We start from the raw sequence: 55,948 nt of genomic DNA, 5'->3' as shown, positions 1-55,948 counted from the left end.
ACGCATGTCCTGCATGCCCATGCGTCCGGCGAGCGGCGCATAGATTTCCATCGTCTCTTCGGCGATGCGGCCGCGCTTGTGCTCCGGCATGTGGTGGAGCGTGCGCATGTTGTGCAGACGGTCCGCCAGTTTCACCAGCAGCACGCGCACATCATCGGCGATGGCGAGCAGCAGCTTGCGGAAATTTTCTGCCTGCTTGGTCTTTTGGGAGACGAGGTCGAGGCGCTTGATCTTGGTCAGGCCTTCGACAAGCTTGCCGATTTCCTCGCCGAAGACCGTATCGATCTCCGCACGGGTGGCATCCGTGTCCTCGATGGTGTCATGCAGCAGCGCGACAGCAACCGTAGCATCATCCAGCCTGAGGTCGGTCAGGATGGCGGCTACTTCGAGCGGATGAGAAAAATAGGGATCGCCAGAAGCGCGGGTCTGGGACCCGTGCTTCTTCATCGCATAGACATAGGCCTTGTTCAAAAGGCCTTCATCGGCATTCGGATTATAGCGGGTAACCCGTTCGACAAGCTCGTATTGGCGCATCATGGCCGCAGCAGACACCCTTGGACACAGATTGCAGCACCAGGGCTTGCCAACTCAGATGACCCGCCTCATGCCGGAAATCAGATGTCGTCCGAACGCTCCGGCGGCACAAGGCCTTCCAGACCGCGCAGCAGATCCTCTTCCGACATGCGGTCGAACTCGACGTTCAGAATCATCTACCGCATTGACCTGGGTGCCGCCAGAATTGCTGGACGGAACGAGCGGTACGGCTTCCGCCTCCGGCTCATCCACTTCCACATATTTCTGCAGAGAATGAATGAGGTCTTCCTTAAGATCTTCCGGGCTTACCGTCTCATCTGCGATTTCGCGCAGTGCGACGACCGGGTTCTTGTCGTTGTCGCGATCGATGGTCAGCGGCGAACCGCTTGAGATCATCCGGGCGCGGTGTGCTGCCAGCAGCACCAGCTCGAACCGGTTATCAACCTTGTCGATGCAATCCTCGACGGTCACGCGCGCCATAGGACTTCTCCATATGTTCTGGAAATCAAGTGATGAGCGTATATTAGCAACTGCACCTTAGCGCAACCCTCGCTTTTTCGTGAACGATCTTGTCGTACCGGAACGGCAAAAAAATGGCTTGAGAACCTTTTGCACGTCCAAATGGTGGCCATATTTATGATTGCGTGGGGCTGCGCCAATGTAGTACCCCAACTGTTGCGCCCACGAAAAGACGTCTAATAACGGCGTTCAGTTAAAAGTTTAACTTTTGCTGACTTGGAAGGCAACGCAAGCGAGCGAGTGATTGTTTATACAAGTCAATCAATTGCGCCCTGTTAGATTGAATGCTGCGCCAATGCCCGATGGTGCTGGAAAGGAATTGCCTTATGTTCGATTCAAGAGAAAAAATTGCTTTGTTTATTGACGGCGCGAACTTGTATTCGACGGCGAAGGCGATTGGTTTCGATATCGATTACAAGATGCTCCTGAAGGAATTTCAGAGCAAAGGTTACCTCCTGAGGGCATACTACTATACCGCGATCATCGAAGATCAGGAGTATTCCTCAATTCGCCCTTTGATCGATTGGCTTGATTACAACGGTTACAAGGTTGTGACGAAGCCGGTGAAGGAATTTGTTGATTCCAGCGGCCGCCGGAAAGTCAAGGGCAACATGGATATCGAGCTGGCGGTGGATGCCATGCAGCTGGTCGATAGCGTCGATCACATCGTCCTGTTCTCGGGCGACGGCGATTTCCGCTCGCTGGTCGAAGCTCTGCAGCGCAAGGGCCGGAAGGTCAGCGTCGTCTCCACTCTGCAGACACAGCCTCCGATGATTGCAGACGACCTGCGCCGCCAGGCTGATCACTTCATCGAGCTTGCGAGCCTTGCCAACCGGGTCGGCCGTGATCCTGCCGAGCGCCCCTCGCGTGCGCCCGAGCGCGACCGTGACATCGACGAAGACGACGACTACTGAGGCCTGAGCCGCAGATGGCTGGTGTTGCTCTGGACCCGGCACGCGATTGTCCGCTGTGCCCCCGTCTCGTCGCGTTCCGCGAAGAGCACCGGCGCCTGTCGCCGGACTGGTTCAACGCGCCCGTGCCATCCTTTGGTGACAAGGCGCCGTCTCTTCTCATCGTTGGTCTCGCGCCGGGCTTGCGCGGTGCCAACAAGACAGGACGGCCTTTTACCGGGGACTATGCCGGCGACCTGCTCTATGAAACGATGATCGACTTCGGCTTTGCGAAGGGCGTTTATGAGGCGCGGCCGGATGACAGTCTTGAACTGGTGGATGCAGTGATCACCAATGCGGTGCGCTGCGTACCGCCGGAGAACAAACCGACCGGGCCCGAAATCAAGGCGTGCCGGCCCTTTCTCATCTCCACGCTGGAGGCAAAGCCGTCGGTGCGGGCAGTGCTCGCTCTGGGGCGTATTGCTCACGACACATTCCTGACGGCGTTGTCCCTGCCGCGCGCGCGTTCACCTTTCGTGCATGGTGCAGGGCATGACATTCAGCTGTCCGGCCGCCCTGTGAAGCTCTTCGACAGCTACCACTGCTCGCGCTACAACACGAATACCGGGCGCTTGACACGCGACATGTTCCGCAGCGTGTTTGCGTCGATCCGGGCTCACGTGGACAACACGGCCTGATCAGCGCTCCGGCTGCGACCAGCCTTCCGGTCCAAGGTGCTCCTGCGGCTGGAAGCGCTCTTTGTAGGCCATTTTCTGCGAGCCCTCGACCCAGTAACCCAGATAAACATAGGGCAGACCCAGCCTGCGTGCGCGCTCGATATGCTCGAGGATCATAAAGGTGCCGAGGCTGAGGCCTTCGACCGTCGGGTCGTAGAAGGAATAGACCATCGACAGGCCGTCGGCCATGCGGTCGGTCAGGGCGACGCCGATCAGCGGTCCGGTGCCGCGCCGGGTGAGGAATGTATCCGGCCCGCGGCGGCGGTACTCGATGACCATGGTGTCCACATGTGTGTCTTCCACCATCATCGCATAGTCCAGAACGCTCATTTCCGACATGCCGCCATTCTCATGCCGGGCCAGAAGATAGGTGCGGAAGAGGTCATATTGCTCACTTGAAGGTGAGGGCGGCAGCTCCGCTCCGATCAGCCAGCTGCCCTTCTTCCATGTGCGCTTGAAAGAGCTCGTCCACTCGAAGTCTGCCACCCGCACCCGCACGGAGACGCAGGCCCGGCAAGCCTCGCAGGCCGGGCGGTAGGCGATGTTTTGACTGCGGCGGAATCCCCCTGCGTCAGCACGTCATTGAGGGCAGGGGCCTGATGACCGACCAGATGGGTGAAGACCTTCCGCTCCTGCCGGCCCGGCAGATAGGGGCACGGCGCCGGAGCCGTCAGGTAGAACTGGGGATGGTCGATCGGGTGCCGGGTCACGTCTTGAAGTCAGCCTCATGTTCCAGACCATGATATCCGCTTAGGATGGTGCTGCAAGCGTGGACGTCAATCACTTAATCATCGCATAACCGGCTAGAGATCGAAATTTTTCTGCCCTCAACGTCCTTACGTAAGGGCAGAAATTGGTCATTTTGACAGGCCTTGATGGCGTCAATAGCCACGCTGTGAGTTGACCACCACAGTGCCAAGGATGATGTCGTGCAGCAGACGCTTGCGGTCTGACACGAGGCTGACCAGCAGCACCAGAGGTGTCAGCAGGGTGACAGAGAACCAGAACAGCAGCGCGTGCATCGCCGCCAGCAGGGCATAGGGCTTGCCGCCGTGCCACAGGCGCATCTCTAGGCCCATGGCGCGCATCCCCAAGGTTGAGGCCCGCTCGCCGCCCAGAGTGATGGCCGTATAGGTCAGCGCTACGCCCTGCCACAGAAAGGCATAGGCGAGCCAGGCGAGACCCAGCGTGAAAATGCCCAGAAAGAACACGAGGATACCGGCCAGAAGTGTAAAGAAGGCAATGATGGCCGTGTCGATCAGGAAGGCCATGACGCGCTTGCTGCGCAGCCCGCTGAAAAGCGCAGGATCATCCTCTGCGCCAAAGCCGCCGCGCCGGGGTTCCAGAATTTCAGCCTCATAGGACATTGCAGCCTCCTGTTGTTCTCTTCATGTGGGAAGAACAGGAGGCGCAGTCAATTGTTCCGTTCCAGATTGTCTTGGGCCTTTCGGGGGCCCTGCCATCTGGCTGACGGGGTCAGGCCATTACCTCGGCCACATTCATCTGCCGCACCGCATAGCCTCGCTCGCGCAGGGCTTCGATGATGGTCTGGCCATGGGGGGCATCGAAGGTCTCAAAAGTGACATCCAGCGTCGCGCCCTTGGCAGGCACATTGAGGAACAGCCGGTGATGCGACACGTCCACCACGTTGCCACCGCGCCCGCCGATAATGGAGGCGATTTCGCCCAGCACGCCCGGCCGGTCCGGCGTGTCGATGCGCACCGATACGAGGCGGCCATCGCGCGACAGCTCGCGGATCACGATGGAGGAGACGAGGCGCGGGTCGATGTTGCCGCCGCACAGCACCAGCCCCACCTTTTTGCCGCGGAACAGGTCCGGCGCCGTCAGCAGGGCGGCAAGACCGGCAGCGCCCGCGCCTTCGGCCAGGGTTTTCTGTTGGGTCAGGAACAGGTTGATGGCCCGTTCGATGGCGCTTTCCTCAGCCAGAACGATATCGTCCACCAGCTCGCGCACGATCTTGCGGGTGAGAGCGCCCACGTCCTTGACGGCGATGCCTTCCGCTATGGTCGGTCCGCCGCAAGGCAGGTCTTCGTCATGCATGGCGCTCCACATGCCCGGATAGAGCCGCGACTCGACGCCGATAATCGAAATATCCGGTTTGGCTCCTTTGGCGGCGATTGCCATTCCGGAAATCATGCCGCCACCCCCAACCGGGACGATGAGGCATTCAAGATCCGGCACGTCTTCCAGCATCTCCAGCGCGATGGTGCCCTGGCCGCGGATGACATGCGGGTCGTCAAAGGGGTGGACCCAGACAAAACCCTTTTCTTCCGAAAGGCGTTGCGCTTCAGCCGTTGCGCCCACCAGCGTGTCACCGGCCAGCACCACCTCCGCGCCATAACCGCGGGTGGCGGTGATCTTCACGAAAGGCGTCGTCTCCGGCATGACGATGGTGGAGGGAATGCCGAGCCGGCCGGCGTGATAGGCAACCGCCTGCGCGTGGTTGCCAGCTGACATGGCGATGACGCCACGCCGCCGCTCTTCTTCCGTCAGCGACAGCAGTTTGACCAGCGCCCCGCGCTCCTTGAAGGCGTTGGTGACCTGCATGTTCTCGTACTTGACGAAAACCTCGGCTCCGGTCAGCGCCGACAGCTTCGGAGCAGGCAGAAACGGTGTGCGCAGCACGGCCCCCGGATCAGACGCGCCGCATCTTCCACATCGGCAAGGGAAAGCGGCAGGGTGCCTGCGGTCTGGCTGTCAGTGCGGGTGGGCATGGGTCCGTCCGGAGATGGGCGGCCTTGTGAAAGGCCGCACGGTTTGTTGAAAATCCTGACCCGGCCCTCGTCATCCGGCCAGTGCCGGAGGCATGGCGGAACGGGGAAGCCGGGGAGCAGGCTGGTTCAGAGAGAGGGGCTGACATGCCTTGGCTCTCTGGTTCCGGATCTCAGCAATGCTGGCGCGGAAACACTGCGGCTGGGGCTTGTCAGCAGTCGGGCGGCCCCTCAGAGGCCGCTTTTGAGAAGTTCTGCCACGCGGGGGCGAAGTAGGTGAGGATCCCATCCGCTCCGGCACGCTTGAAGGCAAGAAGGCTTTCCAGCATGGCGCGCTCGCCGTCAAGCCATCCGTTGGCGGCAGCGGCCTGGATCATCGCGTATTCGCCCGACACCTGATAGGCATAGGTCGGCATGCGGAAGGTGTCCTTTACCCGCCAGACAACGTCCAGATAGGGCATGCCGGGCTTGACCATCACCATGTCGGCGCCTTCGGCAATGTCCAGTTCCACCTCGCGCAGTGCTTCGTCCGTGTTGGCCGGGTCCATCTGATAGGTGCGCTTGTCACCGATCAGCGTCTTGGAGGTGCCCACCGCATCACGGAAGGGGCCGTAGAAGGCCGAGGCGTATTTGGCGGCATAGGCCATGATCTGGGTTTCGCGGTGGCCATTGGCATCCAGCGCCCGGCGGATGGCGCCGATGCGCCCGTCCATCATGTCGGAGGGTGCGATCACATCTGCGCCGGCTTCAACCTGGGTCAGTGCCTGGCGGCAAAGCTGATCGACGGTCTCGTCATTCAGGATGCGCTCGCCGTGCATCAGTCCATCGTGGCCGTGGCTGGTGTAGGGATCCAGCGCCACATCGGTGATGAGACCGATGTTGAGACCTGCCTGCTTGATGGCGCGGCAAGCGCGGCAGATCAGGTTCTCCGGATTGAGTGCTTCGTTGCCGTTGTCATCGCGCAGGGCGGGATCGGTGTAAGGGAACAGCGCCAGCGCCGGGATGGACAGGCTCGCCGCATATTCGGCCTCGCGCACAGCTTCGTCTACCGACATGCGCTCAACGCCCGGCATGGAGGGCACCGGCTGGCGGATGTTGCTGCCATCGACGAGGAAGATAGGCCAGATCAGGTCATTCACGGTCAGAGCATTTTCCTGCACCAGCCGGCGCGCCCAGTCGGCGCGGCGGTTGCGGCGCAGGCGGCGGCCGCCGAGAATATCGTCAATGTGCTCGGGGGAAACGCTGTGGAACGGGCTGGACATGGGGCGGGTCCTGGAGTTCGTGAGTCTTGGTTATGCGTGATGGGCGCGGACTGTAACAACAGCGCTGCCATCGCGCTATAGGGACGACTGCGGCATCGTTATCTTGCTGCATGTGTGCGGGCCATTTGCCCAACCCATAGGCCAAAGAGACGATCTCCCGCCAAATTGACGTTAAAGTCAAAACGGGCTACCCCAAATTGACAGGGTTGAAAGGTGGATCGGACAGGCAGGAGGAGAAGCTGCCGCCAGTCTCCACCTTCGTTCAGCCCTCCGTGCAGGCGGGAGGAGCCACATGGACTTTGCCTTGAACGAAGAGCAGCGCGCCTTTCAGGAGGTGGCAGCCAGCTTTGCCCGTGACGAGATGGAGCCGCATGCGCGGGAATGGGACGAGAAGTCGGTCTTTCCGGTGGAGACCCTGCGCAAGGCTGCGGAACTTGGTTTTGGCGGCATCTATGTTCGCGAGGATCTGGGCGGCTCCGGCCTGACGCGGCTTGACGCGGCCTTGATCTTTGAGGAACTCGCCAAGGGCTGCACCTCGACGGCTGCATACATATCCATCCATAACATGACCGGCTGGATGATCGACCGCTTCGGCTCGCAGGAGCTGCGCGAGCGCTATCTGCCGGACCTGTGCAGCATGCGCCGCTTCGGCAGCTACTGCCTGACAGAGCCGGGCGCGGGCTCGGACGCGGCAAGCCTCAGAACCCGCGCCGTGCGGGACGGGGACAGCTATGTTCTCAATGGCACCAAGGCCTTTATTTCCGGCGGCGGGGTGTCGGATGTCTATATCGTCATGGCCCGCACGGGCGGGGAGGGGCCGGGCGGCATCTCCTGCTTCGTGGTGAACAAGGGGACACCGGGACTGAGTTTCGGGGCGCAGGAAGTGAAACTCGGCTGGAAGAGCCAGCCGACGGCGCAGGTCATTTTTGAAGACTGCCGCATTCCGGCGGCAAACCGTATCGGCGAAGAGGGCGAAGGCTTTAGGTTTGCCATGGCAGGGCTGGATGGCGGACGGCTGAACATCGGCGCCTGCTCGCTGGGCGCTGCGCAGACATGCCTTGAGCGCAGCATTGCTTATATGAAGGACCGTCAGCAATTCGGCCGCTCCCTCTCCACCTTCCAGGCCTTACAGTTCCGGCTGGCCGACATGGCGACGGAGCTGGAGGCCGCCCGTCTGCTGCTGCACAAGGCGGCAATGGCAGTAGAAGAGAAGGCCGCTGGAGCCACGCGCCTTGCGGCGATGGCCAAGCGTCTTGCGACGGACACGGGCTTTCAGGTGGTCAACGAGGCGCTGCAGCTGCACGGCGGCTATGGCTACTTGCGCGACTATCCCATCGAGCGTTTCCTGCGCGATGTGCGGGTGCATCAGATTCTGGAAGGCACCAACGAAATCATGCGCGTCATCATTTCGCGCGATCTGATCGGTCGCTGAGGCAGACCAATTTCAGCTGCAGCCGGGGAGACAGAAGAGCATGAGCGACAGCGCGGACGAGGTCCTGTTCGAGGTGGCGGGGCAGGCGGGGCTGATCACCCTGAACCGGCCCAAGGCGCTCAATGCGCTCAGCCACGGCATGGTCAAGGCCATCGCCGCCCGGCTGGATGACTGGGAGACGAACCCGGCTGTCACCCGCATCGTGCTGCGCGGCAGCGGCGAGAAGGCCTTCTGCGCTGGCGGCGACATCCGCCAAGTCTATGACATGGGCGTCCTGCAGGGCCTCAAGAGTGCACCGGAGCAGACAAGCTTCTTCGCGGATGAGTACATCCTTAATAGCCGCATCAAGCATTTCCCCAAGCCGTGGGTATCGCTGATCGATGGTATCGTCATGGGCGGCGGTGTGGGCCTGTCGGTGCATGGCTCGCACCGGGCAGGGACCGAGAAGACGCTCTTTGCCATGCCCGAAACCGGCATCGGCTTCTTCCCGGATGTGGGGGCAGCTTCTTCCTGCCGCGCATGCCGCGCCGCACCGGCTACTACTGCGCGCTCACTTCGGCGCGGTTGAAGCAGGCCGATGCGCTGCTGACCGGCGTGCTTACCCATGCGGTGGCCTCCGCCTCCATTCCGGCGCTGACGGAAGCGCTCTGCGCCGGGGAGCCGGTGGATGCAGCGCTTTCCCGCTTTGCGGTGGATGCAGGCCCTGCGCCACTGCTTGAAGTGATGGATGAACTGGAGCGCGTTTTCGGTCTCTCCAGCGTTGACTCGATCTGGCGGGCGCTAAGTGCAAGTGATTCAGACTTCGCACGAAATTGCCTGGGGATGCTGGCCAGCAAGTCGCCCACCAGCCTGACTCTGACGTTTGAGCAGCTGAACCGGGGCGCGGAGCTGAATTTCAACGGCTGCATGCGGATGGAATTCCGGATTGTCAGCGAGATCCTGAAGCACACGGATTTTTATGAGGGCGTGCGCTCCGTGCTGGTGGACCGGGACAATGCACCGCGCTGGCAGGCCGCAAGCCTTGCGGAGGTGGACAGGACGGGGCTGGGGGCTTATTTCGGAAAGCCAGAGGGCGGCGATCTACCGCTGCCCTGAGTGAAGGCATGGGCACGGGCAGAACCGCCGCGTGCCTCTTCCCGCAAGGCCAGCCATGATCACAAGCTTTCAGGATCTCCTCAAGAACCGCCCGCCCTGGAGCACCGTGCTGCTTTGGTATCTGCGCTGCATGGCGCTGCTGCTGATTGCGGGCGGAGTGATCCACTGGGCGCGCATCGTCGGCTTCACGCCATGGCGCGGTGCGTGGTTCTGGGAAATGCCGGTCGAATGGCAGACGGCAACCGTCTTCTTCGCCGTGCTGGATCTGGTGGCGGCGATCGGCCTCTGGCTGGCGGTGTCCTGGGGCACAGTGATGTGGCTGTTCCGGGCGTTCAGCCAGATCGTCATGCATACGGCCTTCTCCGACATGTTCGGGCGGCGGCCTTACGAAATCACGTTCTACCTGGCGACCATCGGCATTTATCTGCTGCTGGTCTATCTGGTGGAGCAGGAACACAGAAAGAAATAGCCGGACCGGCCATGGCCCCTGCCTGATGCTGCTCCGGACGAGAGTCTGCGAACCGGGAGGAATGCGTCATGGCATCAGTGGGTTTCATCGGTCTTGGCAACATGGGCGGCCCGATGGCTGTCAATCTGGTCAAGGCGGGACATGCGGTAAAGGGTTTCGACCTCTCGCCGGAAGCCAAGGCTCAGCTTGAAGCCGCAGGCGGCAAGGCGGTCGCATCTGTCGCCGAAGCCGTGCGTGATGCGGATGTGGTGGTTTCCATGCTTCCGGCAGGCAAGCATGTGCGCGCCGTCTACACCGGGGAAGAGGGCGTTCTTGCCAGTGCCCGGCCTGGCACTCTCCTTATCGACAGTTCCACCATCGACGTCGACAGCGCCCGCGCTGTCGCGCAGGCTGCTTCTTCCGCAGGCATGGTCATGGTCGATGCGCCAGTCTCCGGTGGCACCGGCGGCGCGGCGGCAGGAACGCTGACATTCATGGTTGGCGGTGAGGACGACGCTTTTGAGCGCGCCAAGCCTTTCCTTGACGTGATGGGCAAAACGATCGTCCACGCCGGAGGCTCGGGTACCGGTCAGGCGGCCAAGATTTGTAATAACATGATACTCGGCATTTCCATGATCGCAGTTAGTGAAGCGTTTAACCTTGCCGAGCGGCTGGGCCTCGACGCCCAGAAACTTTTCGACATTTCATCCACAGCCTCCGGCCAGTGCTGGTCGCTGACAAGCTACTGCCCGGTGCCAGGTCCAGTGCCCTCTTCGCCCGCCAACCGGGACTACCAGCCGGGCTTTGCGGCGCAGATGATGCTCAAGGATCTCAAGCTTTCCCAAGAGGCGGCGCAGTCCTCGGGCGCTGCAACCCCCTTGGGTGCACAGGCTGCGGCCCTCTATGCCCTCTTCTGCAATTCGGGCCATGCGGGCACGGACTTCTCGGGCATCGTCCGGTTCCTTCGTGGTGAATGAATTCTTTCAATCACTCGAAACAGACGAAAAGTCTCCGGTAAATTTTAAGAGATGATTCAGCGTATCTCTTAAGCGGATTTTAGAAGCGCCTCTGTATGGTCAGTCTCAAGGTGGAAAAAATAACCACCCAATGACAGGTAGAAATATAGAGGCGCAAACAAATGATCTCAGCAAACAGAGCTATGGACGCCGTTGCTCAGGCAGAAGAGGACACGGAACTCAAGCCGCTGTACCTGGAAGCACTGACGCTCGTCGAAAGACTTCATCGCCGTCTTCTTGACGTCATCAAGGACGAGTTCGACCGTATGGGCCGTTCCGACGTGAACAGCGTGCAGGCCCTGCTGCTGTTCAACATCGGTGATGCCGAGCTGACGGCTGGTGAGCTGCGCACCCGCGGTTACTACCTCGGATCCAACGTCTCCTATAACCTCAAGAAGCTGGTGGAGACCGGTTACATTCATCATCAGCGTTCGCGCATGGACCGCCGTTCGGTTCGCGTCAGCCTGACGCCGAAGGGCCAGGAAGTCGCCAAGATCGTGAATGACCTCTATGAGCGTCACATTCTTTCGGTCGAGCAGGTGGGCGAGATCCACGCTGGTGACTTTGCCATGCTCAACAAGTCGCTGCGCCGCCTGGAGCGTTTCTGGACCGACCAGATCCTCTATCGTCTCTGATCTGCAGAGACTTCAGGCAGCACGAAATGAAAAGGCCCGTGCCGGACATCCGGCGCGGGCCTTTCTTTATCGCGGGATGTGCGCGGTCAATGTGCCTGGATGAGGCTGATCACGGCAGCGCTGATCTCCTGCAGGGCCGCATTCCGCGTGGCAAAGTCCGCCTCCACATCCGACACGAAAATCACGGCGATCCACGGTGCCTGGTCCGGCGGCGTGATCATGGCGATGATGTTGCGCGTCCGTTTGCCGCTGCCGGACTTGTCGGCAATCTGCCAGCCGTCCGGCGCAGTCTCGCGCAGGAGGGCGCCCGTGACACCGCCGCCGCTCATCCACTCCGTCAGCTGATTGCGGGAGGCGGGGGTCAGGATATCGCCGAGGAGCAGCTTTTCTAGTGTCGCGGACATGGCTGCGGGGAGGTGGTATCGCGTGGATCACCGGCCTTGAACGTATTCATTGCCGGTTCAAGCCTGTCCAGACGGCTGACGGTGTCGCCGACCTCACGGAAAAACGCCGTCACCGCTTGCGTACCCCAAGCCGCTTGATCAGAAGATTGGCGGCAGTGTTGTCGCTCATGTCGACGGTTGCCCGGCACAATTCGCTCAGGGACATGGACTGGCCCACTTTTTCTCTGTCACGGGCGCGTAGGACAGGATTTCGGAGCGGAGAATGGGCAGCTTCTCATCAAGGCTCAGCGTTCCTGCATCCGCTGCGGCCAGAACGGCGCCACAGAGCGGGGCCTTGAAGGTGCTGTTCATCAGAAACCGCTCATCGGCGCGATTTGTCCATGTCCAGCCGCTGCCGGTGTCATGCAGCGCAACTCCAACGCGGGCATTCAGCCGGGTTTCGATTTTGGAAACAACTTCAGTGAGTTGAGCGTCTGCCGGATTTGCGGCGGCGGGGGAGGCCAGAAGCAGGGCCAAGGCAAAGGCCTGAGCGGACCGGCAGAGATGGGAAAGCGTTTTGGGCATGATCAATCCTTGGAAATTCCGTGCGCATGAAAATGCACTGGCGGTTAAGCAACATCAGTTGATGTCATGGCCTTTTCTATTTCGGCTTGCATTTGGCACTCAAACGACAAATCTTCAGGCGCGACATTAGGAAAAGTAATGCGATGGACCGGCCAGATCTTCCCCTCAATGCGCTGCGTGTCTTTGAAGTCGCCATGCGGCAGGGCAGCTTTACGAAGGCTGCGGTCGAACTGCGCGTGACGCAAGCCGCCGTTAGCCATCAGATCGCAAGACTGGAAGATCAACTCGGTGTGATCCTGTTCCAGCGCACCTCTCAAGGTCTCGTGCCGACGGATGAAGCGCGGCTGCTTGCGCCGGTTCTCGAACACAGTTTCGATGTGATCGGCCGCACGCTCGACTGGTTTCAGGGCAAACGGCACGTGGAAGTGCTGAATATCGGCGTCAACACAACCTTTGCCCTTGGCTGGCTGATGCCGAGGCTGGATGCTTTCTGCAACGCGCACCCTGAAATCGACCTGCGGATTTCGACGAACAACAACCGGGTCGAGATCCTGCGTGAAGGTCTGGACATGGCCATTCGCTTTGGCGCCAGCGGCTGGAGCGGGCATGATGCGCTTCCGTTGATGGAGGCGCCCCTGTCGCCCCTTTGCGCCCCTCAGTTGGCGAGCCAGCTACATGAACCATCTGATCTTGCGAAGATGCTTCTTCTGCGCAGCTATCGCAGCGCCGAGTGGCCGCAATGGTTCGAGGCGGCCCGGACACAAGTGCCGCCAATCAAGGGGCCGGTCTTCGACAGCTCGGTTGCGCTGGCGGAACTGGCGGCTGATGGTGTTGGGGCAGCGCTCCTTCCTGTTGCCATGTTTCAGCGCCAGATCTTGCAAGGACGGCTTTTCCAGCCGTTCCCGATTACGGTTGCTGCCGGACGCTATATTCTGGTCTGGCCCTCGGACCGCCCGCAAACGCGGGCGATGGCCGCCTTCGCGCAGTGGATTTCAGAAACCTGCCGTCTGCCCGAAGAAACTGCCGCGGCAGCTCATGCAGAAAACGCAGTGTAGCCTTGCTGCAGCAGCGCTCGCTTTTTGGCTGAGATGTGTTTACTGGACATGTTTCGGCCATAAACCCCTGACTATTGGTCATCATCACTGCTGTGCCATGAGCATAGACAGCGGCTGACGGTTGCGCAGGGGTTTTCACCGTTTGGGCATGCGGCGGCCGAACGGGCCTAGGCTGCAATTTGTTAAGCCGCCGTGTGGTTAACTGGAATTCACCGGCTTGCAGACGGCGCAGTATCTGCAGATCAGCACAGGCAAGGTGAACCTCCACGCGATGCGAAAGGGAGCGACGGGTGTTGTTGCGCAACGGGAATCAGATCACGAAAGTTTCCGCCACTCTGGCCCGCGCGGCGGCTCTGGCAGGGGCGTTGACAGGCATTTACGCAGGTGCGGCAAGCGCTCAGTCGCCTCTTGAGGCTCTGCAGCAGTACAATCAGCGCGCCGAGTGGGAAGACCGTTTCGACGCGACGCTACAGGATCTGCAGTCGATCAAGACTGCGACGCCAACTCTCGCTCCGCAGACGGCTGAATATGTGGCGGCTGCCATCAACCAGTACTCCATGATCGTGCAGCGCGGCGGATGGGAGACGGTGCCCACTCCCAGCAAGACGCTGCGCATTGGCGCTGAGGACAATATCGTTGCCTCGCTCCGCCGCCGCTTGATCGCTTCGGGTGATCTTGAGCAGCAGGCCGGTGTCTCCACGACCTTCGATTCCTATGTCGATTCCGCTCTTCGCCGGTTCCAGGTGCGCCACGGCCTCATTCCGGATGGCACGCTTGGGCAGACCACGCTCGCAGCCCTGAACATTCCGGCCGATGTGCGCCTGCGCCAGCTGGAAACCAACCTGGTGCGCCTGCGTTCCCTCTCCGGGGATCTGGGCGAACGCTATGTGATGGTGAATATTCCGGCGGCTGAAATCGAGGCCGTTCAGAACGGCCGCGTGCGCTCGCGTCACACAGCTGTCGTCGGCAAGATCGACCGCCAGACCCCGATCCTGAATTCCAAGGTCTATGAGGTCAATTTCAATCCCTACTGGACCGTGCCGGTTTCGATCATCCGCAAGGACCTGATCCCGAAAATGAAGCAGGATCCGGAGTATCTGGCCAAGAACAAGATCCGTATCTTCGACTGGAAGAACAACGAGCTCTCCTGGCAGCAGATCGACTGGAACTCGGACGAAGCAACGAAGTATCAGTTCCGGCAGGATCCGGGCGAGATCAACTCGCTGGGTGCCATCCGCATCAACTTCCACAACACCCATCAGGTGTATCTGCACGACACGCCGTCCAAGACGCTGTTTGGCACCGACAACCGCTTCCATTCGTCTGGTTGCGTGCGCGTCCAGAACGTGCGGGACCTGGTGTCCTGGATGCTGGAATCGACCACGCCGGACTGGAACCGGACCCGCGTTGACCAGACCATCCGCGACGGCCTTCGTGAAGACGTGAAGCTCAAGACTCAGGTGCCCCTGTACCTGACCTACATCACGGCCTGGGCCAACGAAGACGGCACGGTGCATTTCCGTGAAGACATTTACAACCGTGACGGCCTTTATGGCGACGTTGCAGAACTGCAGCTGCCCGGTCAGTGAGCTGCAGCATCAGATGAGACTGGAAAAGGGAGCTCCGGCTCCCTTTTTTGTTGCGCGGCGTAAAATGATGCCCATCTGATCGTCTTAAGGCGCCTCTATCAGACGCTGCCCGTTTTCTTTTTCTGGAGATGCCAGCATGTCCGGTCATGCCAAGGGTGAGGTCTATCTGGAGTTTGTCCCCATCGGCCGTCAGGTGAAGGTGGTGGCGATTGATGCGGCGACCGGTGTCGAAGTCTCGGTGATCGGCCCGGTCAATGCGGCACAGTCCGATCTGCAGGCGCTGGCTCTTCGCAAGCTGGCAAAGCGCCTCGCTGATGAAAACGGCACGCAGGAAGCGCCGCGCGGGGGCTGGACCGCGTAAATTTATGCGCCATTTCCGATGTGGATCAGATCAGTGCCGGATTTGCGGAGCGCTGTGACGGTCTGCCACTTGGTTCACCGGAATGCCTATGCTAAGTGCAGGGCTCCCGAAAGGGCCAATGCCGGAGCAATGTCATTTGCCCGCGCTTGGGCGGAAGAAAGGGCGAAGGGGCCCTTTGTGAATCGCTGAAAAGGACCTAGCCATGTCGATGTCGGATACCTTGGCCGGCGAGCCGATCTACACCGGTTTCTTCACTCAATCTCTGGCAGATGCCGATCCGGATATCTTCGGCGCCATCCAGAAGGAAGCCGGCCGTCAGCAGCACGAGATCGAGCTGATTGCCTCCGAAAACATTGTCTCCAAGGCCGTTCTCGAGGCTCAGGGCTCGGTCCTGACCAACAAGTATGCCGAAGGCTATCCGGGCAAGCGCTATTACGGCGGCTGCCAGTATGTGGATATCGTCGAGACGCTTGCCATTGAGCGTGCCAAGGAGCTGTTCGGCGCAAAGTTCGCCAACGTGCAGCCGAACTCGGGCAGCCAGATGAACCAGGCCGTCTTCCTCGCGCTGCTGCAGCCGGGCGACACCTTCATGGGCCTTGACCTCAACTCCGGCGGTCACCTGACCCACGGCTCCCCGGTCAACATGTCCGGCAAGTGGTTCAACGTCGTGTCTTATGGCGTGCGCAAGGACGATCATCTTCTCGATATGGAAGAGATCGAGCGTCTGGCGCATGAGCACAAGCCGAAACTGATCGTTGCCGGTGGTACCGCCTATTCGCGCATCTGGGACTGGAAGAAGTTCCGCGAGATCGCTGATGCCGTCGGCGCCTACCTGATGGTCGACATGGCTCACATCGCAGGCCTCGTGGCCGGTGGCGCGCATCCCTCGCCGGTGCCCCATGCCCATGTCTGCACCTCGACCACGCACAAGTCCCTGCGCGGCCCGCGCGGCGGTCTGATCCTCACCAACGACGAGGACATCGCCAAGAAGATCAACTCGGCCGTGTTCCCCGGTCTTCAGGGCGGCCCGCTGATGCACGTGATTGCTGCCAAGGCTGTTGCCTTCGGCGAAGCCCTGCGTCCGGAGTTCAAGACCTATGCTGCGGCTGTCGCGGCCAATGCCAAGATGCTGGCCCAGACCCTTCAGGAGCAGGGGCTGGACATCGTTTCCGGCGGCACGGACAACCATCTGATGCTGGTGGATCTGCGCCCGAAGAACGCCACCGGCAAGAAGGCGGAAGCCGCTCTTGGCCGCGCCAACATCACCTGCAACAAGAACGGCATTCCCTTCGATCCGGAAAAGCCCTTCGTCACCTCCGGCGTGCGTCTCGGCACCCCGGCTGGCACGACGCGCGGTTTTGGGCTTGCCGAGTTCCGCGAGATCGGCATGCTGATCACCGAGGTTCTCGATGGCCTGAAGGCGGCCAACAGTGAGGAAGGCAACGCGGCTGTGGAAGCTGCGGTGAAGGCCAAGGTGATCGAACTCACTAGCCGCTTCCCGATCTACCCGGCCTGACAGCCAGATTGACGAGTACAAGAACCGGTCCGCGCCCTCCGGCGCGGATCGTTTGCATTCTGCCCGGATTTCGATGAGCTTACGGCCTCGAGATTCTTTGCGCCGCAGCGGTGCTTGAGGCTTTGCAGGGCGCTGCATTTAAGGGCCCTGGTATAAGGAACGGATGACATGCGTTGCCCTTTTTGCGGTGGTGAAGAGACCCAGGTTAAGGATTCCCGCCCGACGGAAGACAACACGGCCATCCGCCGCCGCCGTGTCTGCTCCACCTGCGGGGGACGGTTCACCACCTTCGAGCGGGTGCAGCTGCGCGAGCTGATGGTGGTCAAGCGTTCCGGCCGCCGTGTGCCATTTGACCGCGAAAAGCTGATGCGCTCTGTTGAGATTGCCGTGCGCAAGCGCCCGGTTGACCCGGAGCGGATCGAGCGTATGGTCAGCGGTATCGTGCGACAGCTGGAAAGCACCAGTGAAGGCGAGATCACCAGCGAGATGATCGGCACCCATGTGATGGAAGGTCTGAAGACCATCGATGATGTGGCCTATGTGCGTTTTGCATCCGTATACCGGAACTTCCGTGAAGCGCGTGACTTCCGCGATCTTCTCGGTGAACTGGGCGGTTTGCCCGGCAATGACGAACCCCAGGAGGATGCGTGAGCGAAGCTGAGGCTGTTGCTGTTGCGCCTGCCACCGGCAGCAAGGTTGCCGTGACCGGGATTGACCGCCGCCTGATGCAGGCTGCTGCCGCCCTTGCGGCGCGCGGGCAGGGGCAGGTCTGGCCCAATCCTTCGGTTGGTGCCCTTGTCGTGCGTTTTGAGGATGGAGCCCCGGTCATCGTGGGCCGGGGTGTGACTTCGCGTCCCGGCGGGCCGCACGCTGAAGTGAGCGCGCTGCGGCAGGCGGGCGAGCTGGCTCGCGGAGCCACCTGCTATGTTACGCTGGAACCTTGCTCTCACTACGGCCGCACGCCGCCCTGCGCGCTGGCGCTGCGTGATGCGGGCGTTGCCCGTGTGGTGATCGGTTGCCTTGATCCCAGCCCGCGTGTGGCCGGGCGGGGTGTTGCCATGCTTGAAGAGGCAGGAATTTCCGTCTCGACCGGCGTCGAGGAAGGCCTCTGCCGCCTGCTTCATGCCGGGCACCGCCTGCGCGTCACCGATCAGCGTCCGGATGTGGTGCTAAAGCTGGCGCTTTCTGCCGATGGTGGCATTGGCCGCGTCGGCGAAGGGCAACTGGCGATCACCGGTATGCTGTCACGCAATGTGGTGCATGGCCTTCGCGGCAGTTGCGATGCCATTCTCGTCGGCATCGGCACGGCGCTGGCCGATGATCCGGAACTGACCTGCCGCATGGCTGGCATGAAGGACCGCTCGCCTGTGCGTGTGGTGCTGGACAAGGACGCAAGGCTGCCGCTGAAGAGCCGTCTCGTTCAGTCCGCAGCCGATGTGCCTGTGTGGCTGGTGGCGGGCAATCAGGCCGATCCCGAACGGGTGCAGGCGCTTGCCGATGCCGGTGTTCTGGTCATCCGCGTGCCCGCCAATGAAGACGGCATTGAGCCGAAGATTGCGCTGACGGCACTGGCGAACAGGGGCGTGACGCGCCTCATGGTGGAGGGCGGTGCGCGTGTTGCCCGCTCCTTCCTGCAGGCCGGTGTGGTGGATGAAACCTGGATTTTCCACGGCGTCGCAGAACTTGGGGCAGGGCGTATCCTGCCGTTTGACGGCGGGGCAGGCGGCTTTACCGCCGAGTACCCGGATTTCCGTCTGGTTGATACGGCCGTCTACGGGCCGGACAGGCTGCTGCGGTTCCGCCGCAAGGAGAGTTGAGATGTTCACCGGAATTGTCACCGATCTTGGCACCATTCTCTCCGTCACGGATATTCCTGCCGGCAAGCGCACGCGTATTGCGACGGTCTATGACGTGGATACGATTGACATCGGCGCCTCCATTGCCTGCGGCGGCCCGTGCCATACGGTGACAGCCAAGGGGCGTGACGAGGCTGGCGGCAACTGGTTTGAAGTGGAAAGCGGTGCGGAAACCCTGCGCCTGACCACGGCTGCGGACTGGAAGGCAGGGCAGAAGCTCAATCTGGAGCGCTCGCTCAGCCTTGGCACGGAACTGGGCGGCCATCTGGTGCTTGGCCATGTGGATGGCCTTGCCCGCATCGTCGAGCGGCGCGACCATCCGGATACGGTCTATTTCCGTTTCGACGCTCCACGTGCCTTCGCGCCCTTTATCGCCCGCAAGGGATCGGTAGCGCTGGACGGCACGTCGCTGACAGTGAATGAGGTGGAGGGCACGGAGTTCTCCGTCTTCCTCATTCCGCACACCCTGTCGGTAACCACCTGGGCCGAAAGGCAGGTGGGGGACAATGTAAACCTTGAAGTCGACATGATGGCGCGCTATGCCGCGCGCCTTGCCGAATTCCGCGAAGGGGCCTGAGGGGCACGCGCTCCGCAAAAGGCTGGACAAAATCGGGCAGGCATGGTTCCTGACCGCACCTCTCAGACAGAAAGCGACACGACCGATGAGCTCCGCGCCTCACCTCCTGATCATTGAAGCCCGATTCTACGAAGATATCGCCGATGCGCTCTATGAAGGGGCCGCCAAGGCGCTGGACGAGGCCGGTGCGACCCATGACCGGATCGCTGTCCCGGGCGTTCTGGAAATTCCGGCGGCCCTGTCCATGGTGCTCACCTCCATGGAAAACGACGGCACCTTCTATGACGGTTTCGTGGTGCTCGGCTGTGTCATTCGCGGTGAGACGACCCATTACGACATCGTCGCCAATGAGTCGGCCCGCGTGCTGATGGATCTCATCGTCGATGCTGACCTTGCCCTGGGCAACGGCATTCTGACGGTGGAAAATGATGAACAGGCCTGGGCTCGTGCCCGGGTCACCGACAAGGACAAGGGCGGTGCTGCCTCGCGCGCAGCGCTGGACATGATCCGTCTTCGGGAACGGCTTGGGGTTTGAACTGACATGACCGGCGAAGCCGATCAGAACAAGGGGCCGGAAATCCGTCCGGCCAACAAGCGTGGTGCCGCCCGTCTTGGGGCGGTACAGGCGCTTTACCAGATGGATGTGGGCGGCTCTTCGGTGACCGATGTGGTCAACGAGTTCACCGCCTTCCGCCTTGGCAAGGAAGTCGACGGCTACCAGTACCGCGACGCGGACGAGCAGTGGTTCAAGGACATTGTGCGCGGCGTTGTGGCCGAGCAGCTGCGTCTTGACCCGTTCATCCACACGGCGCTGGTGGAAGACTGGCCGCTGAAGCGCATCGACAGCCTGCTGCGTGCCATTCTGCGCGCAGGCAGCTATGAGCTGCTGCGCCGCCGCGATGTGCCGCCGAAGGTGATCATCTCCGAGTATATCGACGTGGCGAAGGCCTTCTACGCCGAGGATGAGCCGCGTCTCGTCAACGGTGTGCTGGACCGTCTGGCCCACCAGCTGCGCAGCGCCGAGCTGGAGCCGGTGGAGCCTGCAGCTGATGACAAAGAAGGTCAGGACGCGCAGGACGGCCAGTAATATGGCCAAAGAGGGGGCATATGCGGGGCTGGGCGAGTTCGACCTGATCGAGCGCTTCTTTGCCCCGCTCGCAACCGCTCCCGGCAGTCTCGCGCTCACCGATGACGCCGCCGTGCTGAAGCCCTCCGCCGGGCATGAGCTGGTCCTGACCAAGGACATGCTGGCGGCGGACGTTCATTTTTTTGCCAGTGACCCTGCTGATCTGGTGGCGCGCAAGGCCTTGCGCGTCAACCTGTCCGACCTTGCCGCAAAGGGTGCAAGGCCGCTCGGCTATCTGCTGGGGCTTGGCATTGGTGGAGAGCATGCCAAGAGCGGTGCCGCGCAATGGCTGACCGGTTTTGCGGCAGGGCTCGCAACCGATCAGGCGGAATTTGCGTTCCCGCTGCTGGGCGGCGATACGATCCGCAGCGGCGAGCGTATGGTCCTGTCCGTGACCGCTCTTGGCGAAGTGCCGGAAGGCCACGCAGTGCGGCGCAATGGCGCCAAGACAGGCGATCTGGTCTATGTCTCCGGCACCATCGGTGATTCTGCTCTCGGCCTTGCCCTGAGACTTGATCCGGGGTTGGCACAAAAGCTGTCACTTTCCCCCGTTCATACTGAGTTTCTGCTGAACCGCTATCTGCTGCCGCAGCCGCGTGTGGCGCTGGCTTCTGCCGTGCTGTCTCATGCTTCCGCCAGTCTCGACATTTCCGATGGGCTCTGTGCCGACGCGGGCCACGTGGCGCGACATTCGGGTGTGGACGTGGTCCTCGATGTGGACAGCGTGCCGCTTTCGGAGGCGGTCCGTGCTGCTCTGGCTTCCGATCCGGGCCTCATTGCCGCTGTGCTGACCGGCGGGGATGACTATGAGCTGTTTGTCTGCGTGCCGCCGGCCCAAGGTCAGGCCTTTGAGGCCGATGCCGCAGCTGCCGGTGTGCCTGTAACCTGCATTGGCCAGGTGAAATCATCCGCTGCTGACAAGCCCGCTGTCCATCTGACACGCGGCATTGCCCCTTTCACGCTTGCAGGGCAGGGCGGCTTCCGTCACTTTTAAGGCCTGTCCCGGCTTCCCGCAGTGGAGCCATGCCCTATCCCCGCAGATCGCCGCACCAGCCAGTTCTGCCCGGACCCTGCCCAAGAGCCTGTCTGGAGCCTGCCGATGTCATCTCAGCCCTCCCTTTCGCCTGTGCAGGACACCGCTGCCGATGGTGACCGCATTGCGCGCCGCAATGCCGCGATTCTTGCCGCAGCACAGGCTCTGGGTGGGGCAACGGCTTCGATCGTCATCGCCACCGGCTCGCTGACAGCAGCCTCGTTGCTGCCGGAAGCGCCCGGTCTTGCGACGCTGCCCATCTCCTGCATGATCCTTGGAACCGCGATAGGCACCCTGCCGGCCGGGGCCGTGATGAAGCGGGTGGGGCGGCGGAGTGGCTTTCTCGGCGGCTCTGTTCTGGGCTTCCTCGCCTCGTTGCTGGCCGCCTGGGCTATCCTCATCGGCAGCTTCTGGCTTTTCACGCTTGCCTGCGCGCTGGCAGGTACCGTGACGGCCTTTGTCCAGCAGTTCCGCTTCGCGGCCGCCGATACGGCGAGCGATGCCTTCCGCCCCAAGGCGATTTCCTGGGTGATGGCGGGCGGCGTCTTCTCCGGCATTATCGGGCCGCAGACGGTGATCTTCACCAAGGATCTCTTTGCGCCGGTGCTTTTTGCCGGGACCTATGCCGCGCTTGGCGGCCTGTTCCTGCTGATGGGCGTGATTCTTACCTTCCTCAAGGTGCCGCCGGTCAGGGAAAAGACTGTGGCGGATGCGCAGGCACGGCCGCTGGGCGTCATTCTGCGCCAGCCGTCCTTCATCGTCGCTGCCGTCTGCGGCATCAGTTCCTATGCCTTGATGAGCCTCGTGATGACGGCTACCCCGCTGGCCATGATCGGCTGCGGCCTCAGCCAGACGGATGCTGCCCTGGCCATCCAGTGGCATGTTCTGGCCATGTTCGGCCCGAGCTTCTTCACTGGCACGCTGATCGCCCGTTTCGGCGAGCGGATCATCGTTCTCACCGGCCTTGCGCTGCTGTGTGGCTGCGCCGTGGTTGCGCTCACGGGGCTTGAGGTGGCGCATTTCTGGAGCGCGCTGATCCTGCTGGGCGTTGGCTGGAACTTCGGCTTTGTCGGCGCCACCAGCATGCTGACCCGCTGCTACCGCCCCGCCGAGCGTGCGACGGTGCAGTCCTTCAACGATTTCCTCGTTTTCGGCTTCGTTGCGCTGGCGTCCTTCTCCTCCGGCGCGCTGCTGCATAACTTCGGCTGGGCGACGGTCAATCTGCTGGTCTTCCCGCTTGTCCTCGTCTGCGTGATCCTCATGTTCGTGCTGGCCAGAGGTACACCCGAACCGGCGTTGTCTTGATCTTCTTCAAGTAAAGCAACCGTAACGCAACCTGTTTTGCATGCGGTATTATCTGGAGAAGGATCTGCTGCATTGCGGTGAATGTTTTCGTGCGTCCTGCAAAAATAAACGAGGGCAAGCACTTGACCGGCCCCATGTTCATTCTGCTAACGTGACGCTGTTGCGCCTTGCTGCGGAATGAGATTGAACTTGCCGGAGCCCTGGCGCGCGTCGCAGCCCGTTGGAAGTCAAGATAAAATGCTGTCATAGAACGATCGGATTGCCGGGCTGCCCATTCAGTGGGAGGACTCATGACCGAGCTTGTCGTCGTCATTGCCTGCGGCCTTCTGGGCTTGGCTTACGGGGGCTGGGCAATCCAGTCTGTGATGGCATCCGATGCGGGCAACGCCCGGATGCAGGAGATCGCGGGGGCGATCCAGGAAGGCGCGCAGGCCTATCTGACGCGCCAGTACACAACCATCGCCATCGCTGGCGCGGTCATCTTCGTTCTCGGTGCCTGGCTGCTGGGCTTGGCAGTTGCCATCGGCTTTGCAGCAGGCGCCATTCTCTCAGGTCTGGCCGGTTTCATCGGCATGATGGTGTCGGTCCGCGCCAATGTGCGCACGGCCCAGGCCTCCAGCCAGAGCCTGGCGGCCGGTCTGGAGATTGCCTTCAAGTCTGGTGCTGTCACCGGGCTTCTGGTTGCTGGCCTCGCGCTGCTCGGCGTGACGGTCTATTTCGTCATCCTGACACGTCTGCTGGGCTATGACCCGACGAGCCGAAGCGTCATCGACGCGCTGGTGGCGCTTGGGTTCGGTGCCTCGCTCATCTCCATCTTCGCCCGTCTGGGCGGCGGCATCTTTACCAAGGGTGCGGATGTGGGTGGTGACCTTGTCGGCAAAGTGGAGGCGGGCATCCCGGAAGATGATCCCCGCAACCCGGCCACCATTGCCGATAACGTCGGAGACAATGTCGGCGATTGCGCAGGCATGGCGGCGGATCTGTTCGAGACCTATGCGGTGACGCTGGTTGCCACCATGGTGCTGGCGGCGATTCTCTTTGCCGGAACGGCGGCGACGGCTCCGGCTATGCTCTATCCGATGACGATTGGCGGGGCCTGCATCCTTACATCGATTGCGGGGACCTTCTTCGTCAAGCTGGGGGCCAACAACTCGATCATGGGGGCACTCTACAAGGGCTTCATCGCCACGTCCGTGCTTTCGCTCATCATCCTGTTTCCCGTCACGTCCTTTGTCTTCGGTGGCATGGATGTGGTGCTGACCACCAGCGGCGGGCTCTCCTTTACGCCCATGTCGCTCTATCTGTGCGGCGTTGCCGGTCTGGCCGTTACCGGACTGATCATTTGGGTGACGGAATATTACACCGGCACCGGCTATCGCCCGGTACGGTCCATCGCCCAGGCATCCGTCACCGGCCATGGCACAAACGTTATTCAGGGCCTTGCCATTTCGATGGAGGCTACGGCGATTCCGGCGCTGATCATCATTGCAGGCATCATTGTCACCTATTCGCTGGCTGGCCTCTTCGGCATCGCGATTGCGGTGACCACGATGCTGGCGCTTGCCGGTATGGTCGTCGCGCTTGATGCCTTCGGTCCGGTGACGGACAACGCCGGCGGTATCGCCGAGATGGCAGATCTTCCCGCAGAAGTGCGCGTGACGACGGATGCGCTGGATGCGGTGGGCAACACCACCAAGGCCGTGACCAAGGGCTATGCCATCGGCTCTGCGGGCCTTGGCGCGCTGGTGCTCTTCGCCGCCTATACGGAGGACCTGCGCTACTTCATCTCCAACTCTGATCAGTACCCCTATTTTGCCGGGCTGACGGTGGATACGCTCGATTTCTCTCTGTCCAACCCCTACGTGGTCGTCGGCCTCTTCTTCGGCGGGATGCTGCCTTATCTGTTCGGCGGTATTGCCATGACCGCCGTGGGCCGGGCTGCCTCTGCCGTGGTGGAGGAGGTGCGCCGCCAGTTCCGGGAGAAGCCGGGCATCATGGCTGGCACCGAGCGGCCTGACTATGGCCGGGCGGTGGACATGCTCACCCGCGCCGCGATCCGCGAAATGGTCATTCCCTCGCTGCTGCCGGTGCTCTCTCCGATTGTCTGTTTCTTCGCCATCAACGCCATTGCTGGCAAGGCCAATGCCTTCGCGGCTGTGGGCGCGATGCTGCTGGGCATCATCATCACTGGGCTCTTTGTTGCCCTGTCGATGACCTCCGGCGGCGGGGCCTGGGACAATGCGAAGAAATACATCGAAGATGGCCACCACGGCGGCAAGGGATCGGATGCCCACAAGGCGGCGGTAACCGGGGACACGGTGGGAGACCCCTACAAGGATACCGCTGGCCCGGCAGTGAACCCGATGATCAAGATCGCCAACATCGTTGCCCTGCTGCTGTTGGCTGTGCTGGCGCATTGAGGGAGAGAGGGCAGTGTTTAGATCGGATTGTCAGTCAGGCTCCCGTTCCTCTGCCCCCTCAAGGGGGAGAGGGGCACTGCGGCAAAGGAAGAGTGTTTTCCTCCTCCTTGCGTCCCTTGCAAACGCTGACCGGAAGGGGGCTCCAAACCTTCACCCAAACAAAAATCCCCCGGAAGAACCTTCCGGGGGATTTGCATTCTTGCAGCTTTCCGATCGGCTCAGAGGCCCAGTGACGGGTTGGCAGCGCCGCGCAGAATCTGCGTCAGGAAGCCATAGTCGGAGCCGCCGGTGCGGGTCTTGCGGCCGATGAAGTCGAAGACCTTGCCGTCCTGCATGCCGTAGTTGGCGATGTCCTTCACGAAGCCATCCTGATCGAAATAGATGGCGACCACCCGTTGTTCGACGATCTTCGGCTTCATGAAGGCGGTCGTCTCGGCGGTCTGGGAGATGTAGTAATAGGCGAGACCATCAATCTCGGACGTCGTGGACGGCGAGCCGAGGACCAGCTCAACATTCTCCTTGCTCGACCCCACCTGCACCTGCTGCAGCATGTCGGGGGAGATGGAATGGCCGTGATTGTAGGTCTGGGTGAAACATCCGCCTACGGTCAGCCCGAGGAGAATGGGAAGCATCAGCACATGCGCCTTGGTCTTCATTCGTCGTTCCTGTCCCGTCTGAACCGGCCTTGCAGTCCGGTGCGTATTTGAATTCGTTCCTTGGCAAAGCAAGTAACCTGCGTTAGGGCACAAGGCAACACCGTCCGCTCGGGATCAGTCGAGGCATTCCATGGTATTTGGCCTTTTCCGCCGCCGTACCCGGCCATCCGAATACGCTCTTTATGGCGCTATCGTGGCTCAGGCGCGTCAGCCTGCCTTCTACGCAGCACTTTCTGTGCCTGACACCGTGGATGGCCGGTTCGACATGATGATCCTGCATGCCGTTCTTGTTTTCCGCCGCCTGCAGGGGAAGGCAAGGAGGCTGCAGCCACTTCACAGGCCGTTTTTGACCTGTTTTTCCGCGATATGGACGCTTCCTTGCGGGAAATGGGTATCAGCGACAACCGCGTGCCAAAGAAGGTGCGCAAGATGGCTGAGGCCTTTTATGGCCGCGCAAGTGCTTACGGCGAGGCGCTGGACGCGGGTAATGCCGAGGACCTGGCGGCAGCCGTTGCACGTAATATCTTCACCGAAGCGCCCAATCCGGATGCCTGCGGCAAGCTTGCGCTTTACATGATGGATGCGGTCAAGACACTGGCGGACCTGCCGCTGGAGGACATCATGACCGCCAAACTCGCCTGGCCAGACGTGCCGGCGCTTGAGGGAACCCCGAATCATGACTGATGTGCCGACACCCTTTTCACACCGCTTTCAGGTGTCGCGTCTGGGCAACACGCCAAAGATCGTGGAATTGACCGCCGATGCGGATGCGCTCACGCGCATAGCCGAGGCTTACGGGCTCGACAGCCTCACCCGCTTCTCCGCCACGCTGGAAGTGCGGCCGTGGAAGAAGGCCGGTGTCTTTGTCACGGGCGATCTGGAGGCAGAAGGGGCGCAGCGCTGCGTCGTCACGCTGGTGCCGCTGCCTATGAGCGTGAAGGACCATTTCGAGCGTGCCTATGAGCCGGAACTTGATCCGCGCCGCCGCAATCCGGACCTTGGCGAGGACGGAGAGATCGAAATCGATCTGGAAGCCCCGGAGCCGCCCGATGCGATCGAGGATGGAATGATCGATCTTGGCGCGCTCGTCTGTGAGCAGTTCGTCCTTGCGCTGGATCCGTTCCCGCGTGCAGCTGATGCGGAACTGGAGTTCGAAGCACCCGCTGAGGTAGAAGAGGAAGAAGAAAAGCCTTCGCCCTTCAAGGTGCTTGAGCAGCTCAAGAACAAGGACAAGCCATAAGGGGGATCGGGCGAGGGGCAAAAACGGTTGTTTCCCGCCCCAAAACCGTTATGTTCGCCGCGCTGTACCTGCAAGATGGCGGACTGCCCCTTTAGCCACCCCGGCGTGCTGTGGCGGATCTGCCAGTATCAGTGTGGCAGTCTCGAGATGCTTTCGCGGCCTTCGGCCCTGATGAGCGCTCCCAAGCGAATGGACGACAAGAACCTTCAGATGGCAAAACCCATTCATATTGCCCTTGATGCCATGGGCGGCGACGCCGGCGCCGAAATGGTGCTGCCGGGGGCTGAGATTGCGCTGCTGCGCCACCCCGGAATCCGGTTTCTGATTTTCGGGCAGGAAAAGATCGTCCTGCCGCTGCTGGAGAAATATCCGCGCCTGCGCGATGCCTCGACCTTCTTCCATTGTGAGGTTGCTGTGGGCATGGATGCCAAGCCCAGCCAGGCGCTGCGCCAGGGGCGCTGGCGTTCCAGCATGTGGCGAGCCATCGAGGCCGTGAAGAACGGCGAGGCTGATGTGGCCGTGTCCGCGGGCAACACCGGCGCGCTGATGGCCATGTCCACCTTCTGCCTGCGCACAATGGCCAATATCGACCGCCCCGCCATCGCCGCCATCTGGCCGACGGCACGCGGAGAAAGCGTGGTGCTGGACGTGGGCGCCACCATTGGAGCCGATGCACAGCAGCTGATCGATTTCGCCATTCTGGGCGGGGCAATGGCCCGGGCCCTGTTCGGCGTCGAGAAACCGACTGTCGGCCTTCTCAACATTGGCGTGGAAGAAGTGAAGGGCCTGGAAGAGGTCCGCACCGCCGGCCGCATCATGCGTGAGGCGCCGTTCCGCTCCTTCTCCTATGCCGGTTTCGTTGAAGGCGACGATCTGGGCAAGGGTACCGTCGATGTGGTGGTGACCGAAGGATTCGCCGGCAACATTGCGCTCAAGACTGCAGAAGGCACCGCCAAGCAGATTGCAGGGTATCTGCGCGCTGCCATGAACCGGTCGCTGTTCTCCAAGCTCGGCTATCTGCTGGCGCGCGGAGCCTTCAACCAGCTGCGCGAGAAGCTTGATCCGCGCAAGGTTAATGGCGGCGTGTTCCTCGGCCTCAATGGTGTCGTGATCAAGAGCCATGGCGGCACCGACGCGGAAGGCCTCGCCAGCGCCATCGCCCTTGCCCATGACATGGTGCGCAACGAACTTCTGCAAAAGATCTCCCAGGACCTGGTCCACTATCACCGTGGCCGTTTTCCCGTGTCCGCTGAAACTCCCGAAGGTGACGAGTGACCACCATCCGTTCGACCGTTCTCGGCTGCGGCAGCTATCTGCCCGAGAAAATCCTCACCAATGAAGACCTCGCCCGTATGGTGGACACCACCGACGAGTGGATCGTGCAGCGCACCGGCATCCGCCAGCGCCACATTGCCGCCGAGGGCGAGTTCACCTCCCATCTGGCGATCAAGGCTGCCGAGCGGGCTCTCGCCCATGCAGGCGTCTCGGCGCAGGATATCGACACCATCATTTTGGCAACCGCAACGCCGGACAACACCTTCCCGTCTACAGCGGTGCAGGTGCAGGCGGCCCTTGGCATGCGCCACGGCGTGGCCTTCGATGTGCATGCGGTCTGCTCGGGTTTCGTCTTTGCCCTGACGACTGCGGATACGTTCATTCGCTGCGGTCAGGCAAAACGCGTGCTGGTGATCGGTGCCGAGACCTTCTCCCGGATTCTCGATTGGAACGACCGCACCACCTGCGTGCTCTTTGGCGATGGTGCAGGCGCTGTCGTGCTAGAGGGGCGTGAGGCTTCCGGCACCGTGGCTGATCACGGGATCTTGACCTCGCATCTGCGCTCGGACGGTCAGCACAAGTCCAAGCTTTACGTGGATGGCGGCCCCTCTTCGACGCAGACGGTCGGCCACCTGCGTATGGAAGGCAAGGAAGTCTTCAAGCATGCAGTGGGCATGATCACGGATGTGATCGAGGACGCCTTCAAGGCCACTGGCCTGAGTGGTGAAGATCTTACCTGGTTCATCCCGCATCAGGCGAACCGCCGTATCATCGACGCCAGTGCAAAGAAGCTGGATATCGCGCCTGAAAAGGTTGTCGTGACGGTCGATCTTCACGGAAACACTTCTGCGGCGTCTATCCCATTGGCGCTTGATGCTGCCGTAAAGGACGGCCGCGTGAAGTCCGGTGACCTCATCATGCTCGAAGCCATGGGCGGGGGCTTCACCTGGGGATCGGTCCTGTTGCGCTGGTAAGCAGTTTTGACGGGACTGTGTCATCACCTTGCGTGAAGCTGGCTGCGTTCATATCTGCGGTTGACCCTCGTTTCCGGACGCAATACCGTACGTCCGGAAAAGAAGTTCCACTGCAAAATCAGCCGGATCACGCTCCGGGCGAGGAGGAGGCATGGGTAACAGGACCATCACGCGCGCTGACCTTTGTGAGGCCGTCTACCAGAAGGTAGGTCTGTCCCGCACGGAATCCTCCGAACTGGTCGAGCGGGTGCTTTCAGAGATTTCGGATTGCCTGGTGACGGGCGAATCCGTCAAGCTCTCCTCCTTCGGGTCATTCCTTGTGCGCTCCAAGGGCGAGCGCATCGGGCGAAATCCGAAAACGGGCGAGGAAGTTCCGATCTCGCCGCGCCGGGTGATGGTTTTCAAGCCCAGCAACATTCTCAAGCAGAAGATCAACGAGTCGCTGGCAGGCAACGGCAGCGACTGAGCTTCCGAACCGGTGACGCAGCATGAGCATGTCTGAAAAAAGCCCGGATGCTTTCCGGACCATCAGTGAAGTGGCGGAAGATCTCGATCTTCCCCAGCATGTGCTGCGCTTCTGGGAAACCCGCTTCACCCAGATCAAGCCGCTGAAGCGCGGCGGCGGGCGGCGCTATTACCGCCCCGATGACGTGGAGCTGCTGCGCGGCATCCGCCATCTTCTTTACGGCGAAGGTTACACAATCAAGGGCGTCCAGCGCATCCTCAAGGAGCAGGGCCCCCGTTTCGTCATGCAGATCTGGCGCGAGGACGCCATTCCGCTGGCTGCCGCATCTCGCATGGATGATATGGACGGCGAGGAAGCCGCAGACGTGCCCGCACCGCCTCAGCGCAAGCCGCAGGTGGTGATGCAGGAGCCGGAGCCCCCCGTGATACGGGCGGCCTGCCAAGCGAGGTTCTGCCGCGTGGCCTTCTGGCGGAAAATGATCCGCGCGCGCACGCCGGACAGGGCAAGGGCTTCCGCTTTATGGAGCGCTTCCTGTCTGACCGCAATGAAGAGGCGGGCCTTTCCAAGGACGATGTGCGCCGTTTGCAGGCGACTCTGTTCGAGCTTCTGGAGTGCAAGCGCCTGCTGGATCAGGCGCGATAGAACGCTGGATGTGCCGAAAGGCGCTGGACGGACACGTCCGGCGCAGGGCGCGCATAGTGTTTGCTTAAGCTCCGCACTCCCTCATGCCATCACTTGAGCATGGCCCCCGTTCCCTTGGCTTACAGGACGATGCAGCGTCGAGTACGGCGGAGAAACGCTTGTGCGCGTCGGTATGAGAGGACACGGCATGATCAGGTCATGCCATGACGAAAGCGCGTGGGCTTGACGCTTTGAAGCGCCTGTCCATCATCTCATCATGTCAGGAAAAATGTGTCGCCGGTGCCACTTGCCATGCTCCGCAGAGCTTTCGGCTTTAAGTGGTCGGGCAGGCCGGATTCGAACCGACGACCCCTTGACCCCCAGTCAAGTGCGCTACCAGGCTGCGCTACTGCCCGACGACAGGGCTCTCTCTATCTGCTTCCTTTGCCCGGCGCAAGACTTGCCTTGCATTCAAATCCACAGTCCGCTGTTTTTGCTCAAGCTTGTGGATGGCGATGAGCCCCCAGGCAACGCCGAGCAGCAGGAAATAGTGGCGCCAGTGGTCAATATCGATGATCACGCTCATCAAGGCGTGGCCTACGAGCACCGCAAAAACGCAGTGAGCAAAGCCCGTCCACGGCCTCTGGCGGAAGAGCAGGGGCACGAGAGCGGCAACTGTCCAGATGACGAGCAGAGGATAGACAACGCCGCCGAGCCAGCCATAGGAGGTGAAGGCCTTCAGATAGACGTTATGCTCGTCCTCAGGGAAATACTTGTTGAACTCCAGAGGCCCAAGACCGAAGGGGCGTTCCATCACCATCTCGAAGCCCATGCCATAGCGGGCAAAGCGGCCAAGACGGGCGCCGTCATAGTCCTGCACAAGTTTTGCCCGCTCGCTGAACATGGTGGCAACGCTGTCGATGGACAGGGCAGCGGTGAGGAGCAGCAGAACGGCAGCAAGGCCTGCAGCGCCTACCAGCACCAGCCGCAGCCGTTCCCGTGGGCGGCGCTCATGGATGAGACTGAGCAGGTAGACTATGATTCCAGACAGGGCCAGCAGGCCCCAGGCCCCGCGCGAGAAGCTGAGAAAGATGCCCAGCACGAGAACGGGCAGAATCAGCAAGGCGGCAGGGCTTGAGAAAAGCCCCCGCGTCAGCAGCTTGTGGACCAGAAGCACCGCGGGCAGCACCAGGAACGGACCGAAGACATTTGGATCCTGAAAGGTCCCGCGCGCCCGGCCATAGAGCGTGAAGACTTCGCTGCCGGGGAACAGCCGGAAATACGCCGCGATGCCTATGGATGCACAGAGAAGCGCACTTGCAAGATAGGCCCGCTCGATGAGGAACAGCCGTCCGGGATCGGCGCTGACAACGGCTGCATAGAAGATCGCCGTTGCAGCCAGAAAGCCGGAGACGGCCATGTACATGGCAGCGGTTGGCACATCCCGGGCAAAGGGCACCGCCATGGTACCGCCGGCCATGAAGAGGATGAGAAGCACTGTCAGCGGGCCGAACTCAGGCCGCAGGCGCAGCCCGAACAGGAGCCACAGCACCAGAAGCCCGGCCATGAAAAGCTCGTAGGGGGCAGGTTCCTCGATCACGAATCCGCCGAGGAACACAGCCACCCACAGGGCCGCCGCGCTGATGCGTGACACAGGGATCAGCAGCCTTCGGCCGCCGCCCTGATGTTCCGCAATGGCGGCCCCGGTGCTCAATAGGCGTTCTCCGTGTTCAGCAGCCGGATAGGGGTCAGGGCGAGAATCTTGATGTCGAACAGGATGGACCAGTTCTCGATGTAATAAAGATCGAACTCGACACGCTTCTGGATCTTCTCCGGCGTATCCACCTCACCGCGCCAGCCGTTGATCTGGGCCCAGCCGGTGACGCCTGGCTTCACCTTGTGGCGGGCGAAGTAGCCGTAGACCACTTCGTCCCATGTCTGGTCATTGGTGTGGGCATTGACCGCATGCGGACGCGGGCCAACGAGTGAGAGGGTGCCTGCCAGCACGTTGAAGAGCTGCGGCAGCTCGTCGATGGACGAGCGGCGGATGAAACGTCCCACCTTCGTCACGCGCGGATCGCCCTTGGTCACCACTTTTCTGGCTGCCGGATCGGCCATGTCATGAAACATCGAACGGAACTTCAGGACGTCGATGATCTCGTTGTTGAAGCCGTAGCGTTTCTGGCGGAACAGCACCGGACCGCGGCTGTCGAGCTTGATGGCAATGGCAGTCGCCAGCATGACCGGCGACAGAGCGACAATGGCAAGGCTTGCCACGACGATATCGAATGCGCGCTTGGCCACCATGTCCCAGTCGGTGATGGGCTTTTCGACCACATCGACGAAAGGTACAGCCCCGATGAAGGAGGAGGCACGGTTGCGGAAACGCATCTTGTCCGTGTGAGCGGAGAGACGGATGTCGATGGGCAGTACCCAGAGCTTGCGCAGGAGCTCTAGGACGCGCTTCTCGGCACGCAGCGGAATGCAGACGATCAGCATGTCGATGCGGGCGCGGCGGCCGAATTCCACCAGTGCATCAATGTTTCCAAGCTTCGGATAACCGGCCACCACTTCCGGCGAGCGGTCATTGGCGCGGTCATCGAAGATACCGCAGATGCGGATGTCATTGCCGCTCTGGCTTTCCAGCTCATGGATAAGATCTGCTGCGGCCTGGCCGCCGCCGACGATAACGGCACGCCGCTCAAGGCGGCCCGAGCGGATCCAGGAGCTGACCATCCTGGACAGGACGAGGCGGCTGACAACAAGGCCAACCAGACCCGAGGCATACCACAAACCTGCGGCCTGCGGCGCGATGTGGCGCGGCAGGTCCGTGGTGACGAAGGCAATGGCAAACACGGCCAGAACCAGCGTCCAGCCACCGGCAATGCGTCCGGTCTGGGCAAGACCCGACCGCAGGACGCGGACCTGATAGGCATCAAAGCCCTGAAAGAAGGCAAGGGTGAAGAAAAGCGCGGCCGCCACGGCGCCAAACGTGAGTGTCGTGAAGGGCGTGCCAGAAAAACTGAGACTTGCAAGCCCCGTCGCAGCGACGATGATGACATCGAGAAGCCGGACCGAACCTTCAAGAACTGGCTGGGAGATGCCGTCATTGCGCAGGCTACGGGCGATTTCTTCGGCCGCCGGCGAGAGCACTGTGCCAGAGCCGTTGCTGGCCGGAGCGGCGTCTCCGGTGGCATCCGTACGCCGCAGCTCTTCTGCGAGCCGCTTGCGCAGGCTCTCGGCATCATCTGAAGTTCTTGCCGTGCCTTCCAAAGGAGAGGCCAAGGCGTGGGACAAAGGAGGAGTCGTGAAATCGGTTGTCATCATGATCCCTGCTTGCTCGATCTCGCCAAAAACGATGCGCTTTGGGTGAGGGAGGAAGAGGCTTCCGTGCTTGTGACAGCGGGAATGCCAAGTAATTGATGATAAAAAGAAATGACAAGCTCACCCATACGCGGTGCGGTAAAGGTGCTCATAATGCTTTGCCGCACTTCAGCGGTCTGGGCGCGGGCCCGCTCCGGACTGGCCATGACAGCACGCATGGCGCTGGCAAGGCGGCTGCTGCTGCCGGAATCGACGAGGCGGTCTGCATGAACGCCAAAGATCTCGGGAATGCCACCGACCCGTGTCGCAACGATGGGCATACCCGCGCCGATGGCCTCAAGAACCACATAGGGCATGGCCTCTGCACGGGAGGGGACTACGACGCAGCGCCCCATCGCAAATGCGCGCCGCGCGGGCTGGGCGCCCGTGAAGGTGATGCAATCTGCCAGGCCCAGTTGGGCGGCTCTCGCCTCGAACTCGGCTTTCTGCGGGCCTTCCCCTGCGATGATTGCGGTGATTCTGCGCCCGGTCTGAAGTGTCAGATCGTAGATGGCATCAATGAACAGGTCGGTGCCCTTGAGTTGACGGAGCATGCCGACATAAACAAAGTCCGCAGCATTGGCCTGCTGGGCAACCGGCTCGAAATCCTCGCTGAGCAAGCCATTGTGGACGACCCTTGAGGGAACGCGCAGCGCGCCGATCTTGCTTTCATAGGCGGCTTTCTCGTAGTCGGCGACGAACAGCAATCCGTCGGTGAAGCTGTTCTGAAGGCGCTCGATGGCATGATAGATCCGCCCTTCAAACCTGTTCGGATCGTAGTGGAGACTGCCGCCATGCGGGGAGTAGACCCGCACCGGGCGCCGTTTACGCCCACGCAGCAACGAACCGATCAGCCGCACATAAGCCCCGCCCTTCGCACCATGCCCGTGCAGCACATCCGGCGCGAGTGCACGCACGCTGCCATAGAGGTGGGCTGCTGCTGCGATATCCTGAATGGTGAGGTGCCGCCGCATGGCAAAACGGGTGACGCCAAGTGCAAGATGCGGGCGAATCTTGTCGAGAATGGAAAGGTCAAAGGCGGAGCCGGTGGAGGAATCGCAGACGAGTCCAACCTCATGGCCAGCTGCGGCCTGGGCTTTGGCCAGATCGTGAATGTGCCGGATCGTTCCCCCGATCGGAGACCGGAGGCAATGCACGATCCGCAGCGGCTGCGAATTCATCTGAAACTCCCTGACCTCACACGGGCTCTCTTTACGGAACTCTCGTGTGGACAGGAAGTAAGCTAGACGAAAGGGGTGATTTCCAGGTTAATCCGCACCCGCCTCAGAACAATCTTTCGCGGACATGGATTGTGTCGCCCGGACGCACCGGATCGGTGATGGGAACGCGGCCGTTGAGGATTTCGCCATTGATCTGGCGGGTCAGATCTGCGCTGGCCTGTTCCGCCCGGGCAGAGAAGCCGCCGGCGGTCGCAATTGCGTTCTGTACCGTCATCCCGGGGACATAGGCGTATTGGCCGGCTGCCTGTACTTCGCCCATGACGAAGATGGGGCGGTACTGGTCCACCTCGACCGAGACATTCGGATCGCGCAGGAAACCCTTGCGCAGTGAGGCTTCAATGGCCTTGGCAAGTTCTTGCTGTGTCTTGCCTCGGGCAGGGACGGAGCCGATCAGAGGCATCGAGATATAACCAGCCTGATCAACCACATAGGTGTTGGACAGATCATTCTGGCCAAAGACGATGATGCGCAGGCGGTCGCTGGAGTCGAGCCTGTAAGGCTGGGTCAGAATCTCGTGAAAGGCAGAGGGCGGGCGCTTGTAGCCGGTGCACCCGGCAAGGGTGATGGCTATTGCAAAAGCTGCGAACAGGCGCGCGTACATGACTTACTCCAGGCTGACACAGAGGCACATTCGCAAAACGTAGTTAATGGCACGTGAACGTATAACGGGCGGAGAGTGATGATTAACTTTAATTTATAAAGGTTAATATCTGTTTAGGGTGGATGTGGCGTTGCTTAATGGTTCACTTACCATGTTTTGCCATTGTCGCTCTAACAAGCGTGGAGTGAGTTGTATGGGCGGGTCTAAGGACATCTATCAGCCGCAGGATTTGGCGCTGGATCTCGGCGGCCTGCTGCGTGCTATCGCCCGGTCCTTGCGCTGGCTGCTCCCGCTGACGCTGATTGTGGCGGCGCTTGTCTTTGCCGGTTTGCAGTTCGTTCCCGAAAAATTCAAGGGCGAGGCGAGGGTCCTTATTGAAACAGCGGATGCTCTGTTTCCCGGTGCTGCGCGAGGCGCGGAAGACGAGCGCGCATTGCTGGACAGCCAGGGCGTTGCCAGTCAGGTTCAGCTGCTGACCTCCGTTGATCTTGCCCGCCGCGTTGCGCAACGGATGAATCTTGCCTCCGTGCCTGAGTTCAAGGCCGAGACGCAGGGCGGAACCTTGCAGCAGCTGCTGATCAGCATCGGTCTGTCTCCCAGCCCGTCGCGTATTTCTGCCGAAGAGCTTCTGCTCCGCCATTTTGCCCGCAATCTGGATGTCTACCGGGTTGAAGGCTCGCGGGTGATCGCAGTCGAATACTCGGCCAAGAGTGCTGTTCTTGCGGCAGAGATCGCCAATGCTGTGGTGGACGAGTATTTGCAGATGCAGTCTGCCGCCAAGCGGGAAAGCCGCGCCGCTGCAGCTTCTGCATTGGAGCCGCAGATCCGCCGTCTGACCCAAGAGGTACAGACCGCACGCAAGGCGGTGGAGGACTTCCGTGCAAAGGCTGATCTGCTGACTGGCGCAGGCGACCGCACGCTCAATGAACTGCAGCTGTCCGAGATCAGCTCCCAGCAGTCTTCTGCTCAGGCAGCCGAAGCCGAGGCTGCGGCCAAGGCCGCGCAACTGCGCAGGCTGCTGGACACCGGGGGCTCGCTGGAAGGGGCGAGCGAGGTGCTCAGTTCCGGCCTGATCCAGCGTCTGCGGGAACGGCAGGTGGAAATGCAGTCTCGGATTGCCGAACTCTCCACGACACTTTTGCCCGGTCATCCGCAGATCCGCGCCCTGACCTCGCAACTCGCTGACTATGACGCGCAGATCCGCTCCGAGGCGCGCAAGATTTTGACAGGTCTGGAAAATGATGCGGCCGTTGCGAAGCAGCAGGCTGCAGCCTTGAGGGACCGGGTTGAGGAGCTCAAGACCGCAGCTGCGCGTTCCAGCGCCGATCAGGTGCGCCTGCGCGAACTGGAGCGCGAGGCTGACGCACGGGCGGTGCAGCTTGACGCGCTCATGGCGAGTTACCGCAACGCGGACACGGGCCGCAATGCAGAGACCCTCCCGGCCGACGCCCGCGTGATTTCGCGGGCCGGCGTGCCCATCGAGCCCTACTCGCCGAAGATCGGGTTGTTCACCTTCATCTCTGCTCTCGCCACGTTCCTGGTGGGCTGTGCGATTGTCATCCTGCGTGAGTTTCTCTCCGGCGAAGCGCTCAAGCCCGTGAACGAAGCCGAAGCCTACACCGCGCCGGTGATTCTGCGCGGTCCCGAGGCCCATCCGGACGATCTGCAGCCGGAGACGGAAACTGCCAAAGAGGTTCGGGAGAGGGTGAAGGCAGAACAGGCAGAGGAAGCCGAAGACGAAGACGCCGATTATCCTGCTGAAACCGCTTCAGATAAGCGGATGATGACATTTCTGCCGGACGGAGAAGATCAGGGTAGTGATGCCAGTGATGCTGATGGTGAGAGAGCCCGACAGGCCGATGCGGCTGACAGTCTACGCGCTGCCGCCAGTGCGGCAGCCCTTGCCTCAACACCCGTCATGGACGAGCCAGACCCAGCTGCTGAGGATGAAGCCGGCGAAACACCGCCGCGCCGTGTTGCCGTTGTTGCGCTGACCGATGCCGGGCTTTCTCATGACTTCGCCTTCCGTCTGGTCAGGGATCTGGCGGGGCACGAAGATGAGCGCGCGTTGCTGGTCGAGGTTTTTCCGGAAAGCGAAGATCCAGGTGCTGCTCCTGGTTTCGCCGATCTGGTCTTCGGCAAGGCGTCTTTCTCGTCGGTCATCTATCGCGATGCCGGATCACGCGCGCATATTATCGAGGCGGGACGCCCGGCTCTGAGTGATGACGTGGTCGATGAACGTTTCCCGCTGGTGCTGGACGCCATTGATGCGACCTATGACAGGATCGTTGTTGACCTCGGCAAGTTTACCGAAACGGCGGCGGCTGCTCACATGCTCGGCTTTGCAGATGAGGTGGTGGTGACTGTTCCTGCGGACATTCAGCCACGTGTTCTGGCCGAACGGCTGGATCTGATCGCCTCACAGACGGACGCTGACGTTATCGTGAAGCGTATCCGCCAGCGTAAGGGGTCAGGAGAAGCCGCAGCCTGACACGCCTTCCGGTCAGGGGAACGGTTGCGGACTGTCAGCCTTTCTGGCGGCGGAGCCTTGCTGCAAATCTGCGGACAGTACGAACGCCGGTCCAAAGCGCAGGGGTCTGGCGCAGCCCTCTCAACAGCGTGCGCCTGGCAGTCAGCAAGAGCCTGATCAAGTGTCCGCGCATTTCCACTGCCAGAGCAAGATCACGCAGCGGCTCGGGCCGTGTCCAGGTGTGTTTGTAGCGCTCGTCTCCAAGGCCGAGGTCGAGCGTCCGGATGGCTTGATCTTCGCAGCACGCCTCAATGAGGCTTGAGAGAAGAACGATGCCGGGACTGAATTGGGAGTGGCTGCCCACGCCGATGCTGTTGGCATAGGCGTAACAGGTGGTGCCGGAGCGGCCCGAAAGATAGGCCGCAAGGACATCGCCTTCTGCCTCCAGCACCTGGATCTGCAGTGCCGGGCAGGGGCTTCCTGCGCCTTCCAGAAGCAGCTTGCGCAGGAATGCCCGTTGGCCGGGGGCGGAAAAGCCACTGGGAATGCCGGTTTGGCGGGCACGCTCCTGCCGCTGGGCGATCAGGGTGTCGAGCCCCGCCTCAATCTCCGCAGCCCTGTCCAGTGTGCGGATGCGGTAGCCCGGCAGCGCTTCCAGTGCCTTCTGCTTGCGGGCTTCTTTCTTGCGGCTGTCTTTTGACTGCAGGCGCATCCGCAGTGCTGCAAAAGGCTCCGACACCGTACCACGGAAGACGGCATCCTTGGCAGGCGTGCCGGATTGGGCGAGCGGATGCGGGCGGCCCTCCCAGCTTGCCGGAATGTTGCGCAGGTCAACCAGACTTGCTCCAGCCTCGCGTGCTGTTCTCACCAAAAGACGGGACAGCTCGACCGGATCAGCTGCAGCATAGGCATCAGCCCTCCACAGGCCGGTATTCTGGTTGCCATGCTGCCAGCCCATCCACTCCAGCACTGTGGTACCGCCGCGTCTGTTGAGGGCGAGCGGCAGGATCATCGCGGGCCCTGCCGCGTCTTCGCAGATGATGATCAGAGGCCGCACCCCCAAGGCGCTGCCTAGGTGCACATGCCAGGCCTCAAGCCAGTCGAAACGCTGATAGTGGCCATAGATCCCGGACGCCTGAAGTCTCAGCCAGGGGCTGCGGGCGTCTCCAAGATTCTGAAGAATGGTTATGTCCGGTGAGCTCGCGGGCGCAGGCAACGGTCCAGCCGGCAAGGTGCTGGGCACAGTCCGTTCAATGGTTTTCACTGCTGTTCCGGCTGACCGGTGCATCTCCATCGGCCCTATGTCTGCGTCAAGTTGCTTGAGCCGTAGCATTGCACCAAAGGCTGAAAAAGTGTACCAAGGGCCGAAAGGCCGAGGCGGCCGGGAGAATGGCAACGGGAATGAGCCAGCGGCGGCAGTTATTCGACACAGGTTTCTGGCTGCTTCGCCGCAGCAGGCTTGGCCGTGTGTTGGCCCCCTTCACTCAAGGGTGTGGCTTGATCTTCACCCTGCACCGGGTGCGCCCAGCCAGTCAGAACCCGTTCCAGCCGAACCGTCATCTCGAGATTACTCCCGAATTTCTCACTCAGGTGATCGAACGGGTTCGCTCCCGCGGCTACAAGTTCGTGTCCATGGAAGAAGCTGTCGACCGGTTGAAGCTGTGTTTCGGGCAGGAGCGTTACGCGGTTCTGAGCTTTGATGATGGCTACCGGGACAACCTGACGGTGGCCTATCCGCTGCTCAAGCAAATGGGAGTTCCCTTCACCCTGTTTCTGACATCGGGCTTTCTTGACCGGACTTCAGAGCTGTGGTGGATCGCGCTAGAGCGGATGATTGCCGCCCAGGAGGTGCTGCATTTTGCCGCCAAGGGAGAGGCCTCGCTCATTCCCTGCGCCACTCTGGAGGAAAAGCAGGCCTGCTACGCGGCGCTTCTGCAACTTCTGACGGAGGAGCTGGATGAAGCTGGCCAGCGGTCCATGGTGCGCGAGCTTTGCGCGCTGAACGGCTTTGATCTCGAGGCACTGGCCGATGAGGAGATGCTGAGCTGGAACGAAGCGCGCAGTCTGGCACGTGACCCGCTGGTGAGCATTGGCGCCCACACGCATGATCATCACGCGCTGGCACGCTTGCCTGAAGCGGAGGCCGGGGCAGACATCCGCCGGGGAATTGAGCGGATTGAGGATGAACTTGGCCGCAGACCCGCCTTCACGGCCTATCCTTATGGAGGCGCCGAGACCTGTGGCATGCGTGAGGCGGCGATGGCTGCCGCCGCCGGCCTCAGGGCCGGAGTCACGACTGTTCCGGGTGTGCTCAAGTCCATTCACGCGCGCCAGCCCATGCTGCTGCCGCGCGTTTCTCTCAATGGGCATTTTCAGGGGCCGGAAGTGATCGACGAGTATCTGACCGGCGCACCTTTTGCCCTTTACGGGGCGTTCCGGCGGGTCAGCCGGGCTTTTTCCCGCCGCGCTCCATCCACCAGATGATTGCGCCAGCCGGAATGACCCAGACCAGCCCGGCGATGACAAAATAGATCATGCGCACCGTGTTGGACGACTGCTGCAGCGTCATGTCGCCAATGACCATGGCTGTGAGCGCATAGACGATCACAAAGATCACCAGCAGCACCATGCCGATGAATTTCCGAAATGAAGGCATGGACCGATTTCTCCTCTGGCCTGCGTCTGCGTGGTCCTTGCGGCAATTGCAGGGAGCGTCGCAATGTCGCAATAAGGAAAACCCCGCAGGCCGCAGCTTGCTCTCCTCAGGGCGGACCTATATCCCAAGCGGTCAAAGGTCAAATCCGGAAGGCGACATGTCCACTTCACAGACGGTATCAACCCTTGCGCAGCCGGGATCGCCGACCGCGCGCCACCGCACCCAGATCCGCATCTGGCTCTATGGTATCTGCCTCTTGATCCTCGCCATGGTCGTTGTCGGCGGTGCCACGCGGCTGACCGAGTCTGGCTTGTCGATCACCGAATGGAAGCCCATTCACGGCATGATTCCTCCGCTCAGCGAAGCGGAATGGCTGGAGGAGTTCGACAAGTACCGCCAGATTCCCCAGTATCAGCTCATCAACAAGGGCATGAGCCTTGAGGAGTTCCAGTTCATTTTCTGGTGGGAATGGGCACACCGGCAGCTTGGCCGCTTCATCGGTGTGGCCTTTGCGCTGCCGCTGGTCTTCTTCTGGGCCAGCGGACGGATCGAAGGGTGGCTGAAGCCCTGGCTGGTGCTGGGTCTGGCTCTGGGCGGGCTTCAGGGAGCTGTCGGCTGGTGGATGGTAGCCTCCGGCCTCGTCGAGCGCACCGATGTCAGCCAATACCGGCTGGCCACCCACCTCACGCTCGCCTGCATCATCTTTGCCTATATCTTCTGGCTGGCGCGCAGGCTCGCTCCGCATACGGAGGCGACGCCTCAGGATGGCCGGAAGCTGGCCCGCTTCGGACGCGTTGTCATCGGCCTCGTCTTCCTTCAGATCTTTCTGGGCGGCCTCGTCGCGGGGCTCAATGCCGGGCTCACCTTCAACACCTGGCCGTTGATGGATGGACAGATCATTCCAGGCGGCCTGCTCGTCATGGACCCGGCCTGGCGGAACTTCTTCGAGAATGTCATGACCGTGCAGTTCCAGCATCGTCTGGGTGCCTATGTGCTGGTGCTGGCCGTGGTGTCGCTGGTGGCCATGACGCTGCGGACAAACGCCCACAAGGGCCTGCGCGGCACCGCGCTTCTGCTCGGCCTCGCCGTGCTGCTGCAGGCAGCCATCGGCATTGCCACGCTGCTGTTGCATGTGAAGCTGGATGTGGCGCTGACCCATCAGGCCATGGCGGTGATCGTGCTTGGGCTCTCGGTCGAGTACCTTGTTCGCCTGAAGGGTGAGGCGCCGGTCCGCAGCTGAATCAGTTTGTTTGAATCAAGGTGCGAAGCAGCTGAATCAGTGCCGCACCTTCTTCGCCCAAATGATTCTTTTCAAACACAAAACCCCGCCGGAGCAATCCGGCGGGGTTTTCACTTTGTGCTTCAACCAGCCTGAGGGTCAGCCTGGCAGCTTGGCGAGGGCTTGCTCAAGATCGGCGATGATGTCGCTCGCGTCTTCGATGCCAATGGACAGGCGCACCACATCCGGGCCGGCACCGGCGCGGGTCTTCTGCTCGTCGGAGAGCTGGCGGTGGGTGGTGGAGGCCGGGTGGATGATCAGGCTGCGGGTGTCGCCGATGTTGGCAAGGTGCGAGAACAGCTCCACGCTGGAAACAAGGGCAACGCCCGCGTCATAGCCGCCCTTGACGCCGAAGGTGAAGACGGCACCTGCGCCCTTGGGGCAGTACTTCTGCTGCAGCGCATGACCCGCATCACCCGGCAGGGCGGCGTAGGATACCCATGCCACCTTCGGATGGTTCGACAGGAACTCGGCCACCTTCAGCGCATTGTCGCAGTGGCGCTGCATGCGCAGCGGCAGGGTTTCGATGCCGGTCAGGATCATGAAGGCATTGAAGGGCGAGATGGCGGGGCCGAGGTCGCGCAGGCCAAGCACGCGGCAGGCGATGGCGAAGGCGAAGTTGCCGAAGGTCTCGTGCAGCACCATGCCCTGATACTCCGGGCGCGGCGTGGAAAGCAGCGGGTAGCGGCCGCTGGCCGACCAGTTGAACGTGCCCGCATCCACGATGATGCCGCCCATGGAATTGCCATGGCCGCCCATGAACTTGGTCAGCGAGTGCAGCACCACATCGGCGCCATGTTCGATCGGACGGCAGAGGTAAGGAGTCGCCAGCGTGTTGTCGACGATGAGCGGCACGCCCTTCTTCTTGGCGATGGCCGAGATGCCTGCAATGTCGGTGACGATGCCACCGGGGTTGGCAAGGCTCTCGATGAAGATGGCCTTGGTGGTGCCGTCAACGGCTGACTCAAAGGCGGCCAGATCAGACGGATCCGCCCAGATGACGTTCCAGCCGAAGCTCTTGAAGGAGTGGTTGAGCTGGTTGATCGAGCCGCCGTAGAGCTTGGTGGAGGCAACGATGCTGTCGCCCGGCGTCATGATCGTGTGGAAGGCGAGAAGCTGGGCCGCATGGCCGGAAGCGACGGCCAGCGCTGCGGTGCCGCCCTCAAGGGCTGCAACCCGCTCTTCCAGAACGGCGGTCGTCGGGTTGGTGATGCGGGTGTAGATGTTGCCGAAGGCCTGAAGGCCGAAGAGCGAGGCGGCATGATCCACGTCGTTGAAGACGAAAGAGGCCGTCTGATAGATCGGCGTCACGCGCGCGCCGGTGGCCGGATCGGGCTGTGCGCCCGCATGAATGGCCAGCGTCGAGAAGCCGGGTGTACCTGCAGTCATTCCATCCTCCCAGGAGTTATTCAGTCGGTTTGCCTCTTGCAAGGCTCGATCCGGCGCGCAGTGTGCCCGCGCCGGAGCAGAAGGTCAAAGACGGTATTTGCGGTGCAAGTGCCCGCCGGAGAAAGGATTTGCGCCGGGGCGGGAAAAGCCCTTGCGTCAGCTTTCACGCGCACGCGCTTTTCGCAAACTATCCGTGATTATGCCCGCAGCCGGAGTGGCCGTAGACATCGGCCGGGTCATAGACCTTGCTGTCTTCCATCAGGCGCAGGGAGACAGAGCCATCGTCATGGCGGGTGAGGGCGCGGTGGAAGCAGGAGCGGTAGCCGGTGTGGCAGGTGGCGCCATTGCCTTCCACATCCACGATCAGCCATATGGCGTCCTGATCGCAATCGGTGCGGATCTCGCGCACCTTCTGCACCTGGCCCGAGGTGCCGCCCTTCTTCCAGTACTTCTGCCGGGAGCGGCTCCAGTACCAGGCTTCGCCCGTGTCGATGGTGCGGCGCAGGCTTTCGGCGTTCATGTAGCCGACCATAAGCAGATCGCCGCGCGTGGCATCTGTTACCACGGCGGCGATCAGGCCGTTTTCGTCAAATTTGGGCTGGAACGACAGACCGTTCTCGATGTCGCTCTTCGATCCGCGCGGATCAAATCCGGTCTTGTTCACGTCAACTCTCCGCCGGGTGGGCGGAGATTAACGGTCTCCGCCGCGAATGAAGGTCATGAAGCGGGCCTGTTCAGCCGGATCGTCCTGGAAGACGCCGGTGAACTGGGTCGTGATCGTGGACACGCCCGCCTTCTGCACGCCGCGCATGGTCATGCACTGATGCTCGGCTTCGAGCATCACCGCGATGCCGCGCGGCGCCAGATGCTCGTCAATGGAGGAGACGATCTGCGAGGTCAAGTTCTCCTGCGTCTGAAGCCGGTTGGCATAGATATCGACGACGCGCGCGAGCTTCGACAGGCCAACCACACCACCGGACGGATAGTAGGCGATGTACGCCTTGCCGATGAACGGCAGCATGTGATGCTCGCAGTGGGAATGGAACGGGATGCCACGGACCATGATCATGTCCTCGTAGCCGCCCACATCCTCAAACGTGCGCTCCAGATGCGCCTTCGGGTCTTCGGCATAGCCGCTGTAGAGTTCGGCGAAAGACTTCACGACGCGCTTGGGCGTGTCGAGCAGGCCCTCGCGTTCCGGGTCTTCGCCGATATAGGCGAGAAGGGTACGGACAGCGGCCTCGGCTTGCTCGCGGCTCGGACGCGCGATCTCGTGCGGTGCGCGGCGTGGGGCCTTTTCGTCAGCAGGCTTCAAGATGGCGTCCATTGGTTTGATCCTTGAGACTGTGGATGAACAGCCAATCTTACGTTGCCTTGACTGCTCCGGATCACGGCAGGGGGAATTTGCCGCAAACCTCTCACACCTGCTCCTGCGGTTTCAGCCTGGGGCTGAACAGAAGCAAGTCTTGCTCTATATAGGAAGAAGGCTCGCGCCGCAAAGCGCCCAATGTTCTGATTCCGTCTTTTGCCGTCATACGCCGCCCATGACCGGGTGCAGGCAGCAAGACACGGACCGCTGTCATGAGGATATGGCACGCATGCTTGATGACATCTACAACACCCGCATCCTTGAGCTGGCGGGGAATATTCCGCACCTCGGACGGCTTGCTGCGCCCGATGCGAGCGCCAAGGCACATTCCCGCCTGTGCGGCTCGACCGTAACCATCGACCTGGTGGTGCGCGATGGCAAGGTGAGTGAGTTTGGCCATGACGTGAAAGCCTGTGCCCTTGGCCAGGCCTCGTCTTCGCTCATGGCGCGGCATATCATCGGCTGCACGCCGCAGGAGCTGCGCGAGCTGCGCCGCACCGTAACAGCCATGCTGAAGGAAAACGGTCCGGCCCCTGAGGGCAAGTTCGAGGAGTTCCGCTTTCTGGAGCCCGTACGCGACTACAAGGCGCGCCATGCTTCCACGCTGCTGACTTTTGACGCCGTTGTCGATGCGCTCGACCAGATCGAGGCAAAGGCGCCTGCGGCCTGAGCGGGCCGGCGTGTGGAGTTTGTTCAATGTGCGGCAAGTGCGGCAAGAACAGCGTTGAGGGGAGGCGAGGTGTGAGTCTGCGTCCGCGTTTCCGCCGCGCCGCCTGTCTCCTGCTGCCCATGCCGCTCTTGGCCTGATCTGGGTCTACCGGCATACGCTTTCGATGTTCATGGGCCGTGGCTGCCGCTATGCGCCGACGTGCTCCGAATATACCAGCGAAGCCATCCGCCGTTTCGGTTTCTGGGGTGGCGGCTGGCTTGGCCTTTCCCGCATTCTGCGCTGCAATCCGATGGGTGCTTCCGGCTATGACCCGGTGCCGGAAACGCTGAGCCCCTCCGCTCGCTGGTACGTGCCTTGGCGCTATGGGTGCTGGTCCGGGAAAAATATTACGTAGTAGCACTTAGCTTGCCGGAATCTCCCTCGAAACATTGTTAAAAGTAACATGGGAAACGCTTGAAAAAAGTAATCTATGGTTGAGTTCGTCAATTTTACTTTATTGTGGCGTATATTCTGCGTTGCACTTCCAAGAAAATAAACCATAAGATCGGCGGTTAAGAATAGTTAATATTTCAAATGCGATGAAATTCAATGGTTCTTAACGATTTAACTCCAGTTAACTCTAGGTTATTTTACTTGGGGTGTAAAAATGAGCTTGAAGACGCTCTTGATCTCATTCACGGCGGGACTGCTTGCAGCCGTGGCGGCTCTAGTCTGGGCCGGTCTGGCCGGGCTAGCGACACTGAACGACAGTACTGACGACTTGGGCCGCAACTGGCTTCCAAGTGTTGCCGTCGTCAACAGCATTAATACAGCGACGTCAGATTTCCGAATTTACCAGGCCGAACACATCACCTCTCTTGATGAGGCCTCGATGAAGTCCGCCGAGGCGTCTCTTGATAGCATTAGAACAGCTATAGCAAACAGCTCCAGGGAATATGAGAAGTTGATCTCCTCTCCCGAAGAGCAGAAGATCTATGACAAGTTCAAGGCTGTTTGGCAGGCTTATCTAAAGCGCAGTGACGAGGTGATTAATCTGTCCCGCCAGAACAAGAATGAAGAAGCGGCTAATCTCCTGCGGACCGAGTTGCGCACTTCATTCGACGAACTGTCCGGTGATCTCGTCCAGTTAATTGATATCAATCAGCGTGGATCGGCTGCTTCTGTCGTTCAGGGCGAAGAAGCTTATGTCAAATCCTTCTGGGTATTTGCTGTCACGGCTGTTGTCGCTGGTCTTATTGGGCTGGCCTATATCTACTACATTGTTGCCAACGTGACGCGCAACATCGTGGGTATATCCAGCGCCATGAGCCGGATCGCAAGCGGAGACTTTGCAACCGTCATTCCTTGTGCCGGCCGTAAGAACGAGCTTGGCGACATGGCGGGAACGCTCGAGAAATTCCGCGACAGCCTGCAGGACAACGAGCGTCTGCGCGCGGAGCAGGCCGAAGTTGAAGCCCAGAATGCTCAGCGCATGATCAACGAGCGCCGTGCGATGGCTGATCAGTTCGAAGCGACGATGGGGCAGTTGGTTCAATCTCTTGTCCGTGCTTCAGGTGAAGTTGCCAGTGCGGCTGAGGGACTGTCGGCGAATGCTGAGGAGACGTCCCGGCAGGCTCAGGCTGTCTCTGGAGCGGCGGAAGAAGCTTCGACCAATGTTCAGACGGTTGCGGCCGGTGCCGAGGAACTTTCGGCCTCCATCAACGAGATCTCCTCTCAGGTGGAGAGATCGGCGGCCATCTCCAAGGAAGCAGCAAACACGGCTGAGATGACGAGCCGTCACGTCAACTCTCTTTCTGATGCTGCCCAGAAGATTGGTGAGGTGGTCGAGTTGATCACCACGATCGCCGAACAGACAAACCTTCTGGCGCTGAATGCGACCATCGAGGCCGCACGTGCCGGTGAAGCAGGCAAGGGCTTCGCCGTTGTGGCCGCCGAGGTCAAGGGGCTGGCAAGCCAGACCGCCAAAGCAACGGAAGAAATTTCCGGCAAGATTGCGGAAATTCAGGCCGCGACCAAGACGACTGTTGGCTCAATTTCGCAGATCGTCAGCACCATCAACACCATCCAGGATGCGGCACAGGCCATCTCGGCCGCCGTCGATCAGCAGGGAGCTGCGACATCCGAGATTGCAACGAACATCAACCGCGCTGCATCTGGCGCCAATGAGGTGACGCAGAACATCTCGGGCGTCGGCACCGCAGCGGAGATGACTGGTGCCGCGTCCACGCAGCTGATGAGCCTTTCCGGTACGCTGTCTGGACAGTCCCGGACCCTCGAGCAGGAAGTCACGCAATTCCTGCGGACGCTCAGAGCGGCCTGATCTGCCGGTCTCATAACCGGAAGCGATGCAACGGGCTGGTCCGCAAGGACCAGCCCGTTCGTTTTTGTTCAGGCTTTGCAGAGGCAGCACAATTGCCTGAGCTGCAGAGGTTGTCCCTCAAGCGCAAATCCCTTATTCAGACCCAGTCGAAAAACACAAAAGCTTACCTGCCTCGTCTGCAGGAGTGAGCAGGAGATGACTGATGATCAATCTGACTTTCCCCGACAATTCCGTGCGCTCCTATGAGGCCGGCACCACCGGTGCCGCCGTTGCCGAGGGCATTTCCAAGTCGCTGGCCAAGAAGGCCGTGGCGATGACCCTTGATGGCGAGCTGCGCGATCTTTCGGATGCCATCACGGCGGATGCGCGCATCGAGATCGTGACCCGCGAGGACCCGCGCGCCCTGGAGCTGATCCGCCACGATGCGGCCCACGTGATGGCCGAGGCTGTGCAGGAAATCTGGCCGGGGACCCAGGTCACCATCGGCCCGGTGATCGAGAACGGCTTCTACTACGACTTCAAGCGCGTCCATCCGGACACCCGCGAGGATTGGCCCTTCACGCCCGAAGACCTGCCGGTCATCGAGAAGAAGATGCGCGAGATCATCGCGCGCGGCGCGGCCTTCACCAAGGAAATCTGGTCCCGCGAGGAAGCCAAGCGCTATTTTGCCGCCAAGGGCGAGACCTACAAGGTCGAGCTGGTTGACGCGATCCCCGAAGGTCAGGATCTGAAGATCTACAAGCAGGGCCAGTGGCTGGACCTCTGCCGTGGCCCGCATATGGCCTCTACCCGCCAGATCGGCGATGCCTTCAAGCTGATGAAGGTGGCTGGAGCCTACTGGCGCGGTGACAGCAACAACGAGATGCTGACCCGCATCTACGCCACCGCATGGGCGAATGAGGCTGATCTGAAGGCCTATCTGCACATGCTGGAAGAGGCGGAGAAGCGCGACCACCGCAAGCTCGGCCGCGAGATGGACCTGTTCCACTTCCAGGAGGAAGGTCCGGGCGTTGTGTTCTGGCATGCCAAGGGCTGGAGCCTGTTCCAGAGCCTTGTTGCCTACATGCGCCGCCGTCTTTCTGGTGACTATGATGAGGTGAACGCGCCGCAGGTGCTGGATACCTCGCTGTGGGAAACCTCCGGTCACTGGGGCTGGTACAAGGAGAACATGTTCTCCGTGCAGTGTGCCGACCCGGAAGCCGAGGATGAGCGCATCTTCGCGCTGAAGCCCATGAACTGTCCCGGTCACGTGCAGATCTTCAAGCATGGGCTGAAGAGCTACCGCGACCTGCCGCTGCGCATGGCAGAATTCGGTGTGGTGCACCGCTATGAGCCTTCGGGCGCCATGCACGGGCTGATGCGCGTGCGCGGCTTCACGCAGGACGACGCCCACATCTTCTGCACCGAAGAGCAGATGGCCGCCGAGTGCCTCAAGATCAACGATCTGATCCTGTCGGTCTACGAGGACTTCGGCTTCAACGAGATCGTCGTCAAGCTCTCCACCCGCCCGGAAAAGCGCGTCGGCTCCGACGAGCTTTGGGATCACGCCGAAGAGGTGATGACCCGCGTTCTGAAGCAGATCGAGGAACAGTCCGGCGGCCGCATCAAGACCGGCATTCTGCCGGGCGAGGGCGCGTTCTATGGTCCGAAGTTCGAATACACGCTGAAGGATGCCATCGGCCGTGAATGGCAGTGCGGTACCACGCAGGTGGACTTCAACCTGCCGGAACGCTTCGGCGCCTTCTACGTGGACAAGGACGGCGAGAAGAAGACGCCGGTGATGATTCACCGCGCCATCTGCGGCTCGATGGAACGCTTCCTCGGCATCCTCATCGAGAACTTTGCCGGTCACTTCCCGCTGTGGCTTGCGCCCAAGCAGGTCGTGGTTGCCACCATCACCTCAGAAGCGGATGACTACGCGCGCGAGGTGCATGCGGCGCTGGGCAAGGCAGGCATCCGGGCTGATCTCGACCTGCGAAACGAGAAGATCAACTACAAGGTCCGCGAGCATTCGCTGGCCAAGGTGCCGGTCATCCTCGTTTGCGGCAAGCGCGAGTCAGAAGAGCGCACAGTCAACGTCCGCCGTCTCGGTTCGCAGAACCAGACGCCGATGGGCCTGGATGATGCGATTGCTGCTTTCGTCGAAGAGGCCGTGGCGCCGGACCTGAAGCGCGCCCGCGGCTGACGGCTGCGGGGCGTTCCGGGAAACAGGAACAAAAAGACCGCCGTGGCGAAAGCTGCGGCGGTCTTTTCATGTCTGTTGAACTGTGCCTGTCAGTTTTGCGGGAGCTGGCTGGCGTTGGAGGTTTCGGTACGGGCGAGCACCTCGACCTCTTCATTCTCGCCGGAGACGACCGTGAAATTGCGGCTGTAGTTGACGCCATTGTTCCGGGCGACCACTTCGTACTCACCTGCTGCGAGAATGAAGGATGGAAAGGCGCCGTTGCCTTCCACCACTGTGTCGCCGCCGGGCGTGAGGATGGTCCAGGCCGTATTGGCGATAGCCTCGCCGCCCAGTTCGTTGACGAGCTTGAGTGTCACACTGGCCGCATTCTGGAACAGCGTTGCTGACGTCAGTTTGCCCGCTTCAACGGAGATGTCCGCACGCACGATGGCATTCACATCGCCATAACGGCTGACCACATGATAGGTACCGGCATTGAGGCGCACGATGGTCTCAGGCTTGACGCCGGAAACGATGACCTCGCGCTCTCCTATGGCGTTGAAATTCATGCCGAGAATGTCGAACCGCAGGTCATCTGCCGGCAGGGGATCATCCGGGCCAAGGGCTGCGTTCAGCTTTATGCCCCCAGCATTGAGCACGACCGTCTTGGAATAGACGCCGCGGCCAACGACAAGACGGTTGGTAGAGCCTGCAAAGCCGTAGGAGGTGTGGATGAGATAGGTGCCGGGATCGAGCCGGAACTCTGCATCTCCACCCATGGCCGTTGCCACCAGTTCCAGTTCGCCACTGGCATTCGGGGCTTCTCCATAAACCCGCCAGAGCAGTCCGTCAGAGATCTGCGCTGCTCCTTCCGTCAGCCGCGCAACCAGATAAACGGCACCCTTTTCAAGGCCTGACTGAGTGCCATCCGTCAACGTATTGGACGGTGCATAGGGCACGAGCGTGTCGTTGAAACGGCTTGCGGGGTCCTCTGGCGACAGAAGCGGGACCGCCGCCGTGGCGCCCTCAACCGCGGAGGGATCCGGCGAGACGCCCTCGGGGGATCCCGGGAGATGCGGCTTTCCCAGAGGTGTCGGAGGGGACAATGGCGCAGAGAAAGCCGTGCCTGAATCCAGAGAGGGGGCTGCTGGTCCGCTGGCACGGCCGTCGCCTCCTGGGCCGCCGCCGCTGTCTGCATTGCAAGAAGAGCCATAAAGGCTGCGGTCAGAGCGCGCCTTAAAGTCCGTGCCAGTCCTGCGCTGCGGTTGTTTCCCGTCATCATTTTTCCTGCGCTGGCCCTCTGCCACTCGCTGCGGATCTTCTGTCAGATCCGGCAAAGGCCAATTCATGCTTCCGGATGCTGTGGCCATGGGCTGCCACATCCGTTTCCAGAGAGTTAATGGCCCGGAAAATCGGGCGAATTCAAGTCGCATGCAAGCCCGGTTGACAAGTGAGGTTAAAAGCTTACCACTTTTGCCAGATTTTATCCCACCGCTTTAGAGGCTTCCATGAGCGAATTTGCCAAGCCGTATCCGCATGTTACCGACTTTCTGCTAGCCCGCCGGTCGCATCTGGCCATAACCCTGTCCGAGCCCGGCCCAGATGCAGAAACCTTGGAAAAGATCCTCACCATTGGCGCGCGTGTTCCCGACCACGGGAAACTCGCACCCTGGCGCTTTGTCGTCTATGCGGGGGAGGTACGCAGCAGAATCGGTGAACGTCTGGCAGCCCTTGCAGAAAGCCGGAATGGCCCGCTCTCGGAGGCGCAGAGAACGCAGGAACTCAACCGCTTTATCCGTTCGGGTGTCGTGATCGGCGTTCTGAGCCGCGCTGCCGTTCATCCGAAGATTCCGGTGTGGGAGCAGGAGCTGTCGGCCGGTGCCGCCTGCATGAACATTCTCACTGCAGCCACGGCAGCCGGGTTCGGTGCGCAGTGGATCAGCGAGTGGTACAGTTTCGATGACGAGGCGGCGCGCTATCTTGGGGCAACCGAGGGAGAGCGCTTCGCCGGTTTCATCCATATCGGAACGCCGACGCAGGCGCCGTTCGAGCGTCCGCGCCCGGAGCTTGCCAGCATCGTTACCCACTGGGCCGGGGAGTAAGCTGTTGTTCTATGACACCGTTTCCAATGCTCATGGGCTGGCCTTCAACCCCTTCAAGGCCCTTGTTGCGCCGCGCCCCATCGGCTGGATCTCGTCCCTGAGTGCGGAGGGCACGGCGAACCTCGCCCCTTACAGCTTCTTCAACGCCGTGGCTGATACGCCGCCGATCGTCATGTTCTCCTCCTCCGGCTGGAAGGACAGCGTGCGCAACATCGAAGCGACGGGCGAGTTCGTGTGCAATATCGTCAGCCATGACCTGCGCGACGAGATGAACGCAACCTCCGCCCCTGTTGGTCCCGAAGTGTCCGAATTCGAGCTGGCCGGCCTCGAAATGGCACCCTCCAATCTGGTCAAGGTGCCACGCGTGAAGCGGGCCAAGGCGGCGCTTGAATGCCGGATGCTGCAAATCCAGCAGTTGAAGGACCTCGATGGCAATGCTGTCCAGAACTACATGGTTCTGGGACAGGTGATCGGCGTTCATATCGATGACAGCATCATCGAGAATGGCCGTGTCGTGCCCTCGCGGCTGGAGCTGCTTTCCCGCCTTGGTTACAAGGATTATGACGTTACCCGTGACGTTTTTGAGCTCACCCGCCCCAAAGGGTGAGTCGCTTTTGCCGGACCGCGACGGCTTCAGGCTTAGCGGTCCGGCTTGTTCCGGCGAACTATCCGCATATCTGTCAGGGTTTTCGGCCTCTTTCCCATTGAAATTCACGCTCGTTAACCGGTACTGGATGCGCGTTAACTATTTGTTAACCATTTGGACTGGATCTTAACCGTGTGGTAATCTTTACATCGAGGAGACGGGTTCATGCGTGTTGCAGACTCCACCTCGATCGCGTCGCGGATCGAGCAAGCCTTCCAGACCGCAAGCACTACGACGGGGACGTCTTTCGACTACCTGCTGAAGACGGCTGCGCGGGATCCTCGTTCCAGCCCGCGGCGCAGTCGAAGACCTCCAGTGCGACCGGTCTGTTCCAGTTTGTTGAACAGACCTGGCTTGAAACTGTCAAGGACAGCGGCGGCAGGCACGGCCTGCAGTCTTATGCCGATCAGATCGAAAAGACGGCCACCGGAAAATACCGTGTCAGCGATCCCGATATGCGTCAGGAGATTCTGGACCTGCGCAAGGATCCGGAGGTTTCCTCCCGCATGGCAGGTGAATTCACCCGCAAGAATGCCGAGTTCCTCTCCAATCGCCTTGGCCGGGATCCGAAGCAGGGCGAGCTTTACATTGCCCATTTCCTTGGCGCGCAAGGTGCATCGCGGCTGATCAATTCGGCGCAGGTGAGCCCGGAGAGTTCCGCCGCCCAGATGTTTCCTGCCCAGGCGAAGGCCAACCGGGCCATCTTCTATGATGATGCCGGGTCAGCCCGGACGCTGGCGCAGGTCTATGACGTTCTCGTCAGCAAGCATGATGGGTCCGCTGCCGTGATGGTCGCTTCGGCGCAGGGCACGGATGATCTGCCAAAGAGCCGCATCCTGACCGGCTTTGCCGAGGAGTCCGGTTCGGGCGATCCGGTAGGGGCACGGGTGGACAGAGCCTTCCAGGCCGCTGAGACCAGCGCACCCTTTGAGGCCCTGTTCCGCGATGATGCTGGCTCGCGCAAGGCGACCATGTCCGGCAGCTATCTGGCGGCCTTCGCCGGTGTGAAAGATGATCACGTGTTCTCTCGCGCTGTTGGCGGCACACGTGTGGTGGCCCAGCTGGCGGGCGGGGAAGGGGCTATTGCCCAGACGCAGGACGGGCCTCTGGATCTGACCGGCTTCCTCAACTATGCGCCGCTCGGCGTGAAGCGCGATTTGCTGCCGCCGGCCTGAGCAGGCAAGGGCGGCGCTGGCAGTGGCGGACCTCTGCCTCATTTATGGTGAACCGAACGTTAAGCCTTTGCGTGGCACTGTGATTTGCACCTTGTTGAGGTGCATTGTGTGTTCGGGTCACGCGTCATGATCATTCGTCAGTTTCTGTCCTGGGCCGGTACGGCAGCGCCTGCAGAGCGCGCCGAGGCCACCGCTGCGCTCGCGCGCGCCTTCCTGCATTCGCCGATGAGCGAGGCAGAGCGGGGCGACTGTCAGGCTGCATTGACCTATCTGCTGGATGATCCCGCGCCTGAAGTCCGCTTTGCTCTTGCAGACGTCTTTGCCCGCCGGGAGGACGCGCCGCGCCCCGTGGTGCTGGCGCTTGCCCGTGATGCAGCGCTGATTGCCTCGCCCATCCTCGAATTTTCGCCGCTGGTGCCAGACTGCGATTTGATCGATCTGGCTGCGGAAGGCTGCGGCGCGGTGCAATGCGCCATTGCCCGGCGCCGGAACCTTTCAGCACCAGTCGCTGCTGCGCTGGCGGAAGTGGCTGGACCGGAAGCCTGCGCCGTGTTGCTCGACAATCCCGATGCGGTGATCGTCTCTTTCAGCCTGTCCCGTCTTGCCGAACGCTTTGCCGACGACGCCGCAGTGCGCAGCCGGCTTCTGGCCCGCGCCGGGCTGCCGCTGACCATCCGCCACACACTGCTGACAGCCTTGACCGATGGCCTGAAAGCTCAGGCGCTGGTGCTTGCCGGCGAGGCGCTTACGGAAAGCGCAGAGACCTATCTTGAGGAAGCCCGCGAGCGTGCGACCGTGGTGCTGGCGACCGGAGCAACGGACGCGGAACTGGCCGGTCTCGTTGAACATCTGCGCGCAGGCGGTCAACTCACGGCCCGTTTGATGCTACGGGCCGCCGGTATGGGCCGGCTTCGGGTTCTGTCTGCCTGCCTGTCCGCTCTTTGCGGCCAGCCGCAGGCGCGGGTGGCGGATCTGCTGGCCACCGGACGTGCCGGAGCCCTTCGCTCCCTGCTCATGGCCACCGGTCTGCCCCAGCGCACGGTCGCTGTGTTTCAGCTGATGGTCGAGACTTACAGGGAGGCGGATTGCAGTTTCCTGCAGGATCAGGCCCCCGCCACAACTCGCGCCGTGATGGAGGCCATCAGTGCCGGGCTTGAAGACATGGCTGTTAGCGGCGGGGTGGAGGATGTCTTCGCCCTGATGCGGACGCTGGTCCTGGAAGCTGCCCGTGAGGAAGCGCGGATGCTGGTGACCACGGAACTTCTGGCCGCTGCGTAGAGCCAGGGCCTGTGCGTCAGGCTCAGTCCTTAGCAGGGACAGTGCGTTCGATATAATCCTGTGTCACGTCCTGCAGCTTGTGCAAAAGAGCCGCGCCGGTCGGATTAGCCACGTCCCGGGCTTCTTCGGCCACGATGGCGCGGATCGCGTCCACATGCTGGCGCAGAAGTGTCAGTGGCAGGTGTGCAGGTGTATTTACCGCTTCGATCAGATGGCAGAGACTTCCCGCCACGGCCCCTGCCAGCGGATAGCCGAGCGTCTGTGCCTGCCCCTTGATGTTGTGAACCGTATTGTAGAGTTTCGCGAGGGTCGTGTCGTTCAGCCCCTCCGCCTCGATGAGGCTCCAGTCGGCGAACAGCTGCCCGGTCTCCTTGTGCATCCAGCCGTCGAACTGGACAGACAGCCGCTCCAGTGCTGCTTCAGCCGCCTTGATGGGGTCGAACTTGGCCGCCTCACGCTGGCTCATCACCCGCACCTTCTTGCGCAGGTCCGTTGGCGGCGTGACAAATTCCACGTCGCTGCCCTGAAGATCGTCATCGCTGATCATGATCTGCTTCCTTGCCCCTGCCTGTACTGTCCGAGAATCCGCTTGAGACAGTTCAAGGTCAATAGCGGAACATTTCACTAAGGATGCGCTCGTCCCAGCCATGGCCTGCGTCCGACATGATCAGGCAGGCAGAGCTCTTGTCCTCGCGCACGCTTACCTTTGCCACATTGCGGATTTCCGTGTGATCGGCTGCGGCGCTGACCGGGCGCTTGGCGCTCTCCATCACCTCGATTTCAACAACCGCATGATTGGGCACCAGTGCGCCGCGCCAGCGGCGGGGACGGAAGGCGCTGATTGGGGTCAGTGCCAGCAGCGGGGCCGAAATCGGCAGGATGGGTCC

Annotated in this window: 52 protein-coding genes, 1 tRNA gene and 6 pseudogenes (2 of these 59 cut by a window edge); 36 read left to right on the top strand and 23 right to left on the bottom strand. The window is 61.3% G+C overall.

Features of this window, described 5'->3' with window-relative positions:
- Window positions 1-537 carry the beginning of a RelA/SpoT family protein gene (locus ACQB61_RS11375; protein WP_430512695.1) on the bottom strand. 1,674 nt of this gene lie to the left of the window's left edge, so only the first 537 of its 2,211 coding nucleotides appear in the window; the start codon lies at window positions 535-537; the stop codon falls past the left edge of the window.
- Between the two features lie 77 nt (window positions 538-614).
- Window positions 615-1,014 (bottom strand): annotated as a pseudogene (rpoZ, locus tag ACQB61_RS11370) (DNA-directed RNA polymerase subunit omega).
- Between the two features lie 365 nt (window positions 1,015-1,379).
- Here rpoZ and ACQB61_RS11365 point away from each other — a divergent pair.
- Window positions 1,380-1,967, top strand: coding sequence for an NYN domain-containing protein (locus ACQB61_RS11365; protein ID WP_430512694.1), 588 nt, complete (start codon window positions 1,380-1,382; stop codon window positions 1,965-1,967).
- 14 nt (window positions 1,968-1,981) lie between these two features.
- Window positions 1,982-2,641, top strand: a complete 660-nt coding sequence (locus ACQB61_RS11360; RefSeq protein WP_430512693.1) for a uracil-DNA glycosylase — start codon at window positions 1,982-1,984, stop codon at window positions 2,639-2,641.
- Here the strand turns inward: ACQB61_RS11360 and ACQB61_RS11355 are convergent.
- The 4 genes and pseudogenes from ACQB61_RS11355 to hemB form a co-directional block, all read right to left on the bottom strand.
- Window positions 2,642-3,390 (bottom strand): annotated as a pseudogene (locus tag ACQB61_RS11355) (arginyltransferase). It lies immediately after the preceding gene.
- A 171-nt stretch (window positions 3,391-3,561) separates the two neighbouring features.
- Window positions 3,562-4,047 (bottom strand): RDD family protein, encoded by a 486-nt coding sequence (locus tag ACQB61_RS11350; RefSeq protein ID WP_430512692.1) that lies wholly within the window; start codon window positions 4,045-4,047, stop codon window positions 3,562-3,564.
- A 109-nt stretch (window positions 4,048-4,156) separates the two neighbouring features.
- Window positions 4,157-5,415, bottom strand: a pseudogene (locus tag ACQB61_RS11345) (threonine ammonia-lyase).
- Window positions 5,416-5,624: 209 nt separating this feature from the next.
- Entirely contained in the window at window positions 5,625-6,674 is a 1,050-nt protein-coding gene (gene hemB / locus ACQB61_RS11340) for a porphobilinogen synthase (protein ID WP_430512691.1), read from the bottom strand.
- A gap of 292 nt (window positions 6,675-6,966) precedes the next feature.
- Between hemB and ACQB61_RS11335 the strand changes: the two genes are divergently transcribed.
- From ACQB61_RS11335 to ldtR, 5 genes and pseudogenes are all read left to right on the top strand, one after another.
- Window positions 6,967-8,106: an isobutyryl-CoA dehydrogenase gene (locus ACQB61_RS11335; protein WP_430512690.1), complete on the top strand. Its 1,140-nt coding sequence runs from the start codon at window positions 6,967-6,969 to the stop codon at window positions 8,104-8,106.
- A 40-nt stretch (window positions 8,107-8,146) separates the two neighbouring features.
- Window positions 8,147-9,201: pseudogene (locus ACQB61_RS11330) on the top strand (enoyl-CoA hydratase/isomerase family protein).
- A 55-nt stretch (window positions 9,202-9,256) separates the two neighbouring features.
- Window positions 9,257-9,670, top strand: coding sequence for a DUF6163 family protein (locus ACQB61_RS11325; RefSeq protein WP_019962546.1), 414 nt, complete (start codon window positions 9,257-9,259; stop codon window positions 9,668-9,670).
- Window positions 9,671-9,738: 68 nt separating this feature from the next.
- Window positions 9,739-10,626, top strand: coding sequence for a 3-hydroxyisobutyrate dehydrogenase (mmsB, locus tag ACQB61_RS11320; protein WP_430512689.1), 888 nt, complete (start codon window positions 9,739-9,741; stop codon window positions 10,624-10,626).
- A 161-nt stretch (window positions 10,627-10,787) separates the two neighbouring features.
- Window positions 10,788-11,300 carry a transcriptional regulator LdtR gene (gene ldtR / locus ACQB61_RS11315; RefSeq protein ID WP_430512688.1) on the top strand — a complete coding sequence of 171 codons (513 nt, stop codon included), beginning with the start codon at window positions 10,788-10,790 and terminating at the stop codon, window positions 11,298-11,300.
- Window positions 11,301-11,386: 86 nt separating this feature from the next.
- Here the strand turns inward: ldtR and ACQB61_RS11310 are convergent, their stop codons facing one another.
- From ACQB61_RS11310 to ACQB61_RS11300, 3 genes are all read right to left on the bottom strand, one after another.
- Window positions 11,387-11,704 (bottom strand): serine hydrolase, encoded by a 318-nt coding sequence (locus ACQB61_RS11310; RefSeq protein ID WP_430512687.1) that lies wholly within the window; start codon window positions 11,702-11,704, stop codon window positions 11,387-11,389.
- Window positions 11,705-11,813: 109 nt separating this feature from the next.
- Entirely contained in the window at window positions 11,814-11,909 is a 96-nt protein-coding gene (locus ACQB61_RS11305; protein ID WP_430512686.1) for a serine hydrolase, read from the bottom strand.
- Complete coding sequence (locus ACQB61_RS11300) at window positions 11,900-12,268, bottom strand: serine hydrolase (protein WP_430512685.1); 369 nt, start codon at window positions 12,266-12,268, stop codon at window positions 11,900-11,902. Before ACQB61_RS11300 ends, ACQB61_RS11305 begins: the two co-directional genes overlap by 10 nt.
- Before the next feature lie 143 nt (window positions 12,269-12,411).
- Here ACQB61_RS11300 and ACQB61_RS11295 point away from each other — a divergent pair, with 143 nt between their 5' ends.
- The 12 genes from ACQB61_RS11295 (at window position 12,412) to ACQB61_RS11240 (ending at window position 25,106) form a co-directional block, all read left to right on the top strand.
- A complete protein-coding gene (locus ACQB61_RS11295) occupies window positions 12,412-13,323 on the top strand; it encodes a LysR family transcriptional regulator (protein ID WP_430512684.1) in 912 nt (303 codons plus the stop codon).
- A 296-nt stretch (window positions 13,324-13,619) separates the two neighbouring features.
- Window positions 13,620-14,912, top strand: a complete 1,293-nt coding sequence (locus tag ACQB61_RS11290) for a L,D-transpeptidase family protein (RefSeq protein ID WP_430514354.1) — start codon at window positions 13,620-13,622, stop codon at window positions 14,910-14,912.
- Window positions 14,913-15,048: 136 nt separating this feature from the next.
- The gene (locus ACQB61_RS11285) at window positions 15,049-15,273 is read left to right on the top strand and encodes a DUF6898 family protein (RefSeq protein ID WP_430512683.1); all 225 of its coding nucleotides are present in this window, start codon (window positions 15,049-15,051) and stop codon (window positions 15,271-15,273) included.
- Between the two features lie 208 nt (window positions 15,274-15,481).
- Window positions 15,482-16,789 carry a serine hydroxymethyltransferase gene (glyA, locus tag ACQB61_RS11280; RefSeq protein WP_430514353.1) on the top strand — a complete coding sequence of 436 codons (1,308 nt, stop codon included), beginning with the start codon at window positions 15,482-15,484 and terminating at the stop codon, window positions 16,787-16,789.
- Between the two features lie 168 nt (window positions 16,790-16,957).
- Window positions 16,958-17,440 carry a transcriptional regulator NrdR gene (nrdR, locus tag ACQB61_RS11275; protein WP_334251489.1) on the top strand — a complete coding sequence of 161 codons (483 nt, stop codon included), beginning with the start codon at window positions 16,958-16,960 and terminating at the stop codon, window positions 17,438-17,440.
- Window positions 17,437-18,606: a bifunctional diaminohydroxyphosphoribosylaminopyrimidine deaminase/5-amino-6-(5-phosphoribosylamino)uracil reductase RibD gene (gene ribD / locus ACQB61_RS11270; protein WP_430512682.1), complete on the top strand. Its 1,170-nt coding sequence runs from the start codon at window positions 17,437-17,439 to the stop codon at window positions 18,604-18,606. Before nrdR ends, ribD begins: the two co-directional genes overlap by 4 nt.
- A gap of 1 nt (window position 18,607) precedes the next feature.
- Window positions 18,608-19,222, top strand: a complete 615-nt coding sequence (locus ACQB61_RS11265; RefSeq protein WP_430512681.1) for a riboflavin synthase — start codon at window positions 18,608-18,610, stop codon at window positions 19,220-19,222.
- Between the two features lie 85 nt (window positions 19,223-19,307).
- Window positions 19,308-19,757 carry a 6,7-dimethyl-8-ribityllumazine synthase gene (gene ribH, locus ACQB61_RS11260; protein WP_050471310.1) on the top strand — a complete coding sequence of 150 codons (450 nt, stop codon included), beginning with the start codon at window positions 19,308-19,310 and terminating at the stop codon, window positions 19,755-19,757.
- Between the two features lie 6 nt (window positions 19,758-19,763).
- Window positions 19,764-20,309, top strand: coding sequence for a transcription antitermination factor NusB (gene nusB, locus ACQB61_RS11255; protein ID WP_430512680.1), 546 nt, complete (start codon window positions 19,764-19,766; stop codon window positions 20,307-20,309).
- A 1-nt stretch (window position 20,310) separates the two neighbouring features.
- On the top strand, window positions 20,311-21,342 hold the full coding sequence (gene thiL / locus ACQB61_RS11250; RefSeq protein WP_430512679.1) for a thiamine-phosphate kinase: 1,032 nt from the start codon (window positions 20,311-20,313) through the stop codon (window positions 21,340-21,342).
- A gap of 105 nt (window positions 21,343-21,447) precedes the next feature.
- Window positions 21,448-22,686, top strand: coding sequence for an MFS transporter (locus ACQB61_RS11245; RefSeq protein WP_430512678.1), 1,239 nt, complete (start codon window positions 21,448-21,450; stop codon window positions 22,684-22,686).
- Window positions 22,687-22,976: 290 nt separating this feature from the next.
- A complete protein-coding gene (locus ACQB61_RS11240; RefSeq protein WP_430512677.1) occupies window positions 22,977-25,106 on the top strand; it encodes a sodium-translocating pyrophosphatase in 2,130 nt (709 codons plus the stop codon).
- 218 nt (window positions 25,107-25,324) lie between these two features.
- On the opposite strand, the gene ACQB61_RS11235 is transcribed toward ACQB61_RS11240, so the two are convergent.
- Window positions 25,325-25,762, bottom strand: coding sequence for an outer membrane protein assembly factor BamE (locus tag ACQB61_RS11235; RefSeq protein WP_430512676.1), 438 nt, complete (start codon window positions 25,760-25,762; stop codon window positions 25,325-25,327).
- 130 nt (window positions 25,763-25,892) lie between these two features.
- On the opposite strand from ACQB61_RS11235, the pseudogene ACQB61_RS11230 reads away from it, so the two are divergent.
- The 6 genes and pseudogenes from ACQB61_RS11230 to ACQB61_RS11205 all read left to right on the top strand — a co-directional run.
- Window positions 25,893-26,446 (top strand): annotated as a pseudogene (locus ACQB61_RS11230) (ubiquinol-cytochrome C chaperone family protein).
- Window positions 26,439-27,002 carry a YceD family protein gene (locus tag ACQB61_RS11225; protein WP_430512675.1) on the top strand — a complete coding sequence of 188 codons (564 nt, stop codon included), beginning with the start codon at window positions 26,439-26,441 and terminating at the stop codon, window positions 27,000-27,002. Before ACQB61_RS11230 ends, ACQB61_RS11225 begins: the two are co-directional and overlap by 8 nt.
- A 210-nt stretch (window positions 27,003-27,212) precedes the next feature.
- Window positions 27,213-28,277: a phosphate acyltransferase PlsX gene (plsX, locus tag ACQB61_RS11220; RefSeq protein ID WP_430512674.1), complete on the top strand. Its 1,065-nt coding sequence runs from the start codon at window positions 27,213-27,215 to the stop codon at window positions 28,275-28,277.
- Window positions 28,274-29,251 carry a beta-ketoacyl-ACP synthase III gene (locus ACQB61_RS11215; protein WP_430512673.1) on the top strand — a complete coding sequence of 326 codons (978 nt, stop codon included), beginning with the start codon at window positions 28,274-28,276 and terminating at the stop codon, window positions 29,249-29,251. Before plsX ends, ACQB61_RS11215 begins: the two co-directional genes overlap by 4 nt.
- Before the next feature lie 151 nt (window positions 29,252-29,402).
- Window positions 29,403-29,717, top strand: coding sequence for an integration host factor subunit alpha (locus ACQB61_RS11210; protein WP_019962525.1), 315 nt, complete (start codon window positions 29,403-29,405; stop codon window positions 29,715-29,717).
- 28 nt (window positions 29,718-29,745) lie between these two features.
- Window positions 29,746-29,983: pseudogene (locus tag ACQB61_RS11205) on the top strand (MerR family transcriptional regulator); the annotation flags it as partial.
- A gap of 694 nt (window positions 29,984-30,677) precedes the next feature.
- Here the strand turns inward: ACQB61_RS11205 and ACQB61_RS11200 are convergent.
- The 5 genes from ACQB61_RS11200 to ACQB61_RS11180 form a co-directional block, all read right to left on the bottom strand.
- A tRNA-Pro gene (locus ACQB61_RS11200) sits at window positions 30,678-30,754 on the bottom strand.
- Window positions 30,745-32,052 carry an O-antigen ligase family protein gene (locus tag ACQB61_RS11195; RefSeq protein WP_430512672.1) on the bottom strand — a complete coding sequence of 436 codons (1,308 nt, stop codon included), beginning with the start codon at window positions 32,050-32,052 and terminating at the stop codon, window positions 30,745-30,747. Before ACQB61_RS11195 ends, ACQB61_RS11200 begins: the two co-directional genes overlap by 10 nt.
- Window positions 32,049-33,662 (bottom strand): undecaprenyl-phosphate glucose phosphotransferase, encoded by a 1,614-nt coding sequence (locus tag ACQB61_RS11190; RefSeq protein WP_430514352.1) that lies wholly within the window; start codon window positions 33,660-33,662, stop codon window positions 32,049-32,051. The genes ACQB61_RS11195 and ACQB61_RS11190 overlap by 4 nt, the downstream gene beginning before the upstream one ends.
- Window positions 33,662-34,882: a glycosyltransferase family 4 protein gene (locus ACQB61_RS11185; protein ID WP_430512671.1), complete on the bottom strand. Its 1,221-nt coding sequence runs from the start codon at window positions 34,880-34,882 to the stop codon at window positions 33,662-33,664. Before ACQB61_RS11185 ends, ACQB61_RS11190 begins: the two co-directional genes overlap by 1 nt.
- A 103-nt stretch (window positions 34,883-34,985) precedes the next feature.
- Window positions 34,986-35,543 (bottom strand): polysaccharide biosynthesis/export family protein, encoded by a 558-nt coding sequence (locus ACQB61_RS11180; protein ID WP_430512670.1) that lies wholly within the window; start codon window positions 35,541-35,543, stop codon window positions 34,986-34,988.
- Window positions 35,544-35,736: 193 nt separating this feature from the next.
- On the opposite strand from ACQB61_RS11180, the gene ACQB61_RS11175 reads away from it, so the two are divergent.
- Window positions 35,737-38,034, top strand: a complete 2,298-nt coding sequence (locus ACQB61_RS11175) for a succinoglycan transporter (RefSeq protein ID WP_430512669.1) — start codon at window positions 35,737-35,739, stop codon at window positions 38,032-38,034.
- A gap of 34 nt (window positions 38,035-38,068) precedes the next feature.
- Here ACQB61_RS11175 and ACQB61_RS11170 read toward each other — a convergent pair whose 3' ends face one another.
- A complete protein-coding gene (locus ACQB61_RS11170) occupies window positions 38,069-39,277 on the bottom strand; it encodes a GNAT family N-acetyltransferase (protein ID WP_430512668.1) in 1,209 nt (402 codons plus the stop codon).
- 233 nt (window positions 39,278-39,510) lie between these two features.
- Here ACQB61_RS11170 and ACQB61_RS11165 point away from each other — a divergent pair, with 233 nt between their 5' ends.
- Window positions 39,511-40,497, top strand: a complete 987-nt coding sequence (locus tag ACQB61_RS11165; RefSeq protein WP_430512667.1) for a polysaccharide deacetylase family protein — start codon at window positions 39,511-39,513, stop codon at window positions 40,495-40,497.
- Here the strand turns inward: ACQB61_RS11165 and ACQB61_RS11160 are convergent.
- Window positions 40,457-40,669, bottom strand: a complete 213-nt coding sequence (locus tag ACQB61_RS11160; RefSeq protein ID WP_430512666.1) for a DUF2842 domain-containing protein — start codon at window positions 40,667-40,669, stop codon at window positions 40,457-40,459. The two genes, ACQB61_RS11165 and ACQB61_RS11160, sit on opposite strands and share 41 nt — an antisense overlap.
- A 157-nt stretch (window positions 40,670-40,826) precedes the next feature.
- Here ACQB61_RS11160 and ACQB61_RS11155 point away from each other — a divergent pair, with 157 nt between their 5' ends.
- Complete coding sequence (locus ACQB61_RS11155; protein ID WP_430512665.1) at window positions 40,827-41,909, top strand: COX15/CtaA family protein; 1,083 nt, start codon at window positions 40,827-40,829, stop codon at window positions 41,907-41,909.
- 138 nt (window positions 41,910-42,047) lie between these two features.
- Here the strand turns inward: ACQB61_RS11155 and ACQB61_RS11150 are convergent, their stop codons facing one another.
- From ACQB61_RS11150 to folE, 3 genes are all read right to left on the bottom strand, one after another.
- Entirely contained in the window at window positions 42,048-43,337 is a 1,290-nt protein-coding gene (locus ACQB61_RS11150) for an O-acetylhomoserine aminocarboxypropyltransferase (RefSeq protein WP_430512664.1), read from the bottom strand.
- Between the two features lie 187 nt (window positions 43,338-43,524).
- Entirely contained in the window at window positions 43,525-44,001 is a 477-nt protein-coding gene (gene hisI / locus ACQB61_RS11145; protein WP_430512663.1) for a phosphoribosyl-AMP cyclohydrolase, read from the bottom strand.
- A gap of 27 nt (window positions 44,002-44,028) precedes the next feature.
- Complete coding sequence (gene folE, locus ACQB61_RS11140) at window positions 44,029-44,664, bottom strand: GTP cyclohydrolase I FolE (RefSeq protein ID WP_055457000.1); 636 nt, start codon at window positions 44,662-44,664, stop codon at window positions 44,029-44,031.
- Between the two features lie 271 nt (window positions 44,665-44,935).
- Between folE and ACQB61_RS11135 the strand changes: the two genes are divergently transcribed.
- The 4 genes from ACQB61_RS11135 (at window position 44,936) to thrS (ending at window position 49,881) form a co-directional block, all read left to right on the top strand.
- Window positions 44,936-45,376 (top strand): iron-sulfur cluster assembly scaffold protein, encoded by a 441-nt coding sequence (locus ACQB61_RS11135; protein ID WP_430512662.1) that lies wholly within the window; start codon window positions 44,936-44,938, stop codon window positions 45,374-45,376.
- Window positions 45,377-45,479: 103 nt separating this feature from the next.
- Window positions 45,480-45,770: a membrane protein insertion efficiency factor YidD gene (yidD, locus tag ACQB61_RS11130; protein WP_430514351.1), complete on the top strand. Its 291-nt coding sequence runs from the start codon at window positions 45,480-45,482 to the stop codon at window positions 45,768-45,770.
- A gap of 252 nt (window positions 45,771-46,022) precedes the next feature.
- Window positions 46,023-47,696: a methyl-accepting chemotaxis protein gene (locus tag ACQB61_RS11125; RefSeq protein WP_430512661.1), complete on the top strand. Its 1,674-nt coding sequence runs from the start codon at window positions 46,023-46,025 to the stop codon at window positions 47,694-47,696.
- Window positions 47,697-47,898: 202 nt separating this feature from the next.
- Complete coding sequence (gene thrS, locus ACQB61_RS11120) at window positions 47,899-49,881, top strand: threonine--tRNA ligase (protein WP_430512660.1); 1,983 nt, start codon at window positions 47,899-47,901, stop codon at window positions 49,879-49,881.
- An 89-nt stretch (window positions 49,882-49,970) separates the two neighbouring features.
- Here the strand turns inward: thrS and ACQB61_RS11115 are convergent, their stop codons facing one another.
- Entirely contained in the window at window positions 49,971-50,819 is an 849-nt protein-coding gene (locus tag ACQB61_RS11115; RefSeq protein ID WP_430512659.1) for a hypothetical protein, read from the bottom strand.
- Window positions 50,820-51,368: 549 nt separating this feature from the next.
- Here ACQB61_RS11115 and ACQB61_RS11110 point away from each other — a divergent pair.
- The 4 genes from ACQB61_RS11110 (at window position 51,369) to ACQB61_RS11095 (ending at window position 55,061) form a co-directional block, all read left to right on the top strand.
- Window positions 51,369-51,962: a nitroreductase family protein gene (locus ACQB61_RS11110; protein ID WP_430512658.1), complete on the top strand. Its 594-nt coding sequence runs from the start codon at window positions 51,369-51,371 to the stop codon at window positions 51,960-51,962.
- 4 nt (window positions 51,963-51,966) lie between these two features.
- Window positions 51,967-52,569: a flavin reductase family protein gene (locus ACQB61_RS11105; protein ID WP_430512657.1), complete on the top strand. Its 603-nt coding sequence runs from the start codon at window positions 51,967-51,969 to the stop codon at window positions 52,567-52,569.
- A gap of 173 nt (window positions 52,570-52,742) precedes the next feature.
- The gene (locus ACQB61_RS11100) at window positions 52,743-53,783 is read left to right on the top strand and encodes a lytic transglycosylase domain-containing protein (RefSeq protein WP_430512656.1); all 1,041 of its coding nucleotides are present in this window, start codon (window positions 52,743-52,745) and stop codon (window positions 53,781-53,783) included.
- A 126-nt stretch (window positions 53,784-53,909) separates the two neighbouring features.
- Window positions 53,910-55,061, top strand: coding sequence for a DUF2336 domain-containing protein (locus ACQB61_RS11095; RefSeq protein ID WP_430512655.1), 1,152 nt, complete (start codon window positions 53,910-53,912; stop codon window positions 55,059-55,061).
- A gap of 22 nt (window positions 55,062-55,083) precedes the next feature.
- Here the strand turns inward: ACQB61_RS11095 and ACQB61_RS11090 are convergent, their stop codons facing one another.
- A complete protein-coding gene (locus ACQB61_RS11090) occupies window positions 55,084-55,608 on the bottom strand; it encodes an Hpt domain-containing protein (RefSeq protein ID WP_430512654.1) in 525 nt (174 codons plus the stop codon).
- A 58-nt stretch (window positions 55,609-55,666) separates the two neighbouring features.
- Window positions 55,667-55,948, bottom strand: the 3' end of a protein-coding gene (locus ACQB61_RS11085; RefSeq protein WP_430512653.1) for an NAD kinase. It continues 501 nt past the right edge of the window; 282 of the gene's 783 nt are visible here — the last part of the coding sequence; the start codon falls outside the window, past its right edge — the gene reads right to left on this strand; its stop codon occupies window positions 55,667-55,669.

This window comes from Pannonibacter phragmitetus (assembly GCF_050510895.1).
GTDB lineage: Bacteria > Pseudomonadota > Alphaproteobacteria > Rhizobiales > Stappiaceae > Pannonibacter > Pannonibacter phragmitetus_B.
Note: the sequence above shows the minus strand (reverse complement) of the source record. Positions and strands in the feature narration are given on the sequence as shown.

What these genes read in the sequence shown, in the direction of transcription:
- ACQB61_RS11365 (WP_430512694.1), top strand. Translation starts at nt 1,380, where the DNA reads ATGTTCGATTCAAGAGAAAAAATTGCTTTGTTTATTGACGGCGCGAAC.
- ACQB61_RS11360 (WP_430512693.1), top strand. Translation starts at nt 1,982, where the DNA reads ATGGCTGGTGTTGCTCTGGACCCGGCACGCGATTGTCCGCTGTGCCCC.
- ACQB61_RS11350 (WP_430512692.1), bottom strand. Translation starts at nt 4,047, where the DNA reads ATGTCCTATGAGGCTGAAATTCTGGAACCCCGGCGCGGCGGCTTTGGC.
- hemB (WP_430512691.1), bottom strand. Translation starts at nt 6,674, where the DNA reads ATGTCCAGCCCGTTCCACAGCGTTTCCCCCGAGCACATTGACGATATT.
- ACQB61_RS11335 (WP_430512690.1), top strand. Translation starts at nt 6,967, where the DNA reads ATGGACTTTGCCTTGAACGAAGAGCAGCGCGCCTTTCAGGAGGTGGCA.
- ACQB61_RS11325 (WP_019962546.1), top strand. Translation starts at nt 9,257, where the DNA reads ATGATCACAAGCTTTCAGGATCTCCTCAAGAACCGCCCGCCCTGGAGC.
- mmsB (WP_430512689.1), top strand. Translation starts at nt 9,739, where the DNA reads ATGGCATCAGTGGGTTTCATCGGTCTTGGCAACATGGGCGGCCCGATG.
- ldtR (WP_430512688.1), top strand. Translation starts at nt 10,788, where the DNA reads ATGATCTCAGCAAACAGAGCTATGGACGCCGTTGCTCAGGCAGAAGAG.
- ACQB61_RS11310 (WP_430512687.1), bottom strand. Translation starts at nt 11,704, where the DNA reads ATGTCCGCGACACTAGAAAAGCTGCTCCTCGGCGATATCCTGACCCCC.
- ACQB61_RS11305 (WP_430512686.1), bottom strand. Translation starts at nt 11,909, where the DNA reads ATGTCCCTGAGCGAATTGTGCCGGGCAACCGTCGACATGAGCGACAAC.
- ACQB61_RS11300 (WP_430512685.1), bottom strand. Translation starts at nt 12,268, where the DNA reads ATGCCCAAAACGCTTTCCCATCTCTGCCGGTCCGCTCAGGCCTTTGCC.
- ACQB61_RS11295 (WP_430512684.1), top strand. Translation starts at nt 12,412, where the DNA reads ATGGACCGGCCAGATCTTCCCCTCAATGCGCTGCGTGTCTTTGAAGTC.
- ACQB61_RS11285 (WP_430512683.1), top strand. Translation starts at nt 15,049, where the DNA reads ATGTCCGGTCATGCCAAGGGTGAGGTCTATCTGGAGTTTGTCCCCATC.
- glyA (WP_430514353.1), top strand. Translation starts at nt 15,482, where the DNA reads ATGTCGGATACCTTGGCCGGCGAGCCGATCTACACCGGTTTCTTCACT.
- nrdR (WP_334251489.1), top strand. Translation starts at nt 16,958, where the DNA reads ATGCGTTGCCCTTTTTGCGGTGGTGAAGAGACCCAGGTTAAGGATTCC.
- ACQB61_RS11265 (WP_430512681.1), top strand. Translation starts at nt 18,608, where the DNA reads ATGTTCACCGGAATTGTCACCGATCTTGGCACCATTCTCTCCGTCACG.
- ribH (WP_050471310.1), top strand. Translation starts at nt 19,308, where the DNA reads ATGAGCTCCGCGCCTCACCTCCTGATCATTGAAGCCCGATTCTACGAA.
- nusB (WP_430512680.1), top strand. Translation starts at nt 19,764, where the DNA reads ATGACCGGCGAAGCCGATCAGAACAAGGGGCCGGAAATCCGTCCGGCC.
- thiL (WP_430512679.1), top strand. Translation starts at nt 20,311, where the DNA reads ATGGCCAAAGAGGGGGCATATGCGGGGCTGGGCGAGTTCGACCTGATC.
- ACQB61_RS11245 (WP_430512678.1), top strand. Translation starts at nt 21,448, where the DNA reads ATGTCATCTCAGCCCTCCCTTTCGCCTGTGCAGGACACCGCTGCCGAT.
- ACQB61_RS11240 (WP_430512677.1), top strand. Translation starts at nt 22,977, where the DNA reads ATGACCGAGCTTGTCGTCGTCATTGCCTGCGGCCTTCTGGGCTTGGCT.
- ACQB61_RS11235 (WP_430512676.1), bottom strand. Translation starts at nt 25,762, where the DNA reads ATGAAGACCAAGGCGCATGTGCTGATGCTTCCCATTCTCCTCGGGCTG.
- ACQB61_RS11225 (WP_430512675.1), top strand. Translation starts at nt 26,439, where the DNA reads ATGACTGATGTGCCGACACCCTTTTCACACCGCTTTCAGGTGTCGCGT.
- plsX (WP_430512674.1), top strand. Translation starts at nt 27,213, where the DNA reads ATGGCAAAACCCATTCATATTGCCCTTGATGCCATGGGCGGCGACGCC.
- ACQB61_RS11210 (WP_019962525.1), top strand. Translation starts at nt 29,403, where the DNA reads ATGGGTAACAGGACCATCACGCGCGCTGACCTTTGTGAGGCCGTCTAC.
- ACQB61_RS11190 (WP_430514352.1), bottom strand. Translation starts at nt 33,662, where the DNA reads ATGACAACCGATTTCACGACTCCTCCTTTGTCCCACGCCTTGGCCTCT.
- ACQB61_RS11185 (WP_430512671.1), bottom strand. Translation starts at nt 34,882, where the DNA reads ATGAATTCGCAGCCGCTGCGGATCGTGCATTGCCTCCGGTCTCCGATC.
- ACQB61_RS11180 (WP_430512670.1), bottom strand. Translation starts at nt 35,543, where the DNA reads ATGTACGCGCGCCTGTTCGCAGCTTTTGCAATAGCCATCACCCTTGCC.
- ACQB61_RS11175 (WP_430512669.1), top strand. Translation starts at nt 35,737, where the DNA reads ATGGGCGGGTCTAAGGACATCTATCAGCCGCAGGATTTGGCGCTGGAT.
- ACQB61_RS11160 (WP_430512666.1), bottom strand. Translation starts at nt 40,669, where the DNA reads ATGCCTTCATTTCGGAAATTCATCGGCATGGTGCTGCTGGTGATCTTT.
- ACQB61_RS11155 (WP_430512665.1), top strand. Translation starts at nt 40,827, where the DNA reads ATGTCCACTTCACAGACGGTATCAACCCTTGCGCAGCCGGGATCGCCG.
- ACQB61_RS11150 (WP_430512664.1), bottom strand. Translation starts at nt 43,337, where the DNA reads ATGACTGCAGGTACACCCGGCTTCTCGACGCTGGCCATTCATGCGGGC.
- folE (WP_055457000.1), bottom strand. Translation starts at nt 44,664, where the DNA reads ATGGACGCCATCTTGAAGCCTGCTGACGAAAAGGCCCCACGCCGCGCA.
- ACQB61_RS11135 (WP_430512662.1), top strand. Translation starts at nt 44,936, where the DNA reads ATGCTTGATGACATCTACAACACCCGCATCCTTGAGCTGGCGGGGAAT.
- ACQB61_RS11125 (WP_430512661.1), top strand. Translation starts at nt 46,023, where the DNA reads ATGAGCTTGAAGACGCTCTTGATCTCATTCACGGCGGGACTGCTTGCA.
- thrS (WP_430512660.1), top strand. Translation starts at nt 47,899, where the DNA reads ATGATCAATCTGACTTTCCCCGACAATTCCGTGCGCTCCTATGAGGCC.
- ACQB61_RS11110 (WP_430512658.1), top strand. Translation starts at nt 51,369, where the DNA reads ATGAGCGAATTTGCCAAGCCGTATCCGCATGTTACCGACTTTCTGCTA.
- ACQB61_RS11095 (WP_430512655.1), top strand. Translation starts at nt 53,910, where the DNA reads ATGATCATTCGTCAGTTTCTGTCCTGGGCCGGTACGGCAGCGCCTGCA.
- ACQB61_RS11090 (WP_430512654.1), bottom strand. Translation starts at nt 55,608, where the DNA reads ATGATCAGCGATGACGATCTTCAGGGCAGCGACGTGGAATTTGTCACG.